General features: G+C 37.1%; 62 protein-coding genes and 1 other RNA gene (2 of these 63 running past the window's edge). 17 read left to right on the forward strand and 46 right to left on the reverse strand.

From position 1 onward, the window contains the following. On the reverse strand, positions 1–739 hold the 5' portion of the coding sequence (gene ilvA / locus CZ490_RS08595) for a threonine ammonia-lyase IlvA (protein ID WP_077618504.1). Its footprint begins 533 nt before the window's first position; the window shows 739 of its 1,272 coding nt (coding positions 1–739); it begins with the start codon at positions 737–739; the stop codon falls past the left edge of the window. Positions 740–989: 250 nt separating this feature from the next. Here ilvA and trhA point away from each other — a divergent pair, with 250 nt between their 5' ends. Further along, on the forward strand, positions 990–1,643 hold the full coding sequence (gene trhA, locus CZ490_RS08600) for a PAQR family membrane homeostasis protein TrhA (RefSeq protein ID WP_077618505.1): 654 nt from the start codon (positions 990–992) through the stop codon (positions 1,641–1,643). An 83-nt stretch (positions 1,644–1,726) separates the two neighbouring features. Here trhA and CZ490_RS08605 read toward each other — a convergent pair whose 3' ends face one another. The 9 genes from CZ490_RS08605 to CZ490_RS08645 form a co-directional block, all read right to left on the reverse strand. After that, positions 1,727–2,203 carry a YusW family protein gene (locus CZ490_RS08605; protein ID WP_159439934.1) on the reverse strand — a complete coding sequence of 159 codons (477 nt, stop codon included), beginning with the start codon at positions 2,201–2,203 and terminating at the stop codon, positions 1,727–1,729. A gap of 147 nt (positions 2,204–2,350) precedes the next feature. Further along, positions 2,351–2,845, reverse strand: coding sequence for a dihydrofolate reductase (locus CZ490_RS08610; protein ID WP_077618507.1), 495 nt, complete (start codon positions 2,843–2,845; stop codon positions 2,351–2,353). Between the two features lie 213 nt (positions 2,846–3,058). After that, complete coding sequence (locus tag CZ490_RS08615; protein ID WP_077618508.1) at positions 3,059–4,015, reverse strand: thymidylate synthase; 957 nt, start codon at positions 4,013–4,015, stop codon at positions 3,059–3,061. A gap of 45 nt (positions 4,016–4,060) precedes the next feature. Beyond that, on the reverse strand, positions 4,061–4,777 hold the full coding sequence (locus CZ490_RS08620) for an anthrax toxin lethal factor-related metalloendopeptidase (RefSeq protein ID WP_077618509.1): 717 nt from the start codon (positions 4,775–4,777) through the stop codon (positions 4,061–4,063). 185 nt (positions 4,778–4,962) lie between these two features. Next, a complete protein-coding gene (locus tag CZ490_RS08625; RefSeq protein WP_077618510.1) occupies positions 4,963–5,556 on the reverse strand; it encodes a YpjP family protein in 594 nt (197 codons plus the stop codon). A gap of 380 nt (positions 5,557–5,936) precedes the next feature. Then, on the reverse strand, positions 5,937–6,182 hold the full coding sequence (locus CZ490_RS23105; protein ID WP_407639783.1) for a YuzL family protein: 246 nt from the start codon (positions 6,180–6,182) through the stop codon (positions 5,937–5,939). Between the two features lie 4 nt (positions 6,183–6,186). Next, complete coding sequence (locus CZ490_RS08635) at positions 6,187–6,966, reverse strand: class I SAM-dependent methyltransferase (RefSeq protein WP_077618511.1); 780 nt, start codon at positions 6,964–6,966, stop codon at positions 6,187–6,189. Between the two features lie 63 nt (positions 6,967–7,029). Beyond that, a complete protein-coding gene (locus CZ490_RS08640) occupies positions 7,030–7,464 on the reverse strand; it encodes a BrxA/BrxB family bacilliredoxin (protein WP_077618512.1) in 435 nt (144 codons plus the stop codon). A gap of 127 nt (positions 7,465–7,591) precedes the next feature. Then, on the reverse strand, positions 7,592–8,716 hold the full coding sequence (locus tag CZ490_RS08645; protein ID WP_077618513.1) for a conserved virulence factor C family protein: 1,125 nt from the start codon (positions 8,714–8,716) through the stop codon (positions 7,592–7,594). Between the two features lie 410 nt (positions 8,717–9,126). Between CZ490_RS08645 and CZ490_RS08650 the strand changes: the two genes are divergently transcribed. Further along, complete coding sequence (locus CZ490_RS08650) at positions 9,127–10,179, forward strand: C40 family peptidase (RefSeq protein ID WP_077618514.1); 1,053 nt, start codon at positions 9,127–9,129, stop codon at positions 10,177–10,179. A gap of 67 nt (positions 10,180–10,246) precedes the next feature. On the opposite strand, the gene CZ490_RS08655 is transcribed toward CZ490_RS08650, so the two are convergent. Both CZ490_RS08655 and CZ490_RS08660 read right to left on the reverse strand, forming a co-directional pair. Continuing rightward, the gene (locus tag CZ490_RS08655; protein ID WP_077618515.1) at positions 10,247–12,133 is read right to left on the reverse strand and encodes an ABC-F family ATP-binding cassette domain-containing protein; all 1,887 of its coding nucleotides are present in this window, start codon (positions 12,131–12,133) and stop codon (positions 10,247–10,249) included. Continuing rightward, positions 12,130–12,777 (reverse strand): HD domain-containing protein, encoded by a 648-nt coding sequence (locus CZ490_RS08660; RefSeq protein WP_077618516.1) that lies wholly within the window; start codon positions 12,775–12,777, stop codon positions 12,130–12,132. Before CZ490_RS08660 ends, CZ490_RS08655 begins: the two co-directional genes overlap by 4 nt. Before the next feature lie 247 nt (positions 12,778–13,024). On the opposite strand from CZ490_RS08660, the gene CZ490_RS08665 reads away from it, so the two are divergent. Then, positions 13,025–13,270, forward strand: a complete 246-nt coding sequence (locus CZ490_RS08665) for a hypothetical protein (protein ID WP_077618517.1) — start codon at positions 13,025–13,027, stop codon at positions 13,268–13,270. Positions 13,271–13,283: 13 nt separating this feature from the next. On the opposite strand, the gene CZ490_RS08670 is transcribed toward CZ490_RS08665, so the two are convergent. From CZ490_RS08670 to CZ490_RS08680, 3 genes are all read right to left on the reverse strand, one after another. Beyond that, positions 13,284–14,129 carry a DegV family protein gene (locus CZ490_RS08670; protein ID WP_077618518.1) on the reverse strand — a complete coding sequence of 282 codons (846 nt, stop codon included), beginning with the start codon at positions 14,127–14,129 and terminating at the stop codon, positions 13,284–13,286. A gap of 125 nt (positions 14,130–14,254) precedes the next feature. Continuing rightward, positions 14,255–14,815: a hypothetical protein gene (locus CZ490_RS08675; RefSeq protein WP_077618519.1), complete on the reverse strand. Its 561-nt coding sequence runs from the start codon at positions 14,813–14,815 to the stop codon at positions 14,255–14,257. Beyond that, a complete protein-coding gene (locus CZ490_RS08680) occupies positions 14,815–16,503 on the reverse strand; it encodes a formate--tetrahydrofolate ligase (protein ID WP_200801567.1) in 1,689 nt (562 codons plus the stop codon). The genes CZ490_RS08675 and CZ490_RS08680 overlap by 1 nt, the downstream gene beginning before the upstream one ends. A gap of 200 nt (positions 16,504–16,703) precedes the next feature. Between CZ490_RS08680 and metA the strand changes: the two genes are divergently transcribed. Then, positions 16,704–17,609, forward strand: coding sequence for a homoserine O-acetyltransferase MetA (metA, locus tag CZ490_RS08685; protein WP_077618520.1), 906 nt, complete (start codon positions 16,704–16,706; stop codon positions 17,607–17,609). Positions 17,610–17,826: 217 nt separating this feature from the next. On the opposite strand, the gene CZ490_RS08690 is transcribed toward metA, so the two are convergent. From CZ490_RS08690 to CZ490_RS08715, 6 genes are all read right to left on the reverse strand, one after another. Beyond that, positions 17,827–18,507: a class I SAM-dependent methyltransferase gene (locus CZ490_RS08690; RefSeq protein WP_077618521.1), complete on the reverse strand. Its 681-nt coding sequence runs from the start codon at positions 18,505–18,507 to the stop codon at positions 17,827–17,829. 116 nt (positions 18,508–18,623) lie between these two features. After that, positions 18,624–18,986, reverse strand: coding sequence for an SCP2 sterol-binding domain-containing protein (locus CZ490_RS08695; protein WP_077618522.1), 363 nt, complete (start codon positions 18,984–18,986; stop codon positions 18,624–18,626). 85 nt (positions 18,987–19,071) lie between these two features. After that, positions 19,072–19,662, reverse strand: a complete 591-nt coding sequence (locus CZ490_RS08700) for a TetR/AcrR family transcriptional regulator (protein ID WP_142255357.1) — start codon at positions 19,660–19,662, stop codon at positions 19,072–19,074. A gap of 150 nt (positions 19,663–19,812) precedes the next feature. Continuing rightward, positions 19,813–21,993: a DNA topoisomerase III gene (locus CZ490_RS08705; protein WP_077618524.1), complete on the reverse strand. Its 2,181-nt coding sequence runs from the start codon at positions 21,991–21,993 to the stop codon at positions 19,813–19,815. A 226-nt stretch (positions 21,994–22,219) separates the two neighbouring features. Then, positions 22,220–22,501, reverse strand: a complete 282-nt coding sequence (locus CZ490_RS08710) for a hypothetical protein (protein ID WP_077618525.1) — start codon at positions 22,499–22,501, stop codon at positions 22,220–22,222. Between the two features lie 22 nt (positions 22,502–22,523). After that, complete coding sequence (locus tag CZ490_RS08715) at positions 22,524–23,477, reverse strand: HD-GYP domain-containing protein (RefSeq protein WP_077618526.1); 954 nt, start codon at positions 23,475–23,477, stop codon at positions 22,524–22,526. A 317-nt stretch (positions 23,478–23,794) separates the two neighbouring features. Between CZ490_RS08715 and cspD (CZ490_RS08720) the strand changes: the two genes are divergently transcribed. Continuing rightward, a complete protein-coding gene (gene cspD / locus CZ490_RS08720; RefSeq protein ID WP_077618527.1) occupies positions 23,795–23,995 on the forward strand; it encodes a cold-shock protein CspD in 201 nt (66 codons plus the stop codon). Between the two features lie 94 nt (positions 23,996–24,089). Here the strand turns inward: cspD (CZ490_RS08720) and CZ490_RS08725 are convergent, their stop codons facing one another. Both CZ490_RS08725 and CZ490_RS08730 read right to left on the reverse strand, forming a co-directional pair. Continuing rightward, positions 24,090–24,266: a zinc-finger domain-containing protein gene (locus CZ490_RS08725; protein WP_077618528.1), complete on the reverse strand. Its 177-nt coding sequence runs from the start codon at positions 24,264–24,266 to the stop codon at positions 24,090–24,092. Positions 24,267–24,374: 108 nt separating this feature from the next. Then, positions 24,375–25,034 carry a ribonuclease H family protein gene (locus CZ490_RS08730; RefSeq protein ID WP_077618529.1) on the reverse strand — a complete coding sequence of 220 codons (660 nt, stop codon included), beginning with the start codon at positions 25,032–25,034 and terminating at the stop codon, positions 24,375–24,377. A 187-nt stretch (positions 25,035–25,221) separates the two neighbouring features. On the opposite strand from CZ490_RS08730, the gene CZ490_RS08735 reads away from it, so the two are divergent. Both CZ490_RS08735 and CZ490_RS08740 read left to right on the forward strand, forming a co-directional pair. Further along, entirely contained in the window at positions 25,222–25,902 is a 681-nt protein-coding gene (locus CZ490_RS08735; protein ID WP_077618530.1) for a queuosine precursor transporter, read from the forward strand. Between the two features lie 110 nt (positions 25,903–26,012). Then, positions 26,013–26,405, forward strand: a complete 393-nt coding sequence (locus CZ490_RS08740; protein ID WP_077618531.1) for a reverse transcriptase-like protein — start codon at positions 26,013–26,015, stop codon at positions 26,403–26,405. Positions 26,406–26,432: 27 nt separating this feature from the next. Here CZ490_RS08740 and CZ490_RS08745 read toward each other — a convergent pair whose 3' ends face one another. Then, positions 26,433–26,711 carry a DUF6123 family protein gene (locus tag CZ490_RS08745; RefSeq protein ID WP_234987208.1) on the reverse strand — a complete coding sequence of 93 codons (279 nt, stop codon included), beginning with the start codon at positions 26,709–26,711 and terminating at the stop codon, positions 26,433–26,435. 58 nt (positions 26,712–26,769) lie between these two features. Beyond that, positions 26,770–27,231: a divergent PAP2 family protein gene (locus tag CZ490_RS08750; protein WP_077618532.1), complete on the reverse strand. Its 462-nt coding sequence runs from the start codon at positions 27,229–27,231 to the stop codon at positions 26,770–26,772. Positions 27,232–27,330: 99 nt separating this feature from the next. On the opposite strand from CZ490_RS08750, the gene sspL reads away from it, so the two are divergent. Further along, positions 27,331–27,465 carry a small, acid-soluble spore protein L gene (gene sspL, locus CZ490_RS08755; protein WP_407639784.1) on the forward strand — a complete coding sequence of 45 codons (135 nt, stop codon included), beginning with the start codon at positions 27,331–27,333 and terminating at the stop codon, positions 27,463–27,465. Positions 27,466–27,593: 128 nt separating this feature from the next. On the opposite strand, the gene CZ490_RS08760 is transcribed toward sspL, so the two are convergent. The 6 genes from CZ490_RS08760 to CZ490_RS08790 all read right to left on the reverse strand — a co-directional run bounded on the left by CZ490_RS08760 (position 27,594) and on the right by CZ490_RS08790 (position 36,030). After that, positions 27,594–28,457, reverse strand: coding sequence for a 5'-3' exonuclease (locus CZ490_RS08760; protein ID WP_077618534.1), 864 nt, complete (start codon positions 28,455–28,457; stop codon positions 27,594–27,596). A gap of 301 nt (positions 28,458–28,758) precedes the next feature. Then, positions 28,759–29,016 (reverse strand): YpbS family protein, encoded by a 258-nt coding sequence (locus tag CZ490_RS08765; RefSeq protein ID WP_077618535.1) that lies wholly within the window; start codon positions 29,014–29,016, stop codon positions 28,759–28,761. A gap of 191 nt (positions 29,017–29,207) precedes the next feature. Further along, a complete protein-coding gene (locus tag CZ490_RS08775) occupies positions 29,208–32,888 on the reverse strand; it encodes a dynamin family protein (RefSeq protein WP_159439935.1) in 3,681 nt (1,226 codons plus the stop codon). Between the two features lie 142 nt (positions 32,889–33,030). Beyond that, complete coding sequence (locus tag CZ490_RS08780; protein WP_077618538.1) at positions 33,031–33,603, reverse strand: isoprenylcysteine carboxyl methyltransferase family protein; 573 nt, start codon at positions 33,601–33,603, stop codon at positions 33,031–33,033. Position 33,604: 1 nt separating this feature from the next. Continuing rightward, the gene (locus tag CZ490_RS08785; protein ID WP_077618539.1) at positions 33,605–34,693 is read right to left on the reverse strand and encodes a type III polyketide synthase; all 1,089 of its coding nucleotides are present in this window, start codon (positions 34,691–34,693) and stop codon (positions 33,605–33,607) included. Positions 34,694–34,944: 251 nt separating this feature from the next. After that, positions 34,945–36,030 carry a PRK06851 family protein gene (locus CZ490_RS08790; RefSeq protein ID WP_077618540.1) on the reverse strand — a complete coding sequence of 362 codons (1,086 nt, stop codon included), beginning with the start codon at positions 36,028–36,030 and terminating at the stop codon, positions 34,945–34,947. A 557-nt stretch (positions 36,031–36,587) separates the two neighbouring features. Here CZ490_RS08790 and CZ490_RS08795 point away from each other — a divergent pair. The 3 genes from CZ490_RS08795 (at position 36,588) to CZ490_RS08805 (ending at position 38,977) form a co-directional block, all read left to right on the forward strand. Beyond that, positions 36,588–36,743: a subunit I/II of b(o/a)3-type cytochrome C oxidase gene (locus tag CZ490_RS08795; protein WP_077618541.1), complete on the forward strand. Its 156-nt coding sequence runs from the start codon at positions 36,588–36,590 to the stop codon at positions 36,741–36,743. A gap of 111 nt (positions 36,744–36,854) precedes the next feature. Continuing rightward, the gene (locus CZ490_RS08800) at positions 36,855–37,325 is read left to right on the forward strand and encodes a cytochrome c oxidase subunit II (RefSeq protein ID WP_077618542.1); all 471 of its coding nucleotides are present in this window, start codon (positions 36,855–36,857) and stop codon (positions 37,323–37,325) included. After that, positions 37,325–38,977 (forward strand): b(o/a)3-type cytochrome-c oxidase subunit 1, encoded by a 1,653-nt coding sequence (locus CZ490_RS08805; RefSeq protein WP_077618543.1) that lies wholly within the window; start codon positions 37,325–37,327, stop codon positions 38,975–38,977. Before CZ490_RS08800 ends, CZ490_RS08805 begins: the two co-directional genes overlap by 1 nt. Before the next feature lie 47 nt (positions 38,978–39,024). Here the strand turns inward: CZ490_RS08805 and CZ490_RS08810 are convergent, their stop codons facing one another. From CZ490_RS08810 to CZ490_RS08865, 12 genes are all read right to left on the reverse strand, one after another. Next, complete coding sequence (locus CZ490_RS08810) at positions 39,025–40,542, reverse strand: carboxypeptidase M32 (protein WP_077618544.1); 1,518 nt, start codon at positions 40,540–40,542, stop codon at positions 39,025–39,027. A 14-nt stretch (positions 40,543–40,556) separates the two neighbouring features. Continuing rightward, the gene (locus CZ490_RS08815) at positions 40,557–42,482 is read right to left on the reverse strand and encodes an ATP-dependent DNA helicase (RefSeq protein ID WP_077618545.1); all 1,926 of its coding nucleotides are present in this window, start codon (positions 42,480–42,482) and stop codon (positions 40,557–40,559) included. Between the two features lie 118 nt (positions 42,483–42,600). Beyond that, positions 42,601–42,786 carry a DUF3921 family protein gene (locus CZ490_RS08820; RefSeq protein WP_077618546.1) on the reverse strand — a complete coding sequence of 62 codons (186 nt, stop codon included), beginning with the start codon at positions 42,784–42,786 and terminating at the stop codon, positions 42,601–42,603. Positions 42,787–42,885: 99 nt separating this feature from the next. Continuing rightward, positions 42,886–44,028 (reverse strand): THUMP domain-containing class I SAM-dependent RNA methyltransferase, encoded by a 1,143-nt coding sequence (locus CZ490_RS08825; RefSeq protein WP_077618547.1) that lies wholly within the window; start codon positions 44,026–44,028, stop codon positions 42,886–42,888. A 161-nt stretch (positions 44,029–44,189) separates the two neighbouring features. Next, positions 44,190–44,584, reverse strand: an RNA gene (rnpB, locus tag CZ490_RS08830) — RNase P RNA component class B. 106 nt (positions 44,585–44,690) lie between these two features. Continuing rightward, positions 44,691–44,990, reverse strand: a complete 300-nt coding sequence (gene gpsB / locus CZ490_RS08835) for a cell division regulator GpsB (protein ID WP_077618548.1) — start codon at positions 44,988–44,990, stop codon at positions 44,691–44,693. Positions 44,991–45,080: 90 nt separating this feature from the next. Then, positions 45,081–45,638, reverse strand: coding sequence for an SLOG family protein (locus CZ490_RS08840; protein ID WP_077621005.1), 558 nt, complete (start codon positions 45,636–45,638; stop codon positions 45,081–45,083). Between the two features lie 127 nt (positions 45,639–45,765). Then, positions 45,766–46,029, reverse strand: a complete 264-nt coding sequence (locus CZ490_RS08845) for a spore coat protein (protein ID WP_077618549.1) — start codon at positions 46,027–46,029, stop codon at positions 45,766–45,768. 648 nt (positions 46,030–46,677) lie between these two features. After that, positions 46,678–47,946, reverse strand: coding sequence for a ribonuclease H-like domain-containing protein (locus tag CZ490_RS08850; RefSeq protein WP_077618550.1), 1,269 nt, complete (start codon positions 47,944–47,946; stop codon positions 46,678–46,680). Positions 47,947–47,960: 14 nt separating this feature from the next. After that, a complete protein-coding gene (locus CZ490_RS08855; RefSeq protein ID WP_077618551.1) occupies positions 47,961–50,240 on the reverse strand; it encodes a DEAD/DEAH box helicase in 2,280 nt (759 codons plus the stop codon). A gap of 190 nt (positions 50,241–50,430) precedes the next feature. Continuing rightward, on the reverse strand, positions 50,431–51,891 hold the full coding sequence (locus CZ490_RS08860) for a protein adenylyltransferase SelO (protein WP_327078418.1): 1,461 nt from the start codon (positions 51,889–51,891) through the stop codon (positions 50,431–50,433). A 23-nt stretch (positions 51,892–51,914) separates the two neighbouring features. Beyond that, positions 51,915–52,787, reverse strand: a complete 873-nt coding sequence (locus CZ490_RS08865; protein ID WP_077618552.1) for a TetR/AcrR family transcriptional regulator — start codon at positions 52,785–52,787, stop codon at positions 51,915–51,917. A 145-nt stretch (positions 52,788–52,932) separates the two neighbouring features. On the opposite strand from CZ490_RS08865, the gene CZ490_RS08870 reads away from it, so the two are divergent. Further along, positions 52,933–54,438 carry an MDR family MFS transporter gene (locus CZ490_RS08870; RefSeq protein WP_077618553.1) on the forward strand — a complete coding sequence of 502 codons (1,506 nt, stop codon included), beginning with the start codon at positions 52,933–52,935 and terminating at the stop codon, positions 54,436–54,438. A gap of 105 nt (positions 54,439–54,543) precedes the next feature. Here the strand turns inward: CZ490_RS08870 and cspD (CZ490_RS08875) are convergent, their stop codons facing one another. Beyond that, positions 54,544–54,744, reverse strand: a complete 201-nt coding sequence (cspD, locus tag CZ490_RS08875; protein WP_077618554.1) for a cold-shock protein CspD — start codon at positions 54,742–54,744, stop codon at positions 54,544–54,546. Positions 54,745–54,883: 139 nt separating this feature from the next. Further along, positions 54,884–55,090, reverse strand: coding sequence for a cold-shock protein (locus CZ490_RS08880; RefSeq protein ID WP_200801568.1), 207 nt, complete (start codon positions 55,088–55,090; stop codon positions 54,884–54,886). A 383-nt stretch (positions 55,091–55,473) separates the two neighbouring features. Between CZ490_RS08880 and CZ490_RS08885 the strand changes: the two genes are divergently transcribed. The 5 genes from CZ490_RS08885 (at position 55,474) to CZ490_RS22495 (ending at position 57,486) form a co-directional block, all read left to right on the forward strand. Then, positions 55,474–56,169: a Crp/Fnr family transcriptional regulator gene (locus CZ490_RS08885; RefSeq protein ID WP_077618555.1), complete on the forward strand. Its 696-nt coding sequence runs from the start codon at positions 55,474–55,476 to the stop codon at positions 56,167–56,169. A gap of 146 nt (positions 56,170–56,315) precedes the next feature. Then, positions 56,316–56,801: an Hsp20/alpha crystallin family protein gene (locus CZ490_RS08890; RefSeq protein ID WP_234987209.1), complete on the forward strand. Its 486-nt coding sequence runs from the start codon at positions 56,316–56,318 to the stop codon at positions 56,799–56,801. 65 nt (positions 56,802–56,866) lie between these two features. Beyond that, complete coding sequence (locus CZ490_RS08895) at positions 56,867–57,058, forward strand: hypothetical protein (protein ID WP_407639785.1); 192 nt, start codon at positions 56,867–56,869, stop codon at positions 57,056–57,058. 27 nt (positions 57,059–57,085) lie between these two features. Beyond that, positions 57,086–57,334 carry a sigma-G-dependent sporulation-specific acid-soluble spore protein CsgA gene (locus CZ490_RS08900; protein WP_077618556.1) on the forward strand — a complete coding sequence of 83 codons (249 nt, stop codon included), beginning with the start codon at positions 57,086–57,088 and terminating at the stop codon, positions 57,332–57,334. 14 nt (positions 57,335–57,348) lie between these two features. After that, positions 57,349–57,486, forward strand: a complete 138-nt coding sequence (locus CZ490_RS22495; RefSeq protein WP_200801569.1) for a hypothetical protein — start codon at positions 57,349–57,351, stop codon at positions 57,484–57,486. An 84-nt stretch (positions 57,487–57,570) separates the two neighbouring features. Here the strand turns inward: CZ490_RS22495 and CZ490_RS08905 are convergent, their stop codons facing one another. Next, positions 57,571–57,671, reverse strand: partial view of a YppG family protein gene (locus CZ490_RS08905; RefSeq protein WP_077618557.1) — the end only. The gene runs 292 nt beyond the window's last position; only the last 101 of its 393 coding nucleotides appear in the window; its start codon lies off the right edge, out of view — the gene reads right to left on this strand; the stop codon is at positions 57,571–57,573.

Below are 57,671 nucleotides of genomic sequence, written 5' to 3' on the forward strand. Positions count from 1 at the left end.
CTGCAGCGCCGTCAACGAATTTATCGATTTTAGGCAAGGTCGTAACAGACCCATTAGCAATCGAGGTTTTCATGCTTGCTGCACCCTCTGGTTCAACACCAATAATTGATGTTCCTGGAGAAATGCTCTTCATATAAGTGGAAATACCTGAGATAAGTCCACCTCCACCAATCGCCGCAAAGACATAATCAATTGGTTCTGCACAATCATTTAAAATTTCAACAGCAACCGTTCCTTGTCCTGCCATAACGTCTGCATCATCAAACGGATGGATAAAGGTACGATCCTCTCTGTTGCAACATGCTACTGCTTCTTCATAAGAATCGTCGAAGGTATCACCAGTTAACACAATTTCAACATAGTCCCGCCCAAAGGCCTCTACTTGTGAAACCTTTTGTCTTGGTGTAGTGGAAGGCATAAAAATCTTCCCTTGGATTTTTAACGCAAAGCACGAAAAAGCGACGCCTTGCGCATGATTACCAGCACTTGCGCAAACTACACCGTTTTTTAGCTCCTGTTCAGATAAATTTTTAATTCGATTATAAGCTCCCCTAATTTTAAAAGAACGTACAATTTGTAAATCCTCTCGTTTTATTAGTAAGTTACATTCGTAACGTTCAGATAGCAATTCGTTTCTTTGTAAAGGTGTATGGATAATAACATCCTTCAATGTTTGATTTGCTTTAATGATATCCTCTACATGGATCCCATCAAGTCTTTGTTTAACCTCGTGTGCCATGAGCCCCATATCCCCTTTCACTTATTTACACTACAATACAGTACAGTAATGAAGATTTAATTTGTTCATTATAACATGAATTTTCCATTCTGTAGTGAAATTTTCTAAATATTTTATAACCTTTCGTCGTGAATTCGCTTCCATTAAAATTCGAGATTTTTCTTTTGTTTTTATTACGATTGTCATTTGTATTCTCTTTTTATTAGCAGTATGATTATAGGAAGAAAACGTAGTTTGAGGTGAAAGTGAAATGACATATCGACAGGAGTCATTAAAAGAAGAGATTGCAAACGCAATTACACATGGTCTTGGTGTTCTACTTAGTATTCCCGCACTTGTCGTACTAATCGTATTTGCGGTTAAATACGGAAACGCATGGCATGTTGTAAGCTTTTCAATCTTTGGTGCATCAATGTTTCTTCTCTATCTGTTCTCAACCCTTTTGCATAGCATTACACATCCAAAAGCGAAGAAAGTATTCGCGATATTGGATCATTCGGCGATTTATTTATTGATTGCAGGTACGTATACTCCATTTGTTTTGGTTACAATCGGAGGCTGGCTAGGCTGGACGCTTTTTGGAATTGTATGGGGGCTGGCTGTCCTCGGGATCGTGTTCAAAGTCTTTTTCGTTGAAAAGTTTATGATTCTTTCGACGGTTTTTTATGTTCTTATGGGCTGGTTAATCATCGTTGGTATCAAGCCATTGTATGAGAGTATTGGGTTTAACGGTTTTATGCTTTTGCTAACCGGTGGACTGCTTTATACGGTAGGAGCTGTCTTTTATGTATGGAGAAAGCTACCGTATAATCATGCGATATGGCATTTATTTGTTTTAGCAGGAAGTGCAGCCATGTTTTTCAGCATCCTCTTTTATGTAGTGGATGTGCCATTTGTATCGTAAATTTAGAGAAAAATTCAAGGGGCTATCCGAAAAGTCAGTTTAACGTGACCTTTTAGATAGCCCCTTTTAATTTACTATACATGCTATGATTTTGCGTTATACTCTTTTTCTGTTCCATCAAGAAATTTAACTTCTAACTCAAACCTTTGATAATCTTCTTCTAACTCAAATGCTTTTGTTACTGCTGAAATCACTTCTTCGTCAGGTGTATCCTTGTCAAAGGTTAGTTGTTCAAATTTTGGTCTTACCTCTTCAAATGCTCCGTCACCCTTAAGAACATTGCTTCCCTTATCATCCTTCAATTCAACTTCCATTTCATCTCTTTCATTTTCATAATCCAAATCAAATTCCTGGTTTTCGGCATAATCTACATCCAAATCAAAGTGTGTAAAATTAAATGGTGCATCAGTCGTTTGATTTGTATTTTCTTGGGACGTGGCACCTTTTTCCTCGACAGGTATATCTTCTGGTACCTCCTTTACCTGTTCATCATCACCATTGCATCCTGACATCAGTAACAGAAAAAATGGAACTGCAGTACATAGTAAACGTTTTTTCATTTTAGGACTCCTATCATGGTTTCTTATTATCATTTTTTCTATATTAGGAATTAATTATACGGTTTCTTTGCACCTTGATCACTCATCGTTTTTTCTAAATAAAAAACACTATGATTTTCAGGCGCGAAAATCATAGTGTTTACATTATTAGTTCTGTGTATCTTTTTCATAGACGAGAAACTTGTAATCATATGGATTTTTCTCATCTTTAATGCCTTGTTCCTTTGAGATGATCTTCCACTCAGATTTATCAAAGGCAGGGAAGTACGTATCTCCTTCAAATTCCTCTTCGATTTCAGTTATGTATAAACGGTCTGAATATGGCAGAATCTCTTTAAAGATTTCTGCACCACCAATGACAAATAATTCTTGTTCTGATTCTTTTCTCATTTTTACAATTTCCTCAATGGAATGAATAACTTTACACCCTTCCATTTTGTACGAGGTATCTCGTGTAACAATGATATTCTCACGTCCTGGGAGTGGTCGTCCAATTGAATCATATGTTTTTCTCCCCATAATGATTGGGTGGCCCATCGTCACTCTCTTAAAATACGCTAAATCTGCAGGTAAACGCCATGGAAGGTCATTATCTTTACCTATTAATCGATTTTTATCCATTGCAACTAGTAATGAAATCATCTTAATCATCCTCACATTTATTCAAATACACCTTGATGTATTTGTGCCCATTTTAATGCCCTCAAGAACTGGAGCATGAAGACATTGCCATATAATCTGGCGTTTTTAGTCTTCAATCTCTACTGCTCAAAAATTAAATAAAGTCAAGACTTCTTCAGATATAAAAGAAAAGCCTAGGGAAATTATACCCTAGGCTTAAAGAAATAGGAATGTTTATACAGCAACTGGTGCCTTAATTGTTGGATGAGGATCATAGCCCTCAATCTCGATATCGTCCATTTCAAAATCAAAAACAGATTCTACAGAAGAATTTATTTTTAAAGTTGGGAACGGACGTGGATCACGACTTAACTGTAAGTTCACTTGATCGATATGATTCGTATAAATATGGGCATCACCAATTGTATGAATGAAATCCCCAACTTCTAATCCACATTCATATGCGATTAGATGCGTTAACAGCGCATAACTTGCGATGTTAAAGGGAATTCCCAAAAATAAGTCGCCTGATCGCTGGTACAACTGGCAACTCAATTTCCCATCTGCCACATAGAATTGGAACAGACTGTGGCAGGGCGGTAATGCCATGAACTCCACATCCCCAGGGTTATAGCCGACAACTAGATGACGTCTACTATCTGGATTATTTTTGATTTGATTAATTACATTTTTCAACTGATCAATGGTCTCACCACGTGAAGATTCCCACGCTCGCCACTGCTTTCCATAAACAGGTCCTAGCTCTCCGTACTTGTTGGCAAACTCATCATCCTCAAGTATGCGCGCTTTGAACTTGTCCATTTCAGCAACATACAACTCATTAAATCCCGGGTCAACTTGACTTCGATTTCCGAAGTCCGTCATATCAGGTCCATTGTATTCAACACTCTCAACCCAGTTTTTAAAAGCCCACTCATTCCAGATATTATTATTGTTTTTTAACAAATACCTGATATTCGTGTCACCTTTAATGAACCAAAGCAGTTCACTAGCAATTAGACGAAATGGAACCCTTTTTGTAGTAAGTAGTGGAAAACCCTCACTCAAATTAAAACGCATCTGATACCCAAAAACAGAAACAGTCCCCGTTCCTGTTCGGTCCATCTTTTTCGTACCATGTTCAAGAACATGCTTTAACAGCTCAAGGTACGCATTTTCCCCATGTTTCAATCCATTCACTCCTTGCATTTCATCATGTTATTATCTTACTACAAATCATGACTGAGTTTCACTTAAATCGACAAAAAGTTGGTGAGTCATTGGTGCAACTAGCTTCAAGTGATTTCTAGTTTGATCAGTAAAATAATACATGGCAAAGCTTTCAGCAAAATACTCCTCCGGAAAGTCGCTAAAATAGGAACGATTCGGGAATAATAAATTAACTTCTTTTTCCCAAATTGCTAGAAAATACGGATCCTCACTTATCGAGTCAAACACAAATCTGTCAATCGAATGAGCCAATTCATGTAGTTCTAAATTAATTGAGCCGTGACCTTTTCCTTTATCACTTGATCCAATTTTCGCCAGCACAACCTCGGAACCTCCAATGCCCGGGACCTCGTCCCATGTCGGACCATTCTCGGTATACCCACGAGGCTTTTTCCCTTTCAAATAGGCTGCAGTTGGCTCGTCTGTTAGATTACCTGTAAAAAGCTTTAGCACAATACCTTCATTAACTAAGCCCTTCAAAATAGGTACATCGATTTGATTGATACGTTGTATCATTTGTGCAGCAGCCAATTCATTAAACGATGTTTCTGGAAGTAAGATAAGATCCTTAATCGTTTCATAATTTTCTAATATAGAAGTAGCTGTATAAAGTGTTAGGGATTGGTAGTCTTTTAGTGGAACTCCATGAGGTGACGCTTCACCGGGATGATACGTGAAGCTAACTAATACAAGGAGAAGTGTTAGAATAACTGTTTTTTTCATAGAATGCTCACCCACATGTAATAGATTCAAAGATGCAAAAACCGTGCATTCGAAACTTTTAAATTGTAAAAATAGTATATCATATTCCCAAAAATGAGTCTGCCAGAATAAGAGTGGAAAGTTATTCTAAAAACAAAAAAGGCAATCCAGTGCCTATAAGCCTACTTCTGGATTGCCTATCATTATTAACTTAGCCATTTCGGCGGAGTGTTTTTATCCCAATAAATATCACCTAATGTATGATGAGTTTGAAAACCATCATGGTGGGTGTGGTAATGAAAATTAAAATAATAGCCATCCAGTGGTGGATGATCTTTTCTCACATGAAAACGAACGATATCCTTTCCATTCGTTTTATCGAAAATATGAAAAATCTTTTCGCCATTTCCGCCAGACGGTTGCTCTGAAATCTCTAGTTGGTTAAGCTGTTCAGCTGGGTATTGTTCTGCTAATAGTTCAATAACTCTTTCGATTTGAGGTAAAATTTGTGTTCGGAATTCATCTTCAATTACAGGCCCAATTTTACTTCCGAATTTTTCGAAAGATTTCGTTTCTGCCTGTGTCATAGCATATGTAACAAAGTCTCTGCTATCATAGCCATAATCATATTCATAATTAGAATATAATTTTGATTCATTATCTTGTTCATTAAACGCATTTAATTTACTTGGCTTATCTGCATCCGTCTGCTCCATCGTTAGAGCTGGTGGAGGTGCTACCAAACCAAGGGTTAAAATGGAAAATGAGACAACTAACGCTTTACGCAACCATTTTTTCATAACCAAATCGCCCTTTCAGCACATTTACCCTTACGCCCATTTTATCATAAACTAGCTGAAAGTTTTACTATGAATTTATTAAAATAGGAAAAAATAAGAATAAATGCCCAACAACAGATTTTTAATAAAAACCAAAATCATGATGTATGACACTATTTTGTAAAAATAAGTTCATAAAAACTACATACTTTGATAAAATAGAGGTACTATACATAGTTGAAAGGTGGACTCTACGATGATGGAATGGATTTTTGGTATTGCAAGCGGTGTTACCCTAGCATATTTTATTTATTGTTGTATCGCTGATTAATAAAACCCGCTAAACAGCGGGTTTTATTTTTTTTAAAGATATATCGATATATGTAATGCTCTAAGTAAAATTAATTCTTCTTTTTCTTACGTCTTGAGGAATCCATTTTCATTTGCCCTGTTTCTTGATTCGTTGTTCCTTGTCCTTCTACTTGAGGAGAGTCTAAACCGATTGTTGAAGGGTCCTTTTTACGCTTAGCCAAGATTATCACCTCCGTTATATAACGTAACCAATGGCGATACAAAATATCCCGCATTATCATGTAGTATTCTTCACCAAAACGGTGAATCAGCGAACCCAACTTCTCGATTTTCATTTTATCAAGAACCTTCTACATTAATCACACCAAAATGAAATTTCGCTGTTTTTCGTTTGAAAACGGTAAACCCATACTTATCGAATGTTTCACTTTTCCAGTGGTCCTTTAAAACTACCCTCTGTTTTGCGACTTTTTTAGCTAATTCAATTGTTTCAACACTTAACGTAGAATAAATAGCAAAATGACGAAGTCCTTTTATCCCTTCAGATTCATCGATTGTTTCTTCAAACATTGGATCGAAGTAGACAACATCAAAACTATTCGAAGGACATTCTGCCAGAAATTTTTCAAAGTCATCATGTCTCACTTTAATCCGTGCCATTGCTTCGTTCATGACGAAAGAGCCGGTATCCCAGCTTTTTAATCCACTTTTTAAGAGATAGTATAGATACTTATTTCCCTCAATAGAGGTGACTTTTCCCGGCTCCCCTACTACAAAGCTTGCGACAATACTGTCAGAACCTAAACCCAATGTACAATCTAAAATTGTACTACCCTGTTTAAGACCACATGCTTGAACAAAAGGGTCATGCTCTCCCTTCATAATTCGTTTCATTCGAAACATTGAGGAGTTCGGGTGAAAGAAAAGGGCCTCCCCATGCAGCGGATGAATTTCAAATCGGTTCTTCCCAACAACCAGAATATCTTCGTTGGTTTGTTCTTGTATACTTAATACGGAACGTTTTTTCCTATCGACAAATGGAATCTCAAGTTCCACAGCTACTTCCTTTGCTAATTCCACCATTATTTCATTTGTTCGTCCTGCTGTTGTTACAATCATAGCGTCACCTTTTGCACAAAAAAGGATGCCATTTAGACATCCTTTTAGGAGATATAAAACTAATTAACAATGCTCATTCAAAGCGGAAGTGATATTTTCCATAATACCTTCCATAGTGTTTGATTCTATTTCATGTCTTGGTATGAAGTGAACTACCTCTTTACCTTTTAATAATGCCATTGATGGAGACGATGGCTCATAGCCTTCGAAGTATTCTCTCATTTTTGCAGTAGCATCTTTATCTTGTCCAGCAAATACCGTCACAAGATGATCAGGCTTCTTCTCATTATTGAGTACAGCTTGTGTTACCGCTGGTCTTGCAAGCCCTGCAGCACATCCACATACAGAATTAACAACAACTAATGTTGTACCTTCTACTTTCTCCATGAAGTCCACGACTTCTTCCTCAGTTTGAAGCTCTTCAAAGCCTGAAACAACAAGTTCCTGGCGCATCGGCTTCACGATTTGCTTCATATATTCATCATATGCCATTGACATATTAGAATCCCTCCCTAAATAAATTCAATAAATTAAGCATACTATATGTGACCAAGTGAAATCAATTTTCAACAACCAATTTAAACCAGTAACATGAGTTTTATCTAAACGTTTTGATAAACCAGCGTTAGTTATTTCGACTTTCAGTCATTTGTTTCCAGACAGAACCTTTGGCCTCTTCCCCGCCTTCAATTCGCTCAATAGCCAGTTTGATTTGCATTTTCACTTCGAATTCCGGATCATTTTCAGCCTCTTTTAGAGCGTCAAGTGCCGTTTCATCACCAACCTCGTATAAGAACATTGCTGCACGCCATCTGACAAGCTTACTTGAATCTTTTAATGCCTCACACATCGCACTGATGGCAGCCGGGTCACCAATATCAGACAAGCAATCCCCTGCTGTTCGTCGAACTGTAACTGATTTATCCTTTAGGGCTTCATATAGATACGGTAATACTGACGGCTTCTCAATCATCCCTAAATACACAGTCGCTAATCGACGAATCGATGCTTTTTCATCCTTTAACGCTTTCGCAAGTACGGGAATATCTTCTTCTTCTGGGTCCATTTGTTCTAGACTTGCATACCTTTTTGTCCAATCAGAATCATCTAGCATCTCCAAAGTAACCTTATATGATTGTCTTTTTTGCACAGTTACTGAAGATGTCTGTTCTGCAATTTGGCTTACAATTCGGTCGAGACGTTCTTTCGGATAAGCTGCCGCCAGTTCATCAACAACTTCTTTTCCAATTTCATCATGGCTGCCATAGCGAACACCTTGTTCTTTCCATTCCCGCTCCAATACGACATTTCCAGATTCCTCTTGGGCGCGTAATAAAGACTCTTTGAACACATCTGGTAAACCAAAACGAAACTCTTGTTCACCGTCATGGAGTTTTACCTGCATCGGAAGTCCTTTATACATTTGAACAAATACCTTAACTTCCCCAAAATGTTCATCAAGCTTAGGGCCTTCATTATTAGATTCGTCTACTTCTTCCCCAAAAACTTTACGGACATTTGGCAAGAGCTCTTGCCAGTCATATCTAGCATTTCGTTCTACCGCTAAGAAGTCGGCAACATGGTAGACACCTTTTATACCTTCTATTGCCATGATTTCTTTGATATGGGGTGGAGCTTGATCGATATTATCTTTTTTATAATTATTACTTTTTCCCTTAGGAAGTTCCTCGTCTAAGATAATTTTCATTGTATTTGGACTTGGTGTGGGTTCAATCGACTTAATTTTCATAGCTACCGCTCCTTCTCCTACGAATATTCTATCGCCATTGTAGCATACGAAATCACCATATATCCATTTTCGAGACTTCAAGAGTGCAAAGAGCCAATCACTGATTGACTAAATATTTTATAAGTAAGTTCATTCTCAGATAGTGTTGTCTTTTACTTTTTTATAACTTGTCTCTTTTTAGCGCTTATGTACTAATTAACGAAATTTATGTCATAATCGCTTACTTGCCCCAATATCATAAACATGTATTATCATTTGATGTTTTCACTTTGTTGTTATGAGGATTTACCTAGTAATTTATGTTTTAATCTTAGATACGGTACTACATTTATTCCATAGCCTTTTTAAACAACAAACCCATTCGAAAACTAGACTATCTTTGCTTTTGCAATCAACAAGGAGGAACTTCAATGAAAAAACGCTATGGAACACGCGAGGCCATTGTTGTTACAACTCTAGCAGCTGGATTTTTCTTTGGCTCCCCCCATACATCAGAAGCATCTGAAAAACAAAATCTAGATCCATTACGTTACAAACACTATCAATTTGATACAAAGCAGGAATTACGTTATGGCCACACAGGTTTCAACGTTCGTTTTTTACAATTTGAGTTACATAAGTTAAATTTTTACTATGAAACCATTGATGGTTACTATGGTGTATCAACTCAAGAAGCTATTAAGAGATTTCAAGAATTATATGAGTTGAAGATTGATGGAATTGCTGGTGAAGAAACATTAGAAAAATTAAATAAGGTGATTTCAGAGCCCAGACCCTCCTTTTATACAGTAGGAAACGAAGGTCCAGAGGTAAAACAACTACAGTCTAAATTAGCAAGATTAAATTACTATCGAGGCTTGGTTGATGGGAAATTTGAGGGAGTAACGGAAGAAAGTGTAAGGGCTTACCAAAAGAAGTTTAATTTAGAAGGAGATGGTCTTGCGACAGAAGAAACCATCGATCACATTATGAAAAATAAAAATGTAAGAGGTCTAACAATCAAGAAAGCACCCGTAAACACAGTGCTACAACAAACAAACACAAATACTAAATCAGATTCTGAAAACGAAGCAGCAGAAGTTACTGTCGAGACAATTGAGGCTCCACCTGTTGATGCTGGGGTAATTTCAATTGCAAAGAATTATCTTGGCGTTCCCTATGTATGGGGTGGCACATCACCAAGTGGATTTGATTGCAGTGGTTTTTTACAATTTGTTTTTGCTCAAAGAGGTGTTAGTATCCCTCGAACTGTTCCAGGAATTTGGAGCCAGGGTGCAAATGTATCAGTACCAAGTGTTGGTGATATTGTCTTTTTTCAAACGTATAAACCTGGACCATCTCATGCAGGAATCTATTTAGGAAATAACAAATTTATTCATGCCGATTCATCAGATGGCATTAGCATTGGTGATATGACCATTAACTACTGGCAATCACGATATCTCGGTGCGAAAAGATTTTAATAAGGTAATGAACCAAAGAAAGAGGGCTCGGCATTAAACCGAGCCCAATGTATGATAATAATGTGTATTAGTCAGATACAAGTTCTGATAGTTCGGCCCAACGTTCAAGTAATTGGTCAAGAACCTCAGATTCTTTTTCATGATCATCCATTGCTTGTTGGGCTTTTTGATAATCACTTCCTGCTGCCTCAATCTCTTTTACTAAGGCTGCAACTTTTGCTTCTTGGGCCTCAATCTTACCCTCAATTTCATCCCACTCAAGCTGATCCTTATAAGATAGTTTCTTTTTCTTTGGTTTTGATTCCTCTTGATTAGAAGTCTTTTCGACTTTAACCTTTTGCACGACTGCTGATGGCTGTGACGTACTTTTTTCGAGATAGTCCGAATAATCACCAAAGTAAGTCGTGATTTTATGCCCCTCTTCAAAAATCAACAGCTGATCGGTAACCTTATCTAAGAAATAACGATCATGAGAAACTGTAATCACTACTCCCGGGAATTCCTCCAAATAATCTTCCAACACAGTTAATGTCTGAGTATCCAAATCATTCGTCGGTTCATCCAGTAAAAGAACGTTCGGCTCACCCATTATGATTTTCAATAGGTACAATCGTCTTCTTTCCCCACCAGAAAGCTTACGGATCGGTGTACCATGAGTGTGCATAGGAAATAAGAAGCGTTCAAGCATTTGTGCTGCCGATATCATCTTACCATCGAGAGTATGAATCATTTCAGCGGTCTCTTTAATGTACTCAATCATTCGCTTATTAACGTCCATATCCATGCTTTCCTGTGTATAATAAGCTAATTTAACTGTTTGACCAATCTCAATTTCACCGGCATCTGCAGACATTTTTCCCGCAATGATATTTAACAATGTTGATTTACCACTACCATTTCGACCGACAATTCCGATTCGATCCCCTGGTTTAATCAGCAAGTCGACATCCTCTAGAATTTTCGTGTCCCCAAAGCTTTTAGAGATATTCTTTAATTCGATGACTTTTTTACCAAGCCTACTACCACCAACAGAAATGTCGAGTGTTTCTGTATTTATCGTCTTTTGTCCATTCTCGATTTCTTCAAATCGTTGTATCCTAGCTTTTTGCTTGGTTGTTCTTGCCTTTGCGCCGCGACGAATCCAAGCAAGTTCTCGTCTATATAAGTTTTGGCGCTTCAGTTCTGAAGCCTGCTCTTGTTCCATTCGAAGTGCTTTTGCTTCTAGAAAGCTACTATAATTTCCGGTATAGCTGTACAGATTTCCTTCGTCAAGTTCAACAATGCGGTTCGTAACTCGGTCTAAAAAGTATCGGTCATGGGTTACGACAAGCAAAGCACCATTGTATTTTGCTAGGTAATCCTCAAGCCACTTGATTGTAGCGTAATCTAAATGGTTCGTTGGCTCGTCCAATATCAGTAAGTCTGGAACTTCAATTAAGCTCTGTGCAAGAGCTACACGTTTCTTTTGTCCACCTGACAATTCCATTACATCTTGAGCAAAATCAGATATCCCAAGCTTAGACAACACAGCTTTCGCATTCGAATTTGCTTCCCATGCATTGGCTGCATCCATTTTTTGTTGAAGGTCATACAGCTTTTCCTGATTCTTTGTATTCATCGGGTCTTTTTCAATCTGAATCATCGCAGCCTCGTATTCTTTCAACAAGCGAAGAAGAGGTGAGTTGCCTTGGAAAACTTGATCTAGGACGGTGTTTCCATCTGTAAAATCAGGTTGCTGTGGTAAATAGCCAATTGTATACCCTTTGGAATGAGTAATCTCGCCTTGGTCTGGCTCCTCTACACCGGCAATAATTTTTAATAATGTAGATTTTCCAGTTCCATTTACACCGATTATTCCTATTCGCTCATTATCGGTAATACTAAAAGAAATGCCTTCAAATAACGCTTTTTCAGCATAGCTTTTTGCTACATTTTCTACGGTTAATAGCCTCATAACTGTCCATTCCATTCTTTATAAAATTGCTCCAGAAAGCCTACCATAAAATCATGGCGTTTTTGTGCTACTTCTTTTGCTGCATCTGTATTTAGGGTATCTTTTAATTTAAGTAATTTTTCATAAAAATGATTAATCGCTGTCGATTTACCATTGCGATATTCTTCTTTTGTTAGAACTTCCCTGTACGGAAGATGAGGATCATAGATTAAATCCCCATGGGCTCCCGCATAGGCAAAGGTTCTTGCAATGCCAATTGCACCAATCGCATCTAATCGGTCAGCATCCTGAACAACCTTGCCTTCAATTGTTTTCATTGGAGGTCGATTCCCCCCCTTAAAGGACATTGTTGAGATGATCTCGATGATTTCCACTTGTTGAGGATAAGGTAATTGTAAGGATGACAACCAATCTCTCACCTTCTTTAGACCTTCTTCTTCTGATTCATTTAATTTTTCATCAGCTACATCATGTAATAATGCTGCCATTTCAACAACGAATATATTTGCATTTTCTCTTTCACCAATTTCAATGGCTGCTTTTCTAACACGTTCGATATGCCACCAATCATGGCCACTGCTATCAGACGATAAAATATTTTTCACAAAGTTTGTAGTATCTTCAATCCATTTTTGTAACTCCATGTTATCCTCCACTGACATTCATTTCGTTTCCATTGTACCATATTAAAGCTGTAACTGAACTGTGGCGCGAGCTGAATGATTTGCATAAAATAAAAAAAGTGCAATGCGTCCGTCAGTTCCCGACAAGTATAAGACAAACACTGCCAGAAGGCTTTCCAGAGTATCGACTTAAGGACGATGGCGACTGAATTATAAAAATAAAATAAGCCAGAATTATTCTGGCTCATTTGAAAGGTGGTATACGATTATGTATCATCCAGGTGGTCGAAATCGTGAAATCGGAACGGCTTGGTATGGTCGTCACGTAGTACTTGTTACTTGTAATCCTGTTACAAATAAATTTTTACAACTTCATAAAAGTCTTCATGCCCCTACAGAACCACCACATCCAAACTGTGCCGAAACCATTTCCCAATTTTTAAGTATCGGGTACAAAATCGAAGCCATTGCCCATATATCTCACAACGAAATACAATATGTGCTTGTTAAATAATAGGATGACAAACTTATCTATTCAACCAGCTAATCCCGATGGTGTTTTTACCCGCATGGACGCCAATCGCCACACCAAGAGGACAAGTCTTGATTGAAATGGTTTCAGGAGCAAACTTTCTAATCTCCTGTTCCCATTCTTTTGTTTTTGAATCGTCCAAGCCATATAAAATATGGACTTCTTCAATATTATTTTTTTCAATCGCATCCTTTAGGTAACCTAATATTTTATTTGTAGCTTTATTTTCAGAACGAACCTTTTCTTTAACAGAAAGTGCCCCATCGAGGATCTGTATGACTGGTTTAATTTGCAGCATACTACCGAGAAAATATTGAGCAGTGTTCATTCGCCCACTTCGATGTAGTTGTTCTAAACTTCCGATGATTACGTATGTTTCTAGTTTCTCGGATAAATCTGTAATATGATTTTGAACATCAGCAGATGTACCACCCTCCTGGATGAGTTTCATACCTTCCTTCATTAGTTTTGTCATCGGATAGGTTAGAATTTTTGAATCAATTACTGTTACTGGAATATTGACCAATTCGGCTGCTTGTCTTGCAGACGAAACAGTCCCACTTAATTTTTCAGAGATATGAACCGAAATAATTTCATCATAATTATCTTCAAGGCTATTATATAATTCTACAAAGCTTCCAATGGAAGGTTGTGAGGTTTTTGGAATTGTCTTCGTCGTTTCTAACCTTTCAAAGAACTGAGCCGGTGTGATCGTGACTCCATCAAGGTACTCCTCATCATCAAAAAAGACAGTCATCGGGATTACATAAATATCCTCATGATTTAAGAGTTCGTCGTCTAAAAATCCCGTACTATCTGTTACCCATGCTATTTTCCCCATTCATTCGCCCCCTTATCTACACAACTAATACTATTTTATGATATATATTATTACTATATCATAATTATCATTAAAATTATCTGATAATTCAGCCCTTTTTCTATAAAAAAAAGGCATCTCTGCCCTCAGCTAATTGCTTTATGTAATTGATGGATTGAATCGATCATGTAGTCAATCATTTCAAGTAAATCATCGATATTGTCTTCATAAATTAACCGGTGAAAAATAATTTTACTATTGTTCGTATATTCATTCACACCATGTTGAAATGAAATTTCTTGTTGAATGTCCCGTGTATCACCCCAGATTGCAGATAACACTGCTTCAAGTTTAGGACAAACATCTAATGAATCCATTTTAAAAATAAATCCAATTTCTAAGCGACACCCCGGACTTTGTGTATCAGGGCGTCTTAAATCTGTAAGCAGATTATCAAGGTCAATTCTTAAATCAATATAGGCTTGAATGTTGTCGATGGATTTATCCTTAAAGATAATGCGGTAATTCCTACCTAGTCTCGCCATCTCCACTAGATCCTGGCGATTTATAATTAGAAGAGGTCCTTCTAAATCTAAATCATATAAAGCCCCTTCAATTACAACCTTGAGGTTATCAAACACAGTTGGATGAAACATACAAATACCTTCCTTATCATAAAAGGGGGCCAAGCCCCCTTCAAACTCCATTAAAATAGGCCGACTGCCTTTCCTTCTTCATTGACATCCATTTTAAGTGCAGATGGCTTTTTCGGCAGTCCTGGCATAGTCATAACATCACCAGTTAGAGCAACGATAAAACCAGCACCGATTGATGGTCTAAACTCGCGAATCGTAATGGTGAAATCTGTAGGTCTTCCAAGTAAAGTTGGATCGTCTGAAAGCGAGTATTGCGTTTTCGCCATACAGATTGGGAGATCGTCCCAACCGAATTTTTCGAAATCGCGTATTTGCCTTTTCGCTTTACTAGAAAACTCAACATCCTTTGCTCCATAAACGGTTTTTGCGATCGTCTTTACCTTTTCTTCAATTGGAGCTGATAATTTATATATTGGTGCAAAATGATTTTCACCTGTTTCAATGACATCGAGAACCTTTTTCGCAAGCTCTTTTCCACCTTCGCCACCCTTTTCCCAAACTTCAGTTAGAGCGACTGGGTATGAATGCTCTGCACACCAGGATTGAATCTTTTCCACTTCTTTTTTTGTATCAGTTACAAAGCGGTTGATTGCCACAACAAAAGGCAATCCAAAAGCCTGAACGGTTTCAATATGCTTTTGCAGATTTTCCAAACCCTTCTCCAGTGCTTCCACATTTTCTTTAGTTAGGTTTTCCTTTGCAACCCCACCGTGCATCTTTAAAGCACGATTGGTTGCAACAATCACAACTGCTTCAGGCTTTATATTTGCATATCTTGCTTTTATGTCTAGGAATTTTTCAGCACCTAAATCTGCACCGAAACCACCTTCAGTTAGAACATAATCCGCTAATTTCGCCGCCATTTTCGTAGCAATCACACTATTACAGCCATGTGCTATATTCGCAAACGGTCCACCATGAATTAGGGCCGGTGTATGTTCAAGAGTTTGAACTAAATTAGGCTTTAACGCATCCTTCAATAGAAGGGTAAGTGCACCCTCTGCCCCAAGATCACTCGCTGTGACAGGTTCTTTATGTATATTATAAGCAACCACAATCTTTGATAGTCTCTTTTTTAGATCATGTATGTCCGTCGCCAAACAAAAAATCGCCATAATTTCAGAAGCCACGGTAATGTCAAAACCATCCTCACGTGGAACTCCTTGTGTTGGTCCACCAAGTCCAACTATTACATTTCGTAACGCGCGGTCATTCAAATCAACAACCCGCTTCCAAGTTACACGTCTTACATCGATTTGAAGTTCATTTCCTTGATGGATGTGGTTATCGATTAAGGCAGACAATGTATTATTTGCAGTCGTGATTGCGTGAAAATCTCCTGTGAAATGAAGATTGATTTCCTCCATTGGAATCACCTGTGAATATCCTCCACCAGTTGCTCCACCTTTAATACCCATTGTAGGTCCAAGAGATGGCTCTCTCATCGCAATCATAGCTTTCTTTCCAAGCTTTGCTAATCCTTGTCCAAGCCCAACTGTAACCGTGGACTTCCCTTCACCTGCTGGTGTTGGATTAATCGATGTGACGAGAATGACCTTTCCGTCTTTCTTTTTTTCAAGACGCTTCATCACGTCCAAGGAAATTTTTGCTTTGTGATGACCAAAGGGTTCTACTTCTTCATCAAGTAAATTAAGTTGCTCGACAATCTCCTTGATGGGCTTTACAACAGCTTCTTGAGCAATTTCAATATCAGACTTATACTTCGTTGATAATTCCATGCACATTTCCCCCAAGATTCAATTAGTAAAAAAATTCCCTACCACCTCTATCTTACCCTAACTGATACACTGGTTAAAAGGGAAAACTTCTTTATTTCACCCCCTCCTTTATCACTAAAAATCGTTAAAGATATTTTAATTGATTATCATGAGTGAATTGTTGTAAAATTTGTATAATGATGAAACGGGGGATGATAGGATTGCCAATTAATATACCTCATGATTTGCCAGCTAAAGAAGTGTTAGAATCTGAAAACATATTTGTGATGGATGAGGACCGTGCTTATAGCCAAGATATTCGTCCACTTAATATAGTGATTTTAAACATAATGCCTGAAAAAGAACGTACAGAGACACAGCTCCTTAGACTACTTGGAAATTCCCCATTGCAGCTGAATATTACTTTCTTATTCCCAGAAACGCATGTCTCAAAAAACACTGGAAGAAATCACCTAGAGAAATTTTATACAACCTTTTCTGAGATCAAGCACAAAAAGTATGACGGTATGATTATTACTGGCGCACCAATTGAGCATCTTGAATTTGAGGATGTCAATTATTGGGAAGAACTTAAGGAAATCATGGAATGGACGAAAACAAATGTAACATCGACCTTACATATTTGTTGGGGCGCACAAGCCGGACTATACTATCACTTTGGTGTGAATAAGCATCCACTTCCTGAAAAATGTACGGGTGTCTTTCACCATCGCTTGCTTAATAAGGAATTTAAGCTTGTTCGTGGATTTGATGATATGTATTTTGTCCCGCATTCTAGATTTACAGATGTCGCACTTGAAGAAATTGAAAAAGCTGAAGGTTTAACTCTTTTATCTGTTTCAGATGATGCTGGCGTATGTCTTGTTGCATCAAATGATGGAAAACACATATTCCTAACAGGCCATCCTGAATATGATGTCAACACTTTAAAAGAGGAATATGAAAGAGACCTAGCAAAAGGGAATCATATCTTGCCTGTTAATTATTTTCCAAAGGATGATCCCACAAATGCACCTGTACATAGCTGGCGCTCACACTCTTACCTGCTGTTCGCCAACTGGCTCAATTATTATGTGTATCAAGAAACTCCTTATGATTGGGAATAGAAAAAAGGTATCTCGCACTCGGGATACCTTTTTCGTTACACTTCTTTAGCTATTTGTGTGCTATTTGGTTTCGCAGCAGTTGGCTATTCTTGGTGAGTCAACTGGGCACGCAACACCAGCTTCCGTTATCCTCCGCAAACTAAGGCGAACTTTTCGGTTACACATCCCAGAATAAATTGAATTCACTTCAGCTTCAGAACCAAGCGTCTTACTACTCTCAATCCTTCTTTAAAATAAACACCCACATAAACGATAATGCTTGTTTTAGTTCCTTCGGCAGTCCTTTTGTTGTTGCTACATTTACAGAATCTTTGTATACTGGTTGACCATCTAGTAGACTCCAGCCATTTTCCGTAACTAGCTGCTCAAACTCCCAGGGCATCATCGTATTCTGAATAACAGTATCTCCGTATAAACGTCGATATGCATGTTGACGTGGGCCAGCCGTTGGCCCTAAAATACCAACACATAAAATTCCGTTCGGTTTCATTACTCTTTTCATTTCACTGATTGCCTGTAACGGTACTTCTGTCCACTCGATGGAGTTAATTGCCATGATTCCAGAAAAGGCCTCGTCCTCAAACGGGAGAGCGGTCAAATCACCTTGAATAAATGAAAGATTCTCGGAATCATTTCTTGCAGTTGCTTTTTCAATCATCTCAACAGATAAATCGGCACCTACCACATGATGGCCAAGTTCAGCAAGTAAGTAGGCTCCGTACCCATCTCCACAACCTGCATCTAAAATATGAGAATTGTCCTTTATGTACTTCGAAAACAACGGTATAATGGTGGAACGGCTTCCCGAGTTCCACATTACTTGGCTTTGTTTACTCCAAAAATCTGCTCGACTATCCCATTGTTTTTGCGCCTCTTCGTGCCACTTTGAACCAACCATTCATATTCACCCTCTCCTCAATCTACCAATCATTATAACAAGCAGGAAACAATACGACAAAGATTCACATCGATAACAAAAAGCCTAGTGGGTATCCACTAGACCTACTTTCATTTTTACAAGTGTTCTTTTAAATTATATTCACGTAAAAGTCCTTCTAATTTAATGGCCTTACCAATATCCCCCTTTATTTTAAGCTTTCCAGTCATGAAAGCAGCAGTACCATTAAGTTTCCCTAGCAAAAACTGTCTAAAGTTTGCGAGGGATAAGACCAGAGTACAAGTTGCACCTTCACTACCCTCCGACACCTTCGCCTGACCTTCAGCTAATTTAAGTTGATAAGTGCCTTCTTCATCTCCTGTAATTGAAAACTGATAGATTACATCCAAACCTTGTATTGGGGTAGGGTTTTGGTTAATTACCTCTTCAATTTTTTGCATCATTTCAGATAACGTGTAGCTCTCAATACTATTTGTCATGTTGCCATCCTCCTTTAATTATATAAATCTAGTAAAAAACTAGAAAAAAAACGAGTACGCATTCGTATCCACCTTACAAAAAAACTTATTCCTGCATTCCAAGACTTACGAATGCAGAAATAACAATCCGGTTAAGCAATCGAGATATGTCTTCGAAGTTGAGTTTTTCATCATTATGATCAAAAAACATTTGCATGATTACTTCATTAATCGCCCCAACCATTGCTTGAGCCACAATCTTCATTTCTTTTTGTGTAACAGTAGTAGGAAGCCCTGTTTCAACCGTTTGAAGAATGAGTTTTGCAAATACTTGATGTGATTTCTGTCTTACTAATTCTACATTTCTAGATACACCAACTGATTCAACCAATAATATTTGCGCAACATTCTTATTTTCAAAACAGATTTGAATGTAGCGATTAATTCCAGCAAACGCTTTATATGCCATTCGTTCTTCCTGAGAAATCGCATGTTTAACTTCTTCTGTCATCTCATTACCAACCTGTTCAAACAAGGCAACCATTATATCCTCTTTACTTTTAAAATGCTGATAAAAGGTTGTCTTCGAGACACGTGCCATTTCCACAATCTCAAGCACTGATGTCTTCTGGTATCCCGCTTCTGTAAATAGCTGTAGTCCAGCAAATAAAAGTTTCTCTCGCGCCTCTATTGGCATTTCAGTAACAAATAACAAGTAAACCCATCCATTCCTTTAGTACGTGTACGTATCAGTATTTATTTTATTATATAGTTTAGTTGTTTTAGATTCAATAATATTTTTCCAAAATTTAAAAAAGGAAGAAAAGAGACTTTTCTTCCTTACAGATTAACTTTCTTTTGCCACCTTAGCTGGAAATTCAAACTCTATTTTCCCTGTTTGCTCATTCAAAATAAGGTACGCATCAAACGTTTTATTTGCTTTTTTAAAGCCTTTTATTAAATTAGTCTTATTCGCTGAGAGCAGCTTTTGTACATTTGTTTTCGAGATTGTCTTTCCTAGAATTCTCCCTGAAATCGTAAATTGACAGTTATTCTTTTTATAGTTTGCACATCCATAAAATTTGCCTTTATTAATGACATCTCCACCACACTTTTTACAAGTTCCTACAACAGTTCCAATCTCTTTTTTATTGTATGAGCTTTTTTGCGAACTAATAGTTTCGATGTTAACATGTGACAGATCCCATACTCCGCTTTGTTCTTTCGCATCATCAACGATTTTTTGGGACAGCTTTTTTGTCTGCATCATAAACGAAGCTGGAGCTGCTTGTCCTTTACCAATCTCATGTAGGCGCTGTTCCCACTTAGCTGTCATTTCAGGTGACGCTAAGATTCTATCCCCAATTACATCAATTAAAAGTATCCCTTTTTCAGTTGCAAACACCTGGTTTTTTTCAACCTTAATATAATTCCGGTCTTTAAGCATCGTAATGATTCCAGCTCTGGTGGCTTCTGTACCTAGTCCTTCGGTTTTTGCAAGTACCTTCTCAAGTTCGTCATTATCAATATGCTTACCGGCAGTTTTCATTAAGGTAATTAGTTGCCCTTCTGTGTAGCGTTTCGGTGGCTGTGTTTTCCCCTCTTTTGTAAAGCTCTTTTCGACAATTCCAGCTTCCGCTTTTTCAAGTGGTGGCAAAATGACATCATCATCCTTGGAATCCTCTTGAAAGAGTACCTTTCTCCACCCATCCTGAAGCTTCACCTTGCCCTTTGTAATGAATTCAGCGCGACCATCTACCAAGGTCTTAACGGTTGTATAGTCAAAGATAGCTGGTTTGTAATGGGCTGCTATCAACCTTTTTACAATGAGGTCGTAAATTTTCTGCTCATCACCCGATAGTTTTGCAGGGTTAGGAACTTGGTCGGTCGGGATGATCGCATAGTGATCAGTAACCTTCTTTTCATTCACATATCGGGAATTATTGAGAATTGAAGCTACTGGGGTTGGAAAATAGCCTTTGTACTCATCCCATTTTTCTAGTTTCGAGAAAATTTCTGGAATGGTTTGTGCTTCCCCTTTTGTGATATAGCTTGAATCTGAACGTGGATAGGAAATAATCCCTTTTGTATACAGACTCTGGGCAACATCTAATGTCTTTTTCGGCGAAAATTTATAAGCTTTGTTTGCAGTTGCCTGAAGACTAGATAAATTAAATAATAACGGGGGCTGATATTCCTTCCTTTCTGTTTCTACCTCCACAACTTCAGCAGGCTTGTCCTTACAGAAAGCAGCAATTTTTTCCGCCATTTCTTTTGATGAAAGTCGAGATTCATTATCCTTCATCCATTTCCCTTCATATTGCTTGCCATTCATTTCGAAGTTAGCAAACACTTCCCAAAAAGCTTGCGATTTGAAATTCGCGATTTCTTTCTCGCGTTTTACAATAAGGGCTAGGGTCGGGGTTTGTACCCTACCTGCAGAAAATACGTCAGATACTCCTTTTTCCTTCAGTAATAATGTATATACTCTTGAAGCATTCATGCCCACGATCCAATCTGCACATGCACGAGCCTTTGCTTCATAATAGAGATTTCTGGTGTCCTGCTCAAATAGTAAATTTTGAAAACCTTCTTTTACTGCCTTTTCAGTCAGCGAAGAGATCCAAAGTCTTTTTATAGGTTTAGATACCTTAGTTATCTCAATAATATTTCGGATGATCAATTCACCTTCTCGTCCAGCATCTCCGGCATGAATGATTTCGGTCACCTCTGGTTTTCGAAGAAGATTTTTTATAATGGTATATTGTTTTGATTTTGATCTCATGACACGATATGAGAAATGCTCAGGAATAATGGGGAGAGTATCAATTCTCCATTTTTTCCAGGAAGGATTGTATTCTTCTGGGGGTAGTAACTCACATATATGGCCAACTGCCCAGGTGAAATAGGCTCCTTTAGGAAATAGTGAATGGGGCGCAACCTCAATATATCCTTGAGATTTCTTACTCTTAAAAGGTGCGGCAAGCTTCATCGCTTGATCCGGTTTTTCTGCGATTATAACCTTCATATTAATCCTCTTTTCAATTACACTACTAAAGGATGTTCAAAAGTCGGTAAAAATGACACATCGGTTTAGGGACTTCGACTAAACCCCGACGGGTCCTTTTTATCCTCCTGTTTGAACACGCATTACTAGATTCATTTTATCAAAACTTTCATATGTATAGTAAGGTAGAATTTTGTAGAAGAATCTGGGGTTACGATTGTGGAAAGTAAGAGGAGCCAAAAACCATCTATGATGGTTTTTTAGCTTCGATTCTGTCAATGTACATTTGTGTGTGATCGATGATATGATGGATCGAAATAACGGATAATTCTCTGTGCTGCACAGTTCCAACGGCCAAACGGCCTTTATCATCTTCAATAATAAAGGATGTTCCATGGTTTGCATCCATCATTTTATCACAAATGGAGATAATTTTTCGATATATGTAATCCTTATTAATCTCTTTGTTTTTCATATTTAATGTAAATCGGATGATGATTTCTTTTCCATTATAATCGTATCTGAACATATTAGTAGCCTCCGTCAAATGGTTATTCTGACAAAACTCGTTCAATTTGAATTGATTTTTGGATCGATAAATCAATAATTGTATCTGATACCTCAACTAATGGATTTAATAAATCATAAGGATTGATAAATTTAATCACTCCAATTTTGCCATCAGTAAGTAAAACCTGATGACCGATTAATGCATTCATGATTTGCTGTAAAAATGGCATTAAAATTGTTGAATCAAGCTTTCCAAACATATCCTCATTCATTTGTTTAATAACCTGATAGAATGGTGTTGCATCATGATAAACTCGGTTCGATGACATCGCATGAAAAACATCTGCGACAGCTACAATTTTTGAATAATAACTTATTTTTGATCCTTGTAGATTAAATGGATATCCTTTACCATCCTCCCTTTCGTGGTGCTGAAGGGCTACAAGACTAATTTCATGGTTGATTCCTTGAGTGTTTTTTAGTATTTCATATCCATAAATCGTATGTTTTTTAACCGTTTCATATTCAGCCTTCGTTAGCTTACCAGGCTTATTTAATATTTCTGTGGGGATTTTTGTTTTACCTATATCATGCAAAGTTGCAGCAATTGTTAGATCATGTAGGTCTTCTTCAGATAAAGAAAGCCATTTTCCAATTAATGTTGCAATCACACCAACTCCGATATTATGTCGATACGTATAATCATCGGCTGATTGGAGCTTATAGAACAAATGAAAAAATTGTGGAATTTCTGAAGCTGTTTGAATAATCGGTATCACTGTTTGCTTGATTTCGGTAAGCGGTAACTTGGAATGTCGTTTTACAAAATAAAAAATATCCTCTACCTGGTCAATCGCTTCCTCAAGTTTACTGCTAATGAATGAGACATTCGGCTTTTTTGATGGTGCATCAATGTATCCGCTTTCGAGCTTGTTGATAATTATATCAAGCTCATTTGGCTGAATAACTGTGATTTTTGTTTGAATGTTTTTCATTATGAAAGACTCCCCACTAAAGTAAAACTTTGTTTCTATTATTATATCAGAAAATGGAAATTCCACAATAATTATTAGAATATACAAAAATATCGAGCATTTTATATATTTTGGCACAAAATTTTTCCAAGAATGCGTAAAAAACCCTTTATTCCCTTGACTTAACACAAGTAAGGTTGTATATTAAAATCATCATTTAGCAAGTAGTTTAGTATTTTTTTATACTATATTAATAGTAAAGATACATAAATGAGTGGCTATCTGATAAAAATTTTTACGTTGCACGGTAGTGCCGAAGGTTTAGGAGGAAATGCATAATGCAAAACGGTAAAGTTAAATGGTTTAACAACGAAAAAGGGTTTGGCTTCATCGAAGTTGAAGGTGGAGACGATGTATTCGTACACTTCACTGCTATCCAAGGCGAAGGTTACAAATCTTTAGAAGAAGGTCAAGAAGTTTCTTTCGAAGTTGTTGAAGGAAATCGCGGACCTCAAGCATCTAACGTTGTAAAGCTATAATTCCTACATTTTAAAAATAAAATGTGACTAAGGCTGATTTTTATCAGCCTTTTCTTTGGGCTCTTTCTCATACAAAGAGCCCTTTTTACATACATTATGATAATTTCTTTCCATATTCTTTAAGCTTTTGACCTACAGTGCAGTTCTTGATGCAAAAATTTTGGGCAAAGCGCTTTCCATGTTCCTTACGAAAATGTTCTTTTACAAAACAATCTTGGCAGTAAGTGTCAAGCACCTCACCAACTTCCAATATAAGTTCCTTACGTTTCATGAAAATAATCAACTCCTGTTTTTATCGGTTCACGACACTCCCTACGAACGAATTCCTACTCCCTTAGAAATCACCTATTTAATGAGTATGATGGGTAGGCTTAATTACTTACCCTTTTATTTCAAATTTACTAGAAACAATCGTTCCTTCTAAAGCTTGTGTAGCTAGTCTATCTGCTTCTGCATTTGCTTTTCGAGCAATTGGATCATAGACTGGATGAATTCCTAATTTTTCAATTCTAGCCTCAATACGATCAAGCCATCTGTTTAGATTTTCCTCAAAACATGGCCACTCACCAGACAACTGCTTTAACACTACATGCGAGTCCCCTTTAAAGGTTACCGTAGAATGATGCACTCCTATTTCCTCTAACGTATTTAACAGGAGCCAAAATGCTGCATATTCGGCCTCATTATTTGATTCCATTTCTTCAAACACTTCATTGACTCGAACCCGATACGATTTTTTATTTTGCGTATAATAAATAGCAACACCTAGTCCAGCCTTACCTGTTTGTATATCAAACCCACCATCAAAATAGGCTATGATGTCCTGGGGCTCGGTTTCAATTTCTTTAATCAGTTTTAAAAGTTCTTTCTTTGTCCATTTGGTGTGACGTTCGTCATAGAAAACAAGATCCTTTGTGCGTCCCGTTCGCTCGAAATCATCCGCAATCAAAAGTGCCTCTTCTGCAGAAACTTCATCTGACAATAACGTAATGACTTGATTTTTTGGCGTTTTATATGTCCATTCTAATTTAAGTTTCAACACGCTCATCCTCTCTAATGGAACGTATCTTCATTTTTCCTAATATTTTACTCATTATACACTTTTTCCATAAGCTTAGGTACTTCCCCTTTTGTTCATATCATACTATAATAAACTCTTGACAATTAAACGATATCCTTTCGCGGTTCGTGAACTCCCGCGTTATCAAAACTATAGGAGGAATACTATGTACAATGAAATACTTTGGTTTATTTTTGCGATTGTCAATTTTGTGTTAGTACTTGCTATTTACCGTTTTTTCGGCAAACCTGGGCTATTTGTTTGGATTGGTTTCTCAACTGTTGTGGCCAATCTACAGGTTGTAAAAACAGTTGAATTATTCGGTCTAACGGCCACTCTCGGTAATATTATGTATGGGACTAGCTTTTTAATAACCGATATCTTAAATGAAAAATATGGGAAAGAAGAAGCAAAAAAAGGTGTGTGGCTTGGATTCTTCACATTAATTGCAATGACAATAATCATGCAGTTTGTCCTAGCATTTGACCCCCATGAAGTGGACTTTGCCCAAGGTTCTTTAGAGACTATCTTTGGATTACTTCCACGGATTGCATTAGGAAGTCTACTGGCGTTTCTTATTAGCCAATATTCGGATGTTATCATTTTCGCAAAATTGAAAGAACGCTTTCCGAGAGACAATCAGTTATGGATTCGAAATAACGGAAGCACAATGATCAGTCAATTGGTCGATACGTTAATCTTTACAAGTGTTGCATTTCTGGGCGTGTATCCATTTGACGTTTGGATTCAGATTTTCATAACCACCTATTTTATAAAATGGTTGGTTGCCATACTGGATACCCCGTTTATTTATATCGCGAGAAGATTTCATAAAACTCAAAACTGACTTAGTTAAGGATGTCTGTAAAAGACATCCTTATGTTAGATATTCCACTTTGCACGCTGGTTTTCAGGTGATAAAATGCTTATAACAACTTATATTTATGGAGGCACCTAATGATTGAAGTGTACATAGATGGGGCAAGCGCCGGTGATCCTGGACCGTCTGGAGCCGGTGTCTTTATAAAAGGCAATGGTATTGTAGAAAAACATTCTATCCCACTTGGCATCATGACCAATCATGAAGCTGAATATTACGCCCTGCTTAAAGGTTTAGAAATTTGTATCACAAACAATTACCGTGTAGTATCATTTCGAACAGACTCCCAGCTTGTTGATCGAGCAATCGCGAAAGAGTTTGTGAAAAATAAAAAATTCGCGCCGTTGCTCGAGAAGGCAATAAAGCTTTCTAACGAACTCGATTTGTTTTTCCTTAAATGGATTCCGAGTACACAAAATAAGGTCGCAGATGAATTAGCTAGACAAGCTGTTCGAAAAAACGATATGTAAAAGAACCCTTGGATGTATACCAAGGGTTTATGACATTATATTTCGTTGTTCCACAAATTGATAGGCTTGCTTTCGACTTTGAATTTGGTTTTCCTTTAACATTTCCAATAATGAAATGAAAAAGCTTCCGTCAAATTCCTTTTGTGCTTTCAATGTAATTTCGATTGCTACATTGACAATCTCATCTGTCGACTCAGTATAATGCTGGCCGAAAGAAATGAAGCCAACTGCATCATCCCCGAGATTAAAGCCCTTTTGCGCTAGAAACTGCAAATACTCTTTTACTTTATTTTCTAATGTAAACAAAAGCCCCATCCCCAACAAAAAATGATACCCTAATAGTACCGCATTTTTTGTCGAAATACTACGATTTTTTTGTTAAAAAATGGGCGATTGTTCCTGCAATCATTCCAAATATTGCCCCGCCAACTACTTCTTGTGGCTGATGGCCAAGTCTTTCTTTCAGTTTTCTTTCCTTATTATCATGAAAATGATGGTCCTTTTGTCCTGCTAAACGCTCTATTTGCTCATCAAGTCGGTTAACCTTAATTGTAAGTTCACCTGATTGGCGTCTAATCCCTTGAGCATCATACATAACGATCAACCCAAATACTGTAGATAGGGCAAAATCTATTGTAGGTACACCTCGTCTTAACGCTATAAATGTAGCTAATGATGAAACACCTGCGGAGTGAGAACTTGGCATTCCGCCAGTTTCAAAAAAAGTACCCCAATCCCATTTACCCGTTTTTACTTTTTTGATTGGAATTTTTAAGAATTGAGCAAGACCAATGGTCAATAACGCAGTATAGATCCCTTTATTCACGCTTCTCACCTCATGATTAGTTTCCTAGTTCGCCTCCTTTTCTATTCAAGACATATTACAAATTGGGTTGGAAATAATACGAAATGGAGGTGATTGATGATGGCACAAAAAGCAAATAATCGTGGAAAGGCTCCAAAAGGTGTAAATCCACAGGGTTATAATGAAGATACTGAATTCTCTATGGAACCTAAAAGCGAACTTGAGAACAGAGCGAAGAAATCAAATACGAAGTGATAATATTTGGATTTGGATGTCCCTTTTGGGGGCATCCGAATCGCCGAAAAATATAATAATTAGCTTTAAATAATCAGCAATAAATCAGCTTTTTATTTTATATAAAAAGAGCACTCAACTGAGTACTCCTAGCTAATAAATTGATCCAAGCCCTTAAACTCTAGATCTGAAAATTTTTCGTGCACTTTTTCACGATTAATTTGAATTAACGCCTCTTCAAGTGAACAGTTAATTGGGACTTCACAATGAATTCTCGCCAATTTTCTAGACAAATGAAGCATGTCCAAGTCTTCTTTGATTTTGGTCTTTTGTGCCTTTGTCAAATTTTCTACGTTTTCGAGGATTCCTTCAATGGAACCATACTGTTGCAGAAGTTTCAGTGCCGTTTTCTCACCGATTCCCTTTACACCAGGGTAATTATCACTTGAATCACCCATTAGCGCTTTTAGGTCAACCATTTGCTGCGGACGTATTCCCTTTTCTTCCAGGAAGGTTTCACTTGTATATTCCGCGTAATTACCGATTCCTTTTTTCATAATTAATACAGTAATATTGTCGTCTAGTAGCTGCAGAATGTCTTGATCACCTGTTAATATAATCACTTCAGAATCTTTACTATATTGAGTAGCAAGTGTGCCAATACAATCATCAGCCTCATAGCCTGAAAGCCCTACATTCGGGATATCGAATGATTCAACTACTTCCTTAACTAGATCAAATTGTGGAATTAACTCCTCCGGTGGTGCACCACGATTGGCTTTGTACTCACCATACATTTCCGTCCGGAAGGTAGAGCTTCCCATATCCCAACAACAAATCACATGGGAAGGCTTGTACGTATTGACTGCAGTCATCATATGCTTTATAAATCCGTGAATTCCATTGGTCGGAATACCTTTACTGTTTACCATAAAATAACCACTCATCGCCGTTGCGTAAAAAGAACGAAATAATAATGCCATCCCATCTATTAACAAAACCTGATTTTTCATCAGCATGGCCTCCCTATCTAAAAGTCATCATAGACAGTATTATACCATATATATACCGTGCATTTATTTGTATCTTCCTTCCAAGAAATGAAAAAAGCCCTCTATAATAGAGGACTTAAGCTTATTTACTTCTCATTTTTTCTACTTCAATCTCGGCGTAAGAAGCAAAGTGGTATGGTGTTGTACCCTTTCCCTCTTGCTTTTTAGCTTTTTTCGATTCAGGTTGTTTATCTTTTTTCAACATGCATGTCTCCTTTATTAGAGATTGTCGTTAGTATTACCTAACAAGCATGTATTATGTTTAGTTACGTCCTGCGTATTCTTTTACCATCTCAACCGTTACAAGCCTACGTAATGGTACAATCCCTTTTTGAGCCAACTGATTCATTTCATTTGTAACCCTATTGATTTTATCGACAGTGAATTCTTTGTTTTGTTTTGCTAACGTAACTGCCTCTTCAATAAATAGTTCTCGTTGCTGTTCTAGCCCTACAAATCTTTTTACAACTGCGTGCTGACCATTTGAATGTTTTGTGATTGCTTCATGTACGTTCGTCATTGTTTCTCCTCCGATGTCATTAACTTTAGTATATGGGGTTTTGGTTCCCAACAATTAAATTGGTACTCTGGTTTCGTATCATAGTTTAAACGTGAACATCTGTATGACATCTTACCATCTTTACGTTCAGCAATAAAGTGAACACAGGTAGCACATGCATGGTATTTTGATTTTGCTTGGTACAAAATCAATCACCCCATACGATCCGAATAGTATTTATTTAACGTATCATGTACCTGTTCAAGACTAGCGATATCAATATCCTCAGACAAAATCTTGGTAACTCCATCAAAATACGAATGAATTTCTTGTAGTGCATTTTCTTGAATCACTTGAAGGCAATTACTAAATTCCTGTTTATAAAACTCAACAAGATATGCTTGGTTTTCTTCAAGATACAAGCCAACTGGTGTATCTAACAATCCTTCTATTTCATCCTGCATGAGCTTCTTCTCATTTTTTTCGAAGAAAGCCTTTGGACTCTTAAACATGGAGAGTGCTTTCTTATATCGTGAATGCTCTTCGTTTACAAGACCATTTGTAAACTCAATCGATTGAAAACTGACCTCAACCGATTCGGAAATGCTCATATTTGAGTTGATTGTTTTAATTTGTTCATTAACGGATGATAATTGACCATGCAATCGTTTAGAAATGAATGCTTCGATGCGCAATGAAGTCGCACGCATTTCTTGGGCCAAATCAAAGCCAACTGACTCTAAGAACTCATCTAAACATGACTGTAGCGCCTTTTTCAAATCACGACCATCGTCTCTAAGTGATGCAGGATTAAAAGCTTCCTTAAACATTTCTGATACGCGAAGGAATACCCTTTGCTTTATATAATAGCTAAGCTCCTTGATTTCCTGTTCAACACTTTCAAATATTTTATTTCCATCAATTCCAGCTACAACAGATCTCATCTTTTCATGCTGTTGTTTTGCTTCCTCAAGTCGTGCCTGTTTGATACCCTTGTCTTCCTTTGCTGAGTGAATATAGGAATCAATAATCGTCGCTGCACGCTGAATATCAATATAGCCTTCATTCACGGCTACCTCTGTTAATTCATCAATGACAAATGAATGAAAGTCTGCTTCGAACCTCTCAATCCCAGATGTCTTAAGAATTCCACGGTCATCTTGACTGTCTTCATTAAGTTTTTCAAGCAAAGCTGCTCGGCTAGATACACTATAAAGTCGTGGGAATCGAATTCCATAGCTTACAAGCTGTGACTCTACATACTCTTTCACATCTGATAACTCTTCTTCCGAGTTTGCCAAATCTGCTGCATTTATGATGAAAAACATCTTATCCATACTGAAGGTGTCTTTGACACGACCTAGTTGAATCAAAAACTCACGATCTGCCTTAGAGAAAGCGTGATTATAATACGTCACAAATAGAATTGCATCAGCATTTTTAATATATTCAAATGCTACACCTGTATGGCGCGCATTAATGGAATCAGCCCCTGGTGTGTCAACCAATGTTATGCCTTGCTGTGTTAATGGACAATCATAATAAAGTTCAATCCATTCTACAAAGCACGCTTTTTCTTCCTTTGCCACATATTCATTAAAGCCATCCATATCGGTAATCAACACTTGATCCAAACTTGAAGCAATGTTTTCAAATCCTGCCATTACTGCTTTTAAAAATGAAAAATGTGGTTTTTCTTTCGCTTCAATCTTTTCAATATTGCTTATTTTAGCGTGTATGATATCTATGCTTGCATCAAGACTTCCCACTTTCTCACCAAAAATGTGTAGAGAATGGTTGATATCATCAAGTAACTGATTGGTTGATTTAATTTTCACACGTACTGTTCCATGCTTATGCTCTGCTGTTGGGAACGTAATCTTATTAATGGTTGCTGTCGTTGGATTCGGTGAAACCGGGAGTGCCTTTTTCCCCATTAATGCATTCGCAAATGACGATTTTCCAGCACTAAATGCTCCGAATAATGCAACAGTAAAATGTTTATGCTTTAAGCGATACGCCTTCTCCTCAATATCCTTTGCAAGCATTGAGAGACCGGTTATAGGCTTAATCAATTCATGTGCTTTTTCAAAGTGAAGAATCGCTTGTTCAGAAGAACCTCTATTTTCTTCCTTCGGATGTTCATTCACTATATCCGATTTAGGAGCATCTTCTTTTTGTTTCTCCATTTCTTTTAGAATGGTATCGGTTGATGAAATCTCAACCTTTTCAGCAAAACGTGAGAGCAATTGTTCTGCATTCTCACTATTAGTTAACTCCTTATCCCCAAGAATAATATCGTCAAGTTCCGAACGTGTTTTTGTTCGTTTTGATTCATATTTCTTGAGGGTCATAAACGCTTCTTGATAAATACCATATTGCTGCAATTCAGCATTTATATCTTGTTCTTGCTTAGAATTAGCAGCCCTCATTTGCTCGATTATCCCATGTAGTAATGTAACAGCCTTCTGTTTATATTTTCTCTTAATATAATGACTTACATCGTCTGTATAGGTTAAGATATATTCCCCCGTGGCACCTGCTCCGGGCTTTACTAAAGCTTGAAGCTCTTCGGGAGAAAATTCAATAGTCATTTCGTTTCCGGTAGGCTGTGTTGACAGACGTAGGTTTCCAACAAACTTCCCTACGAAATCTTTTAAGTGCCATTCTAATTGCGTGGACATCTTTTCTTTTACATCTTCAAAGAAAGCATGTAGGCGGTCCTCGCGTTCTCTTTCCGTTTTACTTTTTGAAAATAATAAACCGACCTTAAAATTTGGTTGAGCAGATTCAATGTATTGCTTTGCAAGCTCACGAGTTTGAAAAGGCATTAATATTGCATTTGAGAGAATTGATTCAACTTCATCAATAAACTCTGTTTCAATTTGTTCGCGTTCCTTCTCAAATCCCTCTAATTGATTCGTTAATTCATCTATTCTATTAGGAATCGAATTCCTTTGTGCCTCGGTTAACGAACGGAGCTTCTCCTTTGTTGCTTCAAGTTCGTTTGCATTTTTATCATCGAGGAATGCAATATGCTCCAAGATAATTTGCTTTGCTGAATGAAATACACCTTCAACTAAAAGCTGATCCTTGTTTGCAATTTTTTCATGTAGCAATTGTTGTACTTGCTGAAACTGATTATGCTCGTTGGTTGGATCTTTTAATGTCGTATAAAAAATATCGGAGTAGGCTACATGCCAATTTTGAAACGCTTCTTCTACCCCTTGTTTAAAGGATCTGAAGCTTAGCTCTGATTCCTTATGCTTATCGACTTGGTTGACTATTAAATAGACGGTCTTATTCCGGTCCGTTAACTCCTTAGTAAATTGGAAGTTCAACTCTGACAAAACATGGTTATAGTCCATTACATAAAAGAGTAAGTCCGCCAAATGCAATGCTGATTCAGTAGAAACGCGATGAGCATCATCGGTTGAATCAATACCAGGCGTATCCATGACAATAACCTGCTCTGGGAGTTTCTTATTGTCATGACTAATTTCGATTGATTCGATCGCCTCCCCGTCTTTTGCATATGATTTAATCACATTATAATCATATGGGTGCGGATATTCGATGATATTTCCGTCACGATAATAGACACGCGCATATTCGCGACCTGTTTTTACCTTCACTAAATTTGCGCTGGTTGGAATCGGGCTTGAAGGTAAGAGACTCTCCCCAATGAGTTCATTAATCATGCTCGATTTTCCAGCTGAGAAATGGCCTGAAAAGCCAATCATATATTCAGAGTTCACTAGTTTTTTTAGCAGTTGAATGATCTTTGCACTGCTTTCTTTGTCATTGTTTGTCTCAAAAATATGATACAAGGAAGACAGTCTCATTTCCAAGTCTTCCTTTGTGACGCTTTTAATTCTCCCTGTTTGAATCATGTCTAGTCCCCTTATTGTGCTGTGCATATAAATATAGATATATGTGTATTTTACTCTACATTCCATACTTTTGACAAAGCAGAAAATTAAGAATCTACGATTTTGATGTTATTTAAACAAAAAAACCAGGATTTACCCGGTTTCATTGTCTTCTTAATGATCTTATTACATAAGGTATTAAACGATTTTGTATCCTGCCAAGTTTCTGATATTCATCATGCACTCCTAATGCACGCTCTTCAATCGGTATCCGGACCGACATGATAATTGCATTTAATACAGAAAATATGATGGCAGTACTATACGCCTGAAACAACAACGGAATAAGTATGAATTCTAACGCTACAATTACATAATTTGGATGTTTCACATACTTGTACGGACCTTTGATTTGCACCTGATGCTTTGGCAAAATCATAATTTTCGTATTCCAAAAGCTCCCTAACGAGCGTAATGCCCATACCCTTCCTACCTGTGTTAAAGCAAACAATATAAGGAAGAGTGGATAAATGTCAGATACCTCTTTCCTAAATAAGACAACCTCAGTCATGAGTGAAATAAAAAACAATGTATGAATCAGTACTATGTATTTATAATGACTATGTCCAACCTCATAGCCCCCTTGTGACAAAATCCATTTTTCATTCCGTTTTGCTATGCGTAATTCAAGTAATCTTTGTGCGATTACCACCATAATTATTATCCAAAATATCATCCTATTTCCTCCATTGTAAAAGGATTAATTCTGAGCTGAACCCCGGACCTAATGCTGTTACTAATCCATAATCGCCCGTTTCCGCTTGCCTGTTTTCCATAACATCCTTTAGTACGTACAATACGGTTACAGATGACATATTACCTTGGTTACGGAGCACATTCCGAGCAGTTTCAGTCATGGAGCTTGGAATATGTAATGCAGTTTCGTAGGCATCCAATACCTTTTTGCCTCCTGGATGCGCAATAAACTGCCTTATATCTTGCATTTCAAGCTGATTTGGATCTAAAAATTCATCCACATTCCCTTTTAACCATGACTTTACAATACTTGGGATATCTTTTGAAAAGATGACATGTAGTCCGGTGTTTTTGATGTCCCATCCCATCACTCCCTCTGAATGCGGCATCAATGTCGATTGAGAAGAGACAAAGTTTGGCAGGATATCGCTTGTTGAGTAATGGTTAGCCTCATCTCCAGCTATGCAAACACAGGCTGTTCCATCTGCAAATAGTGATGTTCCAATTAAATTACTTTTCGAAAAATCATTTTTTTGAAATGTTAAGCTGCAAAGTTCAACGGCTACTACAAGCACTTTTGCCTTTGGATAGGCTTTGCAATAGTCAAAAGCTCTTGAGAGTCCTGCAGCACCACCTGCACAGCCGAGCCCCCAGATAGGTATACGCTTTGTATGAGGGTTAAAGTCCATTTTATTCATTATTCTCGCTTCAATACTTGGTGTCGCTATTCCTGAGCTTGATATAAAAATAACAGCTTCTATTTCCTTAGTATCCATTTTCTTTGATAATAACTGTTTGTTTTCTAAGCATTCTCGAATGGCTTTGGTACCGAAGTCAACTGCTTTCTCGATATATGTATTATTTTTTTCTTCAAAGCTATGGTCCCTACCATACCAATCCAAAGGTTTACTAAAATAGCGTTCTTCAATTTCACTGTTTGAGAACACTTTAATAAGACGATCAATGTCTGGAAAGTGCTCATGGAACAAGTCCCTGATAAACTCAGTTGTCTTTACCTGATTCATTTTATAGGGTGGATTGCATACCCCAACCGATATGATTTTTGGCATTAAAAGCCCATCCTCTCTTATAGAAGGAACTCTTAAGGTTACTTTTTCCAGTTTTAACAGAAGTATGCAAGATGATAAATCGTAGACATAAAAAAAGCCTCCCCAGGGATGGGAAAGCTCACGTTTCAAAGGAGTTGTTTTGTTGTTGTGCATTTATAGTATAACTCATACCTACCAAACATTCACCAGTAAAATTTTGCCTTGTTTTAAAAAGCTGTATTCGCAAACTATGATGGTTTTGTACCGTTTCGTTATTCCTCTAGTAATGTTTTGACAAGTTCTTCTCGTTTTTTATCGATTGCTTCAAAGTCCATTGCAGCTTTATAGTATTCTTCAAGTTTATCGTGGAGTCGCTTTGCTTCACTTAAGAAATTTGTACCAATTGTCATTTTGTTTTTGTACTCAAGATTAAGTTCTTCAATTTCTTTTTTAAAGGTACTTTCGATTTTAGGATCCATACATAAAGCAAACATATCCACAACTTCATCTTGTTCGCGAAATGGGTCTACGACATGCGGTGCCGTACCATCTACAATTGACACACTTAGTTTCGGAATAATAATCATATCGATGCTTTTCGGATCGAAGGCACAATGAAAGTATTCAACTGATAAACCATGTTGTTCGGCATGTTTTGCGATTTTCTTCATTAAAGTCGACTTTCCACTTCCAGGTCTTCCTTTTATAATATAACGCTTATCATACTCTTCAGTAATATTGTCAATAAAATTTACTGCACCCTTTGGTGTAGCAGCTCCAAAGAATCTCTTACGGTTTGTCGGATTTTCTTCTGCATCAAATGGTTTATTAAAAATCGTATCGATCAAATTCTGAACAACACCATCTGCTTTTTTAAAACTCATTGATGAGATGTAAATTTCCTCACGTTTTAGATGTACCTTCTTTGCTTCAGCAAACGTATTATACGCATTTTCAAAGTTCTTAGATATATCGTCTGTTAATTCAATAATTTGACTTTTATATTGTTTCAGGTACCCGTCATTGCGGTACTGACCGAGGTCAATTACCTTTTCGACGACTCCTGGGTACTTCGGCTCAATAACATGTGGTGCCGTACCGTCCACAAATCCTAATTTCAATTCAGGAATTACGATTCCGTCAATAGATTGATTATCTGAAGAACAATGTAAGTATTCGAGATCATAGCCTTTATCCATATAGATTAAACCGATTTTTCGCATAAATGTGGACTTACCTGTTCCTGGACCGCCTTTTAAGATATATAAAGTATCCAGACCCTTTAAAGCCTCATCATACAACGAATAAAAACCTATACTTGAATTGGTGCCTGCATAATAATTTTTAACTTTTGCCATATAACCTACATACCTCCTTGTAGACATTCGCCTAATTTAGAGTATGGTAGAGATGCCTTGGGTGTGAATCAAAAATGAAAAATCTCGAAAAGGAATGACGTGATTCTGCTATTTTTAAATAACGATTACCTTTTTACTCTCTAAAAAAATCACTATTTAAAAATAGTGATTAAGAAGGCTTTTGTTTGTTATTTTGGACATTAATTTCTATCTGGCTAATGGTTTCATTCCCACATTTAAAACATCTTTCTTTGTTATTTAATAAGAGCGTATGACATCTAGAACAATAATACCTAATCATCTGCACACATCCTTTTCAACATAGTATATGTTTCACATTCACATGCTGTTATTGGATTGTCACAAATTATTCAAATATTTTCCTATGCCAATGTGATAAAAATCACTGTTTTATTAAGTTTACACCATTAATATAGTGATTATCTTAGGAATGAACAATTTGTGAAATAGCCAAAATCGTATAGATTTTAACAAATTGTTTTGTATGATGAAGATGTAAAAACCTTTGAATTAACGCTTGAAGGGGGTCGAGAGGAATGGCAAAGATAGAGACTACAAAGACAAACCAAAAGACAAAAATTGAAGATGAGAAAACTTCCTTAAAAGGAACATTAACATCTGTGTTTTTACTGGGACTATTCTTAATTTTATCTTGGGTTGGTGTCTATTTCTTGTTTCTAGACAGGTTGTAATAACACTCTCTATCTAGAAACACAAAATGATACTTAAAACAAACGAACTACTATTAGTTTATGAAAAAACAAACAGAAACAGAATGCGGAAATTTGAAAGGGGAAAAAGCCATGCATTTGCATAAATTTGAAAAAATATGGCTCACTTTTGGTATTGGGATACTTTTCGTATTCCTTGGAATTGTTGGTGTCGGCGCTTTTGCTATGGGCCACCAGCCTGCAAGTAGTATCAAGACAATTGATCCTGAAAAAGTAACAGAAACGGCACCATTTGATAATCCTGGACTTATTCATATTGAAGGTAATAAATACGAACTAAATCTTGTTGCAGAGGCTTTCGCGTACACTCCTAATACGATTCAAATCCCAAAAGGTGCCGAAGTAACAATTAATGTAGCAACAAAAGATGTTGTTCATGGGTTTGCAATTGCCGGTACAAACGTCAACATGATGGTTGAACCTGGCTATGTCAGCACTTATACACAAACATTTACTAAAACAGGTGAATTCTTAGTCTTATGTAATGAATATTGTGGAGCTGGACACCACTTAATGATGGCGAAAGTTGAGGTGACTGAATAATGGCAGATACAACCATTAGAGTAGACAAAAAAGATGGAAAATTAGCAATGGCGCACTTTTATGTAGCTTTTATTGCTTTATTCCTAGGAGGAACTGCAGGATTACTTCAGACACTTGTTCGTTCTGGAGAGTTCACATTACCGGCAGGAATTGGATATTACCAATTATTAACCGTTCACGGAGTTCTTTTAGCACTTGTACTTACTACATTCTTTATCATAGGTTTCTTATTTGCAAGTTTAAGTAAAACAGCAGGAACACTCTCACCAAAAGTTCGTTTACTTGGTTGGATTGGATTCTGGACAATGACAATCGGAACGGCTTCAACTGCGACTACGATTCTATTAGGTGAAGCATCCGTACTTTATACATTCTATGCTCCCCTACAAGCACATCCTTTCTTTTATATTGGATTAGCACTTGTTGTTGTTGGTAGCTGGATTAGCGGAATTGGTATGTTCGCTCACTTTGGAAAATGGAAAAAAGAAAACCCTGGTAAAGTAACACCTCTATTAAGCTTTATGACAGTGATGACCATGATTTTATGGTTAGTTGCAACTCTTGGTGTAGCGGCAACTGTACTTATTCAATTTATTCCATGGTCATTTGGCTGGGTTGAAACAATTGATGTCCTTATTAGTAGAACATTATTCTGGTATTTTGGTCACCCGCTTGTATACTTCTGGTTATTACCTGCATACATGGCGTGGTATGTTGTCATTCCAAAGGTTATCGGAGGAAAGATTTTCTCTGATGCTTTAGCTCGTCTATCATTTATTTTGTTCTTGCTATTCTCAATTCCAGTTGGTTTCCACCATCAATTAACGGAACCAGGTATCGACCCTAACTGGAAGTATCTTCAAGTAGTTCTAACATTTATGGTGGTTATACCGTCTCTCATGACGGCATTCTCATTGTTTGCATCATTCGAATTATATGGAAGATCTAAGGGTGCAACAGGATTATTTGGTTGGTTTAGAAAGCTTCCTTGGGGAGATGCTCGTTTCCTAGCTCCATTCATTGGGATGTTATTCTTTATTCCTGCAGGTGCAGGTGGAATTATCAATGCTAGTCACCAGATGAACCAAGTTATTCACAATACCATCTGGGTTACAGGTCACTTCCATCTAACCGTTGCAACAACTGTATTATTAACATTCTTTGGTATCGCCTACTGGTTAATCCCGCATTTAACAGGGCGTGTGATGACAAAAGCTATGAACAAACTAGCAATTGTACAAACAATCGTGTGGACAGTCGGAATGACATTTATGTCAGCTTCCATGCACTTTGCAGGTTTATTAGGAGCACCTAGACGTTCTTCTTTCTCAACATACGGTGATTCAGCTCAAGCAATGGATTGGATACCATATCAAATTGCTCAAGCGATTGGCGGATCAATACTATTTATTGGTATCATCCTAATTCTTGTAATCCTTATTAATCTATCTTTCTTTGCACCGAAAGGAGAAACTGAATTCCCTGTTGGTGAAGTAGCAGAAGAAGCAGAAAAAACACCTATGCTCTTAGAAAACTGGAAGCTATGGGTTGGTGTATTAGTTGTTTTAATCTTAATCGCTTATACTATTCCATTTGTAGATATGATTCAAAACGCACCACCAGGAGCAAAACCATTTAAAAATATTCTCTAATAAAATGAAAAGCTACGCAATCAAAAGTTGCGTAGCTTTTTTCTAACTTATAACTTATAAATTTCTTTGTATTTCTCTTCTAAGTATTGGATTAAATAGTTCGCATCCAATCCCTCACCTGTTACGTCCTTAATAATTTCTAATGGTTTTTTTAGTTTTCCAAACTTATGAATGTGTTCAGTCATCCATTCTTTAATTGGAAGTAAGTTTCCTTCTTCTAATAGATCCTCATAATTCGGTAGATCGTTTACCATCTTATTCTTGAATTGGGCTGCATACATATAGCCTAGTGCATAGGAAGGAAAATAACCGAAACTTCCTCCTGCCCAATGGACATCCTGTAACACGCCTTTTCCATCATTATCAGGGCGAATACCTAAATACTCTTCATATTTCGCATTCCAGATCTCTGGTAAATCCTTTACTTCAATCTCATCGTTAAAAAGGCCTTTTTCAATTTCATAACGGATCATGATGTGTAAAGGATATGTTAATTCGTCAGCCTCAATGCGAATCAGAGATGGTTTAGATTCATTAATTGCACGATAAAAATCCTCTACAGATACCTGATCAAATTGACCACTAGCATATTCTTTTAACAACTCATAATTGTTCTTCCAAAGTGGTAGACTGCGACCAACGATGTTTTCATAGAACAAGGATTGAGATTCATGGATTCCCATTGAGGTACCTTGTGCAAGGTTTGTTCCAACTAAATCCGGTGAAATATTTTGTTCATATAGAGCATGGCCACCTTCATGAATCGTACCAAAGACAGCTGTTCTGAAATCATTTTCTACGTAGCTTGTTGTAACACGAACATCTCCTGGATTTAAGCCAGTCGCAAATGGGTGAACTGTTTCATCAAGACGACCTGCGTCAAAGTCATATCCCATTTTCTTTAATATCTCCAAGCTAAAAGCACGTTGTTTATCCTTTGGAAATTCCTTAAATAGAAATGAAGTCTCTGGCTTGTTTGGTGATTCAGTTACTGCCTTAACCAGCGGAACGATTCTTTCACGTAATTGAGCAAACACTTTATCGACAATTTCAACCGTTACGCCTGGCTCATACATATCAAGTAATGTATTGTATTTATTTCCTTCATATCCCCAGTAGCTAATAAATTTCTTTGTAAACTCTACAAGCTTTTCTAAATATGGGCGGAACATTTCAAAATCAGATTTCTCTTTTGCCTCCTCCCAAACTGATTCAGCCTTTGATTGAAGGATTACATACTCACGAAATTCACTTGCTGGAATCTTTTTATTACGTTCAAAATCCTTCTGACACTCTTCTACCACTTTCTTTGTGATTTCACTAAGCTGTGCTTGTGCCTCAGGCGTTGTTAGTTCCTTTAAATACGATTCCATTTCGGTAGAGGTGGAAAGCGCAAAGCTCTCCGAGGATAGCATTCCAATAACCTCAGAGCGCTGCTCCATTCCCTTCTTTGGAGCTCCTGTACGTAAGTCCCAATACATTACTCCAATTGCCTCATTATAGCTTGTCATCTTCTTCACTAACTCAAGTAATTTTTCTTCAGTTTGTTTTAATTGTTCTGACATACGGTCTTCTCCCCTTACCTTTCTTTTGTTGGTAATACACTTTTAACCTGATCAATAACTTCAGTTGGAGTTGTATCATCAAGAAAAATAGAAACAGTTCCTGAATCCTCACTCGTACGGATAAGGCGACCAATTCCTTGCCTCAAGCGCAAGAGCATGTATGGTAAGTCCACTTGCTCAAATGGAGTTTCAGCATTCTTTCGTTTAGCTTGAAAAACAGGATCATTTGGTGGAAATGGCAACGACCAAATAATCACATTGGATAATGATGGACCTGGGATATCAAGTCCCTCCCATAAGGAAATGGAACAAAGGATGCTGTGTTCATTATTTTGGAATTGAGAAACAAGTTCACTTATTTCTCGGTCGCCTTCAAATAACATATCATATTTACCAAATGTGCAATTTTCTTTAAATCGTTGAAGCTCTTCCTTAGAATTGAATAATAGGAGTGCTCGGCCTTCTGTTTTCTCAATCTCATTATAAACAAACTCAGACTTTGAAAGAAACATATCACTACTTGTTTCAAACATCGGCATTTGTATTTTCATTTGATGATCATAATCAAATGGAGATTCGACCGAAAATGATTGATATTTTTTAATACCTAAACTATTTGCAATGTAGTCGAATGACTTATTTTCAGATAATGTAGCTGAAGAAAATACAAAAGGGATTTGTTTCGAAAATACCTGATCTGCAAGAATAGTTTCAACGGCCTGCGGCATGATGACCAGTGTATGGCTTTCACCGTCAGCTTCAACCCAAGTAATCGCGTCGTTCTCATCACCAAAGAGTTTTAAAGAGTAATCTATTTGATCTAAGTATTCGTCGACAATATGTAAATCATATTGATTAATTGTGTATGTTTCAGCCTCAAATACAAGATTGTTTCCTATATCCCCAATCATTTGATGTAGTTTCCGAGCCTCAGCGACTAGTCTCTCTGTTCGCTCTATATCCATCCGTTCAGAACCTTCAACAACTAGACTATTTTCTCGTAGTCTCCTAAAAAGATACTCGTTTTGTTCAATTGTATCCTCTATTAATTGAGCGAATTCTTCACGGATATCATTTTCTAACAACCTTGTTAGAAGTGATTCCAATGTTGTTTCTTGAATACGGTACGTTAACGCCTTTTGTGCCGAGAACTCCAATAGATGACCTTCATCAAACACAACACAACTACTCTCTGGTAAAAAAGGCAGTTGTCCTTCGCGTTTTCTAGACTCCATTGTCCACACATGTTCCATGTAGAAGTCATGAGAGCAAATGATTAAGTCCACAGCCTTGCGATAATGTTCTCTTGAAAGTGTCAAGCCACAGCGGTGACGGAAATCACATGATAAACAGTCTTGAAAACTATCCCATGACACACTCTTCCATTCCTCGTCGGAAAGATCTGGATATGTTTTTCTGTCTCCATAATGATGGAATGCTTGTAAGGTCGAATGACTATGAACAAAGTCTGGAAGCCCTTCATAAACGCCTGCAATTTTTTCATTCATAGTTCGACGAGTGGTATCCTCTAATTTGCGTATACAAAGATATTGATCCTGAGCTTTCGCTAGACGAACATCAATCGTTAAATCAAGAGCATCTGCAATTTTTGCAATATCACCTTCTGGCTTAACAAGTTGTTCAATTAAGGACTCGTCTGCACAAGATATGATAGCAGGTTTTCTCATATGCCTTGCATAACAAATAGCATAAAGTAAATAAACTATTGTTTTACCGGTACCCACACCGGCTTCTGAGAATACAATTGATTTTTCCTTAAATGCCTTCTCTAACTGAAATGCCATAAAGATCTGTTCATCACGGAGCTCAAATCCTTTATCAGGTAAGATGTCGTAAAAAACATCCCCAATCCACTCGTTTAATTTATCAAAGAAATTTTCATTTCTGGATATTTGAAAGGGTAACCCTTCACCAATCATATGTAAAAACCCCCAAACTAAGGTACGTGCAATTTTTAATTATCTACTACCAGATATGGGAAGTCAATATTGTGGCAAAAGAAAAAACCCGCCGAGGCGAGTTTTCTTTGATTTCTTTTCATTCACTTTTATATCGTAAAAAGTCAACATCGATAGCAGTTGAATGGGAGATGGCACGGAGAAGATCATTCTTAGCATTTGCAAGAGATTTTAATGGGTCAATCTCTTCTCCCAATTCATTTTCAAGTGCCCTGTATGTATCATTCAACGCATCTTGAATTTTTTTAAACTCAAAGTAATCCATTGTTCACTCACTCCTGGCAATTTTGTAGACACCAATAAAGTATATGAACTTTGGAATGGAACTATACATAAGATATGCGCCATTTAAGAAACAAATCTTTTAACGATCTCTTGGGGGTCTTTTCCCCCAATATTGATAATAGTCTGTTCTGATAAAACCGTTAAATAGTTTCCGTTTCTTTGTTGCAGGCTTTCCGTAAAGTTGTTCGAATTCCGGATGTGATGTTAGCATATAGACGGACCATGTATCATGTGGACGAAAAACAGTTCCCATCCTACGATACATTTCTTCAACTTCCTTCTTTTCACCAAGTCTTTCTCCATATGGAGGATTTCCGACTATTACTCCATATTCCTTTGTTGTTGTAAAATCACTTACCTGCATTTGTTTAAAATGAATCAAATCACCGAAGCCTGCTTCTTCAGAGTTATCCTTTGCAATCTGAATCATTCGATGGTCAATGTCAAAGCCGCTAATATCAAGTGGCTGGTCATACTTCGCTAAGTCCTCCACCTCTTGACGTGCCTCATCCCATCTTTTCTTGCCAATAATATCCCATTCTTCGGATACGAAATCACGATTAAAACCAGGTGCAATATTTTGCCCAATCATTGCAGCTTCAATTGGTATCGTTCCTGACCCACAGAATGGATCAACAAAAGGTCGATCAGGTGTCCAATTTGTTAACATAACCAAAGTTGCAGCAAGAGTTTCTTTCAAAGGGGCCTCCCCTTGATCTGCTCTATATCCGCGTTTATGAAGTCCGACACCACTACAATCGATTGTTAAAGTTGCAACATCTTTAAGCAACGCCACTTCTATACGGTACAATGGACCAGTCTCTTCAAACCAACCTGATGTTTTGCGATAATGTTTTTTAAGGCTCTCAACGACAGCCTTCTTTACAATACTTTGACAATCCGAGACACTGAAGAGCTTGGATTTCACCGATTTTCCAATAACCGGAAATTCAGCATTCTCCGGAATAATGTCACCCCAATTTAAGGCTTTTGTTTTTTCAAATAATTCATCGAAGGTTGTCGCTTTAAATTCACCAACCTTTAATTTAATGCGGTCAGCTGTACGAAGCCAAAGATTACTACGGCAGATGGCTTGTTCATCAGCTTCAAAGATGACCTTCCCATTTTCCACACTGCATTCATAGCCTAAATCCCGTACTTCTTTGGCCACAATTGATTCAATTCCCATTGCCGCTGTGGCAATTAGCGTTATTTTTCCCATGTATGTTCACCCTAACTATGTACATCGTATAGTAAAAGAATAAAGAAATTTTTTGTGTAAAGCAAGGTTGCTGACGCAAAAAGAATGCAAGCATACAAAAAGCTCTTCAATTTTGAAGAGCTTCATTTTCTTTATTCATATAAGTCGTTTATTTAATAACGTTCTGTAAGCCATGTTTTGTACCATTGTACTTCAATCGGCAAAACGTATGCCTCGTACTCAGGTGGTAATCATCTATCTACAGACGTAAGTACGTCTGTCCTTCTCCTTGTTCATTTCCTCGGAGAAAGTGCCCCTACCATTATTTGGGTTTCTCGCTCGTGGGGTTTACCTCGTTCCACTCTTGTAATTTCTTACAAGACTTCGTCACTGTGGCACTTTAAAGGTAGTCAAACCATATCCAAAAAGGACTTAGGTTTTTTCCCTGCCGTTAGCAGAGCTAAAAGCCCCACTACCCTAGCTTATCGTTTCGCTAGGCACGAACACTACGGACATCTCAGCCCGTGCGAGCATGGACTTTCCTCTGCAAGTTGCCCTGCAGCGATTACCCGAACGTTATTAATGTGTGCTAGAATAGTATAGTAAAAAAACAATACTTTTGCAAGTAATAACAACCTGTAAGTTTTTCCCATAATCTAAAGGACGAAATTTAGACTTTTGGCTCAATCGTATAATTTACTACCAAATACATGTTTTTCAAGGTTCGATAATCGTTTTAAAATATCAAAGTTGGTTGTACCCGTTTGTGCCTGTGGTTGTTTCTTATAGGAATCTTCAAGCTGACGTTTTAAACGAAGATTCTCTTGTTGTAGTTCTTCAATCTCTTGAGCAAATGTTTCATAATCTTTAATGATCACATCTAAAAATTTATCAACTTCTTCTTGTTTATAGCCTTTCATGCCAGTTTTAAACTCTTTTTCAAGTATCTGTGTTGCATTTAATTTTATTTTATCTGAGAACATAATCTTTCACCTCGATACACTTTCCCCATTATTCCTACGTCTATTTTTTCAAATTTTTAGCGTATTGTCAATTTTATTTGGTTCGATTACTCAGAAGTCGTTGTTTGCAAACTGTTCTTCTTCAACAATTGCCTGTAAATCATACGAATTAATAGTAATAAGCGAATACCCGTCTACTTCAGCTTTCTTTTTCGCATCCGAATAGATATAACGTGGACTTCCATCCTTTTCCTCATCATAAAATATTAATAAAGCATCGCTTTTTTCTAGAAAAAAGGCATTTTTCAAACGGAATTGTGATGGATTATCATATTTACGGTTTGTGATACTATTTACATAATCCGCTTGGGATAAGATAAACTGATAGTATTCTTTATTTGTTTCGTTCCATTTTTCCTCTTGTTCAAGGAACGGAGTAATAACTGCAAGCTTCAGGTCAGGGTAACTCTCTTGAAGCTCGTAGGTAATTTCTGCAGCCCATAATTCAACACCAAGCTGTCCACTAATAATGACCCATTCAAGTCCATCCTCAACTAGAGGAATGAGCTGTTTTTTTAAGGCAAGTTTTATGTAGTGAACACCGGGATGGTCCTGTCCAAAAATTCCTATTTCGAATGGCTTATAGCCGGTAATCGCTACAACCTTGATCATGCCATGACTCCTTTCATGAACGTTTTTTTCACACTCTTATGTAAAACAGGAACCGTTACAGTTCCTGTTGTGTTTGCAGATGAAATTTTTTTCACGTTTGTTTTCATTTACATTATTAGTTAGATTAACGACCCATAAATGGTCCGGGCGGTCTTACTCCAAATCCTGGTCCAGGTGGTCTTGCTCCGCAATTGAAGTGTTGATTTGAAACCTCATTCGCAACAGATTCTGTGTGTGGGTAATAATGCATATGCTGATACATATGGTGATTTACATGTTGCGTATGTGAAGGATGAATATGCGGAACAATTGTTGTAAAGTTATGATGCTGTGTGCAGCATTTTGTTGGGTGAACGATAGGTGGCATTACACATGGTCTTCCATTCATTTTATCTATCTCCTTTCCTTCATCTGTTATTACATTAATAGCCTATGAAGGAAGGTGGAGTCATGTACTAATCAAAACACCTATTTTTAGAGGAATTTTAAAAAGTCCGGTGAATATGACGCATCGGTATAGGAACTTCGACTAACTACCGACACGTCCTGTGTCGAACGTCGAAGTCACCACATCCTGTGGAAGCGCGTTGGCTTGCTCCTCCGTTCCTCACGTATTAACTACATACGCTCCGGTACTCAAAGCTGCGCCGCCTTGAAATTCTTGGTCCTCTTCATCCTCCTTTTTAAACACCTATTTTTAGAGGAATTTTAAAAAGTCCGGTGAATATGATGCATCGGTAGCGTTCTTTTTCATCCTCTTTTTAGTCACCTATTTTTATAAAACAGCGTATGGATTATCTTTAATTCCTGTTAACACAATTACGGTTAATATAAGCATAAAAAAGTATAGAAATAAGATCTTCTTATACATAAATTTCTCTCTCCATCTAAAATAATATTCCCTTACACAAAACACTATTTTACATGGTATTACAGCATTCTACAATGACAAATGAAGGAAGCCTTCAAATTTCATTAAAATCGACATCTAAAACGCGAAAAACCGCTAATTTTGCGCTTACCCGGGTAATATTTTCTAACTATTTCGAAGTTTCTTTGTTAATCGTTTTATACGCTTCTCAAATTCCATCGTTAGCTTTGCATTTTTTGTCTTATTACTTGTTTTATTGGAGACTTCCCACCTCATAAAACCACTATTTGCGAAATCAATTGCTGTTTCGTAATTCTTTATTTGATGTTCAAAGTATTTCGCAAGCTCAATACTTGCCGCAACAGCATCTGTATCGTCACCTTTTTCATGTACCTCTATAAACAACTCCATTGCAGAACTATATTTTTTTTCTTTTTTTAGAAGATATGCCATTGCAAGTTTTGCCTTCATTTCCTTATCTGAGTCAACTTCAACAACTTGCTCATAAAGTTCTTGTGCTTTAGTGGTCTCTCCTAGTGCCTCAAGCCACCTAGCCACTTCGTATTTATCGGAGGTATACTTGTGCTTCTCATTTAAAATCACAGCTCCAGATAAATGTATATAGAGTGTTAGCAGTGATAAAATGTCAATCTCGTTATGACGCATAACACCAAAGATACCATCAGGATCATGATTTTCTACAAAATCAAAATATAGAATCGGTGCTAAATATCCAGGGACATCACCTTCACGCTTAATTTCTAAAATTTCTTTCTCCACATTCGAAAGTCTCACTGAATCAAGTTTGTTCTTCCACAGTCTTCTAGCTGCATGATACAAATCGAAATGTCCAAATTCCGGAAGCTTTGGTAAAGCATCTCTTATCAAGGTATGTCGAGTCTTGACCTGTGGCCAATCAAAAGATTTTCCATTATATGTAACAAGCGTTGTATAATCAACACTTGTTAGGAAGCTTTGATATAACGCAACTTCACTTCCAGGATTTGGTAAAAAGTGTTGTGTGAGTATCACTTTGTCACCCTGAACTCTTGCGTGTCCTAATAAAAAAATCGTATTGCCAGTCCCCCCGCCTAGACCTGTCGTTTCAGTATCAAAAAAGAATAAATCCGAAAGTTGGTGACCTTTTGCCGACAAAGGATGCTTCAATGTTGTAGTATTCCACATCTCAATAACTTCTTTTAATGAGGAAAACGAATATAAACCATGTTGATAATTCAATGGATAAACTACCCTTCGAACCATACAATATTTTCCATCAAAGAAAAAAGGTTCTGCTCCAAACTCTTTCCATTTATCAAGAAAGGGAATTTCTTCTAATCCTTCCTCAACTTTAGGTTTTGAAGGGGTAGTTTTAATTTCTTCTTCTCTCACTATATGATTTTTTAACCGATTTAATTTCGATTTAATGGACATTTGTATCACCTTTACTATCTCGAACCGAGTTTGAGTTTTTCAATCAAGTTAAGTGAATCTGCTTTCGCGCGCTCATTTAAAACTTCAGTGCCTATGCAGGAAGGACAACCTGTTTCACAAGAACATCTTTGAATCAACTTTTGCGATTCGTTGAGAAGATTCTCCATGGCCTCATACACTTTTTCACTTAACCCAATTCCACCTGGGTAACGATCATATAAAAAGATTGTTGGCTGCTCATTATGTACAGCCTTCACCTGAGGCACCACATGCAAGTCTGACGGGTCGCACATCGTCATCAACGGGGCAACATGACGCAAAACATTAGCGACTCCAACTAAACCTTCCTCAATCCGTTGTTCACTCATTCCGTCAAGTTCAGCCTTTTTCAAGCTAATCCATGTTGCAGATGTATGTAACTCCTCTTCTGGCAAATGAATTGGACCTGAACCAATGTTTTCATGTGTTTCAAATTTAATTTTCTTAAATATCGTAGCCATAGCTTGAACTGAAACATCACCATAGCCAATTTCAGTTGAAATCTCTCGACGCTCTTTATCAACTTCTAAAACTCGAAGACTCACAGCTAGATTAGCATCTGTAAAATAATCGACATCTACTTCTCTAACAAATGCCTTCTTTTCTTCCCAATCAAGCTTCTCCACCTGATATTGAACTCCTTGATGTAAATAGATTGCTTCATCATGAAGCAATGTCATTGCACTAAAACGATCCATTTCACCAATAACCTTAACAGCTGCAACATCTGTTTGGTCAATAATCACAACATTTTCCTGTGAAGCCGAACGAAGACTAATGTTATGGGCCGGAAAAGAATCATTCATCCAGTACCATTTATCCCCATTTTGATGTAAAACTCTTTCCTCTGTTAAATACTCTAATATATCTTCAAGGTCGAGATCTCCAAAGGTGTCGCCCTCTTTAAACGGCAATTCATAAGCAGCACATTTAATGTGGTCGATTAAAATAACAAGATTATTAGGATTAATTCGTGCTGTCTCAGGGTTTCTACTAAAAAAGTATTCTGGGTTTTGAATCATATATTGATCAAGCGGATTGGAGCTTGCAACCATAAAAATCACGGCTTCTCCTTGGCGACGACCAGCACGACCCGCTTGCTGCCATGCACTCGCAATTGTTCCAGGATAACCTGTCATAATACACACTTGAAGCTGACCAATATCAACCCCTAATTCGAGAGCATTTGTACTGATAACCCCGTAAATCTCCCCGTTTCGTAGTCCATGTTCAATTTCACGTCTTTGTTTTGGCAGATAGCCACCACGATAACCACGGATTGCCTTAGGACCAAGTTTATGTTTAACAAGCTCTTGTAAGTAAGTTAGGATGATTTCCACTCTCACCCTGCTTCGTGCAAATACAATGGTTTGAATTTTATTTTTTAAAAATTCACTAGCTAATTTTCGCACCTCTAGTGTCGCACTCCGACGAATATTGAGTGGTTTATTCACGATTGGCGGATTGTAAAAGACGAAATGCTTTTTGCCAGTGGGTGCACCATTGTTTTCGATTAATTCCATTTTAGATCCGGTTAAGTTTTCAGCGAGTTCCTTTGGGTTTGCAATCGTAGCAGATGTACACATAAAAATGGGGTTGCTACCATAAAATTGACAGATTCGCTTTAATCGTCTAATTACATTAGCAACATGACTACCAAATACACCACGGTATGTATGTAATTCATCAATCACAACGTATTTTAGATTTTCGAATAAGGACACCCATTTTGTATGATGAGGTAGAATTGCAGAATGAAGCATATCGGGATTAGTAATGACGATATGACCTGCTTTTCTAACTTTTTGACGAATATTTGCCGGTGTATCGCCATCATAGGTATAACTATTAATCGCAACTCCCATTTCCTCGATGATTTCATTTAACTCACTTTTTTGATCTTGAGCTAACGCTTTTGTCGGAAACAAGTAAAGGGCACGGGCTTGATCATCTTCAACTATAGTCTGTAGCACGGGCAGATTGTAACAAAGCGTTTTACCAGACGCTGTAGGAGTTACAGCAACAAAATTACTTCCACTACGTGTTCGTTCATAAGCAGAATGCTGGTGAGTGTATAATTGCTTGATTCCTCTATTAGCTAATGCTTCTCGTAATCTATCATCTACAGAAAGCGGCATGTCCACCAATTTGGCAGCTGTTGCTTCAATTGTGTGCCAATGTACAATATTCTCCTTATATTGCGGGTTGTCTTTTATGAGATCTATTAGTTCATGAATATTTTTTCGAAACTTCATTATGAATCACCTCAGGGATTTCTACTATACATTGTACAGAATAAACGTTCGTTTTTGAAGTGTTAACCTTTATTCAGCAATATTTTCCTGCTAAATAAAGTCAATCCTCCGCCGGATGCCATCGAATTTCAAATGGGAAATTTAGTATACTAAAAAGGCACACCAATTGATGTGCCTAAAATGACCATATTTAAGTACCACAAAATGTTTGATAGGGTGTGTTAGTTGGTTCAGGTGGATTCGCGTAAGCTTCCTGTTCAGGTGTATGTTCAAAAGGATTCTTAAGTACTTCTAACAACCGTTCCATCACGCTGTAATCACCTTCTGTCGCAGCATCCAATGCTTCTTCAACACGATGGTTTCGTGGTATGATAGCCGGGTTCGAAGCACGCATTAGTTCATGAATTTCTTCGGTTGATCTCGTTTGTCTATTTTGTCGTTCTTTCCACTTATCGTACCACTTTTTAAAATCGTCCGTTCTACATCCCTTAATGTTTTCAAGTGTATCAAAGGTTAACGCCACGAATGTATTCGTAAAGTCTAATTGGTTCCTTTTCATCAACTCTAACAATTCTTCAATAAGATCTTGATCTGCTTCCTCTTGGTCAAATAAACCAAGCTTTTCCCTCATACCATCGTGCCAATATTCACGATAAATCCCAATATATTTTGTCATTTCATCTTGTGCCAGTTGAAGGGCTTTTTCTTCATTCTCATTCAATAAAGGCAGCAAGCTCTCTGCAAACCTCGCTAGATTCCATCCACCTATATATGGCTGATTTTTATATGCATAGCGTCCACCTGTATCAATTGAGCTAAAAACCGTCTCTGGGTCATATGTATCCATGAAAGCACATGGTCCATAATCGATGGTTTCTCCACTTATTGTCATATTATCAGTATTCATGACGCCATGAATAAATCCTACAAGCTGCCACTTTGCGATCAAGGATGCTTGACGTTTAATGACTTCTCGTAACAAGGCGAGATATGGGTGATCTGCATCTCTAAGGTTTGGGTAATGTCGGTCAATTGTATAATCTGCAAAAGTCTTTAGTTCCGCTATTTTACCAAGGCCTGTTATGAATTGAAACGTACCAACACGGATGTGACTTGATGCAATACGTGTAAGAATCGCACCCGGTAGCTCTGTTTCTCGGTAGATTGGCTCTCCAGTTGTCACCACAGCTAGGCTTCGAGTAGTTGGAATCCGAAGACTATGCATCGCCTCACTGATTATATATTCACGAAGCATCGGACCAATTGCCGCTCGACCATCACCACCTCGTGAGTAAGGTGTACGTCCCGCTCCTTTTAGTTGGATATCGAATCGAGCCTTATCCGGTGTAATCTGCTCACCAAGCAACACCGCTCGGCCATCCCCAAGCATTGTAAAATGCCCAAATTGATGACCGGCGTAGCTTTGTGCAAGTGGTTCTGCACCATCAGGGATTCGGTTACCAGCAAAAATCTCCACACCGTGGTTCATTAATTCCGTTACATCCAACCCGAGTAACTGCGCCAAAGAATCATTTAGTATGACTAACTTCGGGTCACTTACTGGAATAGGGTTTGTCTTTGTAAAGAATTCATTGGGTAACCGAGTATAGCTATTATCAAAATTCCAACCTAACTCATTATTCGTAATAATAATCACCTCTTTACCTTTTAGTATCACATCATTCTTGAATAATACCAAAGGAAATTTGTAAAAGTATTGACTTGTCCTTCCATATCCGATTGTGCAAAAGATTGCTGAAAAGGTTTAATCAAGGGTTGTAGTACACTTTTTCGAATCCGATCCCGCTTTAGTTCATCTACAATCGTATCGAACAAATCTTGCTGATCAGTTGTAAATGTAGCTTGTTCCTCTAAATTCTTTGCTAATTCTAAAAGTTCTTCAAGAGATAATACCTTTCGATCAACTCTCGATTGTATAAAATGAAGTGAAGATGAATCTAACAAAGCACTTCCCTTTTGATTGATTATTGGGATGATTGCCTCTAAGTATGTTAATAACACTTCGACAATCTGTTGAACTGGTTTTGTACTATTTGTAAACTTTACCGTAAATAAGATATAGTGCATCATTCCATAAAATAGGATTGAAAGCTCCAAAGCAGATGACTCTACATCTTCCCCATAGACTTCTACAAAACGCCCTGCTAACCATTCCATTTCATGTATACGATGGTGCAGCACCATCTTTTTCAATTCAACTTCATTACTACTTAATATCGCTTCAAAAAGAGAATTAAGATTACGTTCCTTGTTCAATTCAGTTAATATGGAGATTTGATTAATTAGAACATGTCGGTCTGTTTCATCTTTACCTACCTGCATCTCCATGCGAATTTGACTTGCATCATAGCGTAACTCTTCTAAAATCTCTGCAATACAATCATTTTTATTTGAAAAATAATTATAAAATGTCCCTTTAGAAATATTTGCTTGTTCAATAATATCCTGGATTGATGTTTGTTGAATTCCTTTTTCTACAAATAATTTTAATGCCGCGTCCGCAACCCGTCTCCTTCGTTTATTCATATGGCCTCCAACCGCTTCCCTCGTTCAAATTTTATTGTTTTCATAACCACATTATACCCTAAGTATAAATATATTGCACAAATTGAACTTGTGGTATAAAATCATTCAAGTATCCATTTTATGAATGAAAGAAGGAGAAAAATATATGAGTACAACATTAGAAGAAAAAAAGCCTCCATATCTGATGTTAGCAATCCTTTTTGTTGGGGCATTTGTTTCCTTTTTAAACAACTCACTGTTAAATGTCGCACTACCATCTATCATGATTGATTTAAATATTGAAAACTACTCAACTGTTCAATGGCTTGCGACCGGATATATGCTTGTCAGCGGTGTATTGATTCCAGCTTCAGCGTTTTTAATTACACGCTTTTCGAATCGAAGCTTATTTATTACATCCATGCTTATCTTTACTTTAGGAACTGCAATGGCTGCATTTGCTCCAAATTTTGGAGTCTTAATTTCTGGACGAATGGTTCAAGCGGCAGGTTCTTCCGTAATGGGACCATTATTAATGAACATTATGCTCATTAGTTTTCCTCCTGCAAAACGCGGTACGGCAATGGGTATCTTCGGTTTAGTAATGATTACTGCACCGGCAATCGGGCCTACTTTATCCGGTTATATTGTAGAACATTATGATTGGCGAGTACTGTTTGAAATGATTTTACCTCTTGCAGTAATTAGCTTAGTACTTGCCATTTGGAAATCCAAGAATGTTATGGACGTAAACAAGAATGCTACAATCGATTATTTGTCCGTAATCCTATCAACGCTTGGTTTTGGTGGATTATTATATGGATTTAGCTCTGTAAGTAATGACGGATGGACTGATGCACTCGTCATGACATCTTTAATAATTGGTGGTATTACTTTAATTTTATTTGTTTTACGCCAACTAAAAGTTGAGGAACCAATTCTTGATCTACGAGCATATAAATATCCAATGTTTGCACTTGCTTCAATCATTGCTATTGTAAATGCGGTAGCGATGTTCTCTGGAATGATACTAACACCTGCTTATGTACAGAGTGTTCGTGGAATATCACCATTTGAATCAGGGTTAATGCTACTCCCAGGTGCCATCGTAATGGGAATAATGTCACCAATTACTGGTAAATTATTCGACAAATTTGGGCCACGTCTTCTTTCAATCAGTGGACTTGGAATAACAGCTGTATCAACCTATTTATTAACACAGTTACAGATTGATTCTTCTTATACCTATATCGTTACAACATATACGCTTCGTATGTTCGGAATGTCAATGGTCATGATGCCAATTATGACAAATGGATTAAATCAGCTACCAGCTCAATTATACCCACATGGAACGGCTATCAATAATACAGCTCAACAAGTGTCAGGATCAATTGGTACAGCGGTATTAGTCACTGTTATGAATAGTGTATCAAAGTCAGAAGGTGAAAGCCTGATGGCAAATGTAGACCCAACCACATTAACACAAACTACTCAGGATCTAATTGGTCAACAAGCACTACTTGCTGGAATTAATTATTCTTTCCTTGTTGCTTTAGGGATCAATATTGTTGCTCTAGTGCTAGCACTCTTTATCAAACGAGTAGACGTTAGCGAAAAGGTTACGCCACAGTTTGAAAAAGCAAAATCAGCTAAGCCCGCTACAAACTAATAAAAACCCCCTACATTTTTGTGAATGTAGGGGGTTTTTCTGTACCTTTAAACAAAAAACAGACTCTAAAATAGAATCTGTTTTGAACGGTTTATATATGGTCCATTATACTTTTTGAACATTAGCAGCTTGAGGTCCACGGCTACCTTCTTCGATATCGAAGCTAACTTCTTGACCTTCTTCTAACGTTTTGAACCCATCACCTTGGATTGCTGAGAAGTGTACGAATACATCGTCTCCACCTTCAACTTCGATAAATCCAAAGCCTTTTTCACTGTTAAACCATTTTACTTTTCCTTGTGCCATTTTGCTTCCTCCTATGTAATGCAACAAAATTGTTGCAAGGTAATGCATGAATTATTATAACCATCATAAAACTTTTTATAACCAAAATATCTTCTATTTTTTTAAAAAAAGTGTAAGATGGAGGAAACAGTCAATGATACTATGCTAAAAAGCTCTTATTATGATTGTTCACAACCTGTAGTAATCTTGTACCGGTTTCCATAGCAGAACCACATAATGGACAACTTGGTTCCTGACTACTCTTAAAATTATCTCGTACCCATCCATTACATTCCTCAGATGTGCATTCCCACACCTTCGTTTCTTCCGTAACAATTTCTTCGACTGGTCTTCTTCCAAAAGCCATTCGTATCATCTCCTTTGTTTTGGTTGGCACGAAACTATTCCATAATACAAATACATACAAGCGACAAAATAAAAAAACTTATTATAAAGTGTGTTTTACTCGGCTCAAAATCCTTTATAAACACTATTCGTTAGCACGAAAAACTCCTATGAGAAATTCCTTATAATAAGCATTACTATTAATTTATCTCTGTTTATATTATATTATACCACTTTCTGCCTATAATTGTAAAACGTACGTATTACGAATCAAATTTGCTCGGATTTTCACAACCTTTTCACTCAATTTCATAATTATTGAATGGGTTAGGATAAGTGCTTTACCGACAATCTTGTTATTTGCTACACTTAAGATAATAGTGCGAAGACATGGAGTGAAAACAAATGAATCGGAATGTAATTACTGAAGTTTTGCGAACGGTTCCACTTTTTAAAGAATTAACTAGTAATGAACTGGAAGAAATCGTTAACATTGCCCAATATCGACAATATAAAAAAGGGACTCATGTTTTTATGCAAGAAGACCCGTTAGAAAATGTTTATTTTATTTACAAAGGAAAAGTAAAGATATATAAAAATGATATTAATGGCAAAGAGCAGATTGTAACAGTCCAAAAAGATGGTGATATGTTCCCTCACGTCGGTTTCTTTCGCAAAGGAAACTATCCCGCTTATGCATTAGTGCAAGAAAATACAAATGCTGTAGTTATCTCAATCTCTCATTTTGAAAACCTACTCCTGCAGCATCCACAAGTTTGTATTAAGCTTTTTCGAGTTATGGGTGAAAAAATAGTTGATTTACAAAATCGACTAGAAGCCCAAATATTAAATAATACATATGAACAAATTATTAAATTAATCATGCGACTTTGTAATACTGACGGGCGAAAGATTTCCGATGCTAAAATCATCATCACCACTCAGTTCACAAATAAGGACTTAGCTAATATGATTGGAACAACTCGTGAAACAGTCAGCAGAACCTTAACCAAATTAAAGAAAAAGGAAATAATTGAAGTCAATGAACAAGGAAACATCATCGTGGACTTTGAAAGCCTAGAAGAAGAATTATTTATATAAAATTTCTAAGAACTGAGTCATTCAAACTTAGTTCTTTTTTACTTTATTCAAACATTTGTTACCTTTATATTAGCCCAAAATTTAAACACTTTGAACTCAATTGAATATAGTGTCAGTAGAAAATACGACTATGGAGGAGAAAAAGTGTGAATGACGATAAGCATGATAAATCCAACCGAAAATTTGACGATGATTCTTTCGGGCCACTTATGAAATCTATGAATGAGTTCTTTAGTCATAAACCGGTTAAACGATTATTAGATACAATTGATGAGTTTTTTGAAAGACCCTTTCCCCTATCAACCATCCCGATTGATATGTATGAAACGGACGCAGAGCTTATTATTTCAGCAGACTTACCAGGAGTCAAAAAGGAACAAATTGATATCGAGTATTCTGAGAAATATATTACGATCACTGTTAACCATATTGAAGAAATAGAAGAAAACAACGAGAAAAAACACTATTATGTAAAAAAACACTCTTTTAACAAAGCAAGCAGGACCGTTGCATTACCATACCCTGTTCGAACCAATCAACTAAAAGCATCTTATGTAAATGGAGTCCTTAAAATCCGGGCACCAAAACTAAAAAAACGTAAAATTACAATTGATGAGAATGAGAGCGTGTAAATTACATGCTCTTTTTTACATACTTTTCTATAAAGATTAGCATGATATGGCTAGGAGGTGGAATCGTGGATAAAAGATTAGGGAACAAAAACTTACCTGATTTTAAAGAATTGAATGACCGGATAATTGCTGAGGCGAGCGATGAACCCATCCTTGTCATTAAAACCAATCTTGATCCAAAGGATGCAACCGAGGATAATCCATATTTCAATGAATCAAATAGAGAGGAATTTACCTCTTTCTTTGAAGAATCTTAATCTTAATAATGAAATGGTGATAATATCGTGGATAAAACATTAGGGTACTTAATTGAGACAATTTCAAATTATGGCGATGAGAATCAGACAAGTCGTGCTATCCTTACAAAAATCGTAAACAATCAGTATGCCTCTGAAGAAGCTTTTGTAAGGGACTTGGATGAAGGTGAAATCGAGTTTTTAAACAATGTTCTACCAGATGAGATTAATTATGCAATGGATGAAAGAGATTTTAAACGAGTGAACCAACTTAACGAAGTGTATGAATTGCTATAGAAAAGGTGAATGACATGGCAAAAGGATTTAGTACAAAACAGTATTCAGACACAAATGTAGAGGAAGTAAAACGGCTTAATGCAAATTCAGGTTTGTCCTATAATGAAGCATTGCAGCTTTTGGCGAAGCAATATAATGAGAAAAAAAAATAATATAATCTTATGTAGAAAGAAAGCTGAAACTACCATGACAGCTTTCTTTTCGTTTTGTTGGTATTTACAGTATAGGACGAGTAATTAGACTTTAAATGTCTTCGTTAATCCTTTAACAATGGAATTCACTTGGTTGACTGCCCCTACCATTTGACCTGCCGTATCCATCATTTTATTAATATCAT

The sequence above is a fragment of the Litchfieldia sinesaloumensis genome (assembly GCF_900156865.1).
In the GTDB taxonomy this organism is placed as follows: Bacteria; Bacillota; Bacilli; order Bacillales; family Bacillaceae_L; genus Ferdinandcohnia; species Ferdinandcohnia sinesaloumensis.

What these genes read in the sequence shown, in the direction of transcription:
- CZ490_RS08865 (WP_077618552.1), bottom strand. Translation starts at nt 52,787, where the DNA reads ATGAATAAACGAAGGAGACGGGTTGCGGACGCGGCATTAAAATTATTT.
- CZ490_RS08765 (WP_077618535.1), bottom strand. Translation starts at nt 29,016, where the DNA reads ATGACGAACGTACATGAAGCAATCACAAAACATTCAAATGGTCAGCAC.
- CZ490_RS08710 (WP_077618525.1), bottom strand. Translation starts at nt 22,501, where the DNA reads ATGTTCAGATACGATTATAATGGAAAAGAAATCATCATCCGATTTACA.
- trhA (WP_077618505.1), top strand. Translation starts at nt 990, where the DNA reads ATGACATATCGACAGGAGTCATTAAAAGAAGAGATTGCAAACGCAATT.
- CZ490_RS08690 (WP_077618521.1), bottom strand. Translation starts at nt 18,507, where the DNA reads ATGGTTGGTTCAAAGTGGCACGAAGAGGCGCAAAAACAATGGGATAGT.
- sspL (WP_407639784.1), top strand. Translation starts at nt 27,331, where the DNA reads ATGGCACAAAAAGCAAATAATCGTGGAAAGGCTCCAAAAGGTGTAAAT.
- cspD (WP_077618554.1), bottom strand. Translation starts at nt 54,744, where the DNA reads ATGGCACAAGGAAAAGTAAAATGGTTTAACAGTGAAAAAGGCTTTGGA.
- CZ490_RS08885 (WP_077618555.1), top strand. Translation starts at nt 55,474, where the DNA reads ATGAATCGGAATGTAATTACTGAAGTTTTGCGAACGGTTCCACTTTTT.
- CZ490_RS08665 (WP_077618517.1), top strand. Translation starts at nt 13,025, where the DNA reads ATGTATCATCCAGGTGGTCGAAATCGTGAAATCGGAACGGCTTGGTAT.
- CZ490_RS08635 (WP_077618511.1), bottom strand. Translation starts at nt 6,966, where the DNA reads ATGATTGTAACAACAGCAGGACGAACAAATGAAATAATGGTGGAATTA.
- CZ490_RS08725 (WP_077618528.1), bottom strand. Translation starts at nt 24,266, where the DNA reads ATGAAACGTAAGGAACTTATATTGGAAGTTGGTGAGGTGCTTGACACT.
- CZ490_RS22495 (WP_200801569.1), top strand. Translation starts at nt 57,349, where the DNA reads ATGGCAAAAGGATTTAGTACAAAACAGTATTCAGACACAAATGTAGAG.
- CZ490_RS08700 (WP_142255357.1), bottom strand. Translation starts at nt 19,662, where the DNA reads ATGCCAATAGAGGCGCGAGAGAAACTTTTATTTGCTGGACTACAGCTA.
- CZ490_RS08815 (WP_077618545.1), bottom strand. Translation starts at nt 42,482, where the DNA reads ATGATTGGTGAAGGGTTACCCTTTCAAATATCCAGAAATGAAAATTTC.
- CZ490_RS08670 (WP_077618518.1), bottom strand. Translation starts at nt 14,129, where the DNA reads ATGGGGAAAATAGCATGGGTAACAGATAGTACGGGATTTTTAGACGAC.
- CZ490_RS08705 (WP_077618524.1), bottom strand. Translation starts at nt 21,993, where the DNA reads ATGAAGGTTATAATCGCAGAAAAACCGGATCAAGCGATGAAGCTTGCC.
- CZ490_RS08850 (WP_077618550.1), bottom strand. Translation starts at nt 47,946, where the DNA reads ATGTCCATTAAATCGAAATTAAATCGGTTAAAAAATCATATAGTGAGA.
- CZ490_RS08620 (WP_077618509.1), bottom strand. Translation starts at nt 4,777, where the DNA reads ATGAAAAAAACAGTTATTCTAACACTTCTCCTTGTATTAGTTAGCTTC.
- CZ490_RS08820 (WP_077618546.1), bottom strand. Translation starts at nt 42,786, where the DNA reads ATGGATTACTTTGAGTTTAAAAAAATTCAAGATGCGTTGAATGATACA.
- CZ490_RS08735 (WP_077618530.1), top strand. Translation starts at nt 25,222, where the DNA reads ATGTACAATGAAATACTTTGGTTTATTTTTGCGATTGTCAATTTTGTG.
- CZ490_RS08780 (WP_077618538.1), bottom strand. Translation starts at nt 33,603, where the DNA reads ATGATATTTTGGATAATAATTATGGTGGTAATCGCACAAAGATTACTT.
- CZ490_RS08680 (WP_200801567.1), bottom strand. Translation starts at nt 16,503, where the DNA reads ATGGAATTATCAACGAAGTATAAGTCTGATATTGAAATTGCTCAAGAA.
- CZ490_RS08825 (WP_077618547.1), bottom strand. Translation starts at nt 44,028, where the DNA reads ATGGGAAAAATAACGCTAATTGCCACAGCGGCAATGGGAATTGAATCA.
- CZ490_RS08795 (WP_077618541.1), top strand. Translation starts at nt 36,588, where the DNA reads ATGGCAAAGATAGAGACTACAAAGACAAACCAAAAGACAAAAATTGAA.
- CZ490_RS08655 (WP_077618515.1), bottom strand. Translation starts at nt 12,133, where the DNA reads ATGAGGCTATTAACCGTAGAAAATGTAGCAAAAAGCTATGCTGAAAAA.
- cspD (WP_077618527.1), top strand. Translation starts at nt 23,795, where the DNA reads ATGCAAAACGGTAAAGTTAAATGGTTTAACAACGAAAAAGGGTTTGGC.
- CZ490_RS23105 (WP_407639783.1), bottom strand. Translation starts at nt 6,182, where the DNA reads ATGAAAATCGAGAAGTTGGGTTCGCTGATTCACCGTTTTGGTGAAGAA.
- CZ490_RS08760 (WP_077618534.1), bottom strand. Translation starts at nt 28,457, where the DNA reads ATGAAAAATCAGGTTTTGTTAATAGATGGGATGGCATTATTATTTCGT.
- CZ490_RS08845 (WP_077618549.1), bottom strand. Translation starts at nt 46,029, where the DNA reads ATGAATGGAAGACCATGTGTAATGCCACCTATCGTTCACCCAACAAAA.
- CZ490_RS08800 (WP_077618542.1), top strand. Translation starts at nt 36,855, where the DNA reads ATGCATTTGCATAAATTTGAAAAAATATGGCTCACTTTTGGTATTGGG.
- gpsB (WP_077618548.1), bottom strand. Translation starts at nt 44,990, where the DNA reads ATGTTCTCAGATAAAATAAAATTAAATGCAACACAGATACTTGAAAAA.
- CZ490_RS08805 (WP_077618543.1), top strand. Translation starts at nt 37,325, where the DNA reads ATGGCAGATACAACCATTAGAGTAGACAAAAAAGATGGAAAATTAGCA.
- CZ490_RS08715 (WP_077618526.1), bottom strand. Translation starts at nt 23,477, where the DNA reads ATGAAAAACATTCAAACAAAAATCACAGTTATTCAGCCAAATGAGCTT.
- CZ490_RS08625 (WP_077618510.1), bottom strand. Translation starts at nt 5,556, where the DNA reads ATGAAAAAATGGTTGCGTAAAGCGTTAGTTGTCTCATTTTCCATTTTA.
- CZ490_RS08660 (WP_077618516.1), bottom strand. Translation starts at nt 12,777, where the DNA reads ATGGAGTTACAAAAATGGATTGAAGATACTACAAACTTTGTGAAAAAT.
- CZ490_RS08785 (WP_077618539.1), bottom strand. Translation starts at nt 34,693, where the DNA reads ATGCCAAAAATCATATCGGTTGGGGTATGCAATCCACCCTATAAAATG.
- CZ490_RS08605 (WP_159439934.1), bottom strand. Translation starts at nt 2,203, where the DNA reads ATGAAAAAACGTTTACTATGTACTGCAGTTCCATTTTTTCTGTTACTG.
- CZ490_RS08775 (WP_159439935.1), bottom strand. Translation starts at nt 32,888, where the DNA reads ATGATTCAAACAGGGAGAATTAAAAGCGTCACAAAGGAAGACTTGGAA.
- CZ490_RS08695 (WP_077618522.1), bottom strand. Translation starts at nt 18,986, where the DNA reads ATGACAAATAGTATTGAGAGCTACACGTTATCTGAAATGATGCAAAAA.
- CZ490_RS08740 (WP_077618531.1), top strand. Translation starts at nt 26,013, where the DNA reads ATGATTGAAGTGTACATAGATGGGGCAAGCGCCGGTGATCCTGGACCG.
- CZ490_RS08855 (WP_077618551.1), bottom strand. Translation starts at nt 50,240, where the DNA reads ATGAAGTTTCGAAAAAATATTCATGAACTAATAGATCTCATAAAAGAC.
- CZ490_RS08675 (WP_077618519.1), bottom strand. Translation starts at nt 14,815, where the DNA reads ATGGAGTTTGAAGGGGGCTTGGCCCCCTTTTATGATAAGGAAGGTATT.
- CZ490_RS08650 (WP_077618514.1), top strand. Translation starts at nt 9,127, where the DNA reads ATGAAAAAACGCTATGGAACACGCGAGGCCATTGTTGTTACAACTCTA.
- CZ490_RS08790 (WP_077618540.1), bottom strand. Translation starts at nt 36,030, where the DNA reads ATGGCAAAAGTTAAAAATTATTATGCAGGCACCAATTCAAGTATAGGT.
- CZ490_RS08870 (WP_077618553.1), top strand. Translation starts at nt 52,933, where the DNA reads ATGAGTACAACATTAGAAGAAAAAAAGCCTCCATATCTGATGTTAGCA.
- CZ490_RS08610 (WP_077618507.1), bottom strand. Translation starts at nt 2,845, where the DNA reads ATGATTTCATTACTAGTTGCAATGGATAAAAATCGATTAATAGGTAAA.
- CZ490_RS08880 (WP_200801568.1), bottom strand. Translation starts at nt 55,090, where the DNA reads ATGGCTTTTGGAAGAAGACCAGTCGAAGAAATTGTTACGGAAGAAACG.
- CZ490_RS08645 (WP_077618513.1), bottom strand. Translation starts at nt 8,716, where the DNA reads ATGAAAATTAAGTCGATTGAACCCACACCAAGTCCAAATACAATGAAA.
- CZ490_RS08640 (WP_077618512.1), bottom strand. Translation starts at nt 7,464, where the DNA reads ATGTCAATGGCATATGATGAATATATGAAGCAAATCGTGAAGCCGATG.
- CZ490_RS08810 (WP_077618544.1), bottom strand. Translation starts at nt 40,542, where the DNA reads ATGTCAGAACAATTAAAACAAACTGAAGAAAAATTACTTGAGTTAGTG.